At 68.7% G+C, this 49,653-nt stretch carries 46 protein-coding genes and 5 pseudogenes; 33 read left to right on the forward strand and 18 right to left on the reverse strand.

The window, feature by feature from the left end; genetic code table 11:
- Positions 1-233, forward strand: a 233-nt coding sequence (locus tag ACWDKQ_RS15535) for a hypothetical protein (protein WP_450139422.1), incomplete at its 5' end; no start/stop codon positions are given.
- Positions 234-379: 146 nt separating this feature from the next.
- Here the strand turns inward: ACWDKQ_RS15535 and ACWDKQ_RS15540 are convergent.
- Complete coding sequence (locus ACWDKQ_RS15540; protein ID WP_450139423.1) at positions 380-730, reverse strand: enoyl-CoA hydratase-related protein; 351 nt, start codon at positions 728-730, stop codon at positions 380-382.
- 95 nt (positions 731-825) lie between these two features.
- Positions 826-1,068: an enoyl-CoA hydratase-related protein gene (locus ACWDKQ_RS15545; protein ID WP_450139424.1), complete on the reverse strand. Its 243-nt coding sequence runs from the start codon at positions 1,066-1,068 to the stop codon at positions 826-828.
- Positions 1,069-1,351: 283 nt separating this feature from the next.
- Here ACWDKQ_RS15545 and ACWDKQ_RS15550 point away from each other — a divergent pair, with 283 nt between their 5' ends.
- Positions 1,352-1,534, forward strand: a complete 183-nt coding sequence (locus ACWDKQ_RS15550) for a hypothetical protein (RefSeq protein WP_450139425.1) — start codon at positions 1,352-1,354, stop codon at positions 1,532-1,534.
- Between the two features lie 66 nt (positions 1,535-1,600).
- On the opposite strand, the gene ACWDKQ_RS15555 is transcribed toward ACWDKQ_RS15550, so the two are convergent.
- The 5 genes and pseudogenes from ACWDKQ_RS15555 to ACWDKQ_RS15575 all read right to left on the reverse strand — a co-directional run.
- On the reverse strand, positions 1,601-2,218 hold the full coding sequence (locus tag ACWDKQ_RS15555) for a TetR family transcriptional regulator (RefSeq protein ID WP_450139426.1): 618 nt from the start codon (positions 2,216-2,218) through the stop codon (positions 1,601-1,603).
- A 224-nt stretch (positions 2,219-2,442) separates the two neighbouring features.
- Positions 2,443-2,865 (reverse strand): annotated as a pseudogene (locus ACWDKQ_RS15560) (acyl-CoA dehydrogenase family protein); the annotation flags it as partial.
- A gap of 827 nt (positions 2,866-3,692) precedes the next feature.
- Positions 3,693-3,893: an acyl-CoA dehydrogenase family protein gene (locus ACWDKQ_RS15565; protein ID WP_450139427.1), complete on the reverse strand. Its 201-nt coding sequence runs from the start codon at positions 3,891-3,893 to the stop codon at positions 3,693-3,695.
- Between the two features lie 543 nt (positions 3,894-4,436).
- Positions 4,437-4,706, reverse strand: a complete 270-nt coding sequence (locus ACWDKQ_RS15570; protein ID WP_450139428.1) for an acetate--CoA ligase family protein — start codon at positions 4,704-4,706, stop codon at positions 4,437-4,439.
- 179 nt (positions 4,707-4,885) lie between these two features.
- A pseudogene (locus ACWDKQ_RS15575) lies at positions 4,886-5,098 on the reverse strand (CoA-binding protein); the annotation flags it as partial.
- Between the two features lie 42 nt (positions 5,099-5,140).
- Here ACWDKQ_RS15575 and ACWDKQ_RS15580 point away from each other — a divergent pair.
- From ACWDKQ_RS15580 to ACWDKQ_RS15600, 5 genes and pseudogenes are all read left to right on the forward strand, one after another.
- Positions 5,141-5,272, forward strand: a complete 132-nt coding sequence (locus ACWDKQ_RS15580) for a hypothetical protein (protein WP_450139429.1) — start codon at positions 5,141-5,143, stop codon at positions 5,270-5,272.
- 3 nt (positions 5,273-5,275) lie between these two features.
- Positions 5,276-5,536 (forward strand): annotated as a pseudogene (locus ACWDKQ_RS15585) (IS982 family transposase); the annotation flags it as partial.
- Between the two features lie 46 nt (positions 5,537-5,582).
- Complete coding sequence (locus ACWDKQ_RS15590; RefSeq protein ID WP_450139430.1) at positions 5,583-5,978, forward strand: hypothetical protein; 396 nt, start codon at positions 5,583-5,585, stop codon at positions 5,976-5,978.
- The gene (locus tag ACWDKQ_RS15595; RefSeq protein ID WP_450139431.1) at positions 5,960-6,850 is read left to right on the forward strand and encodes an alpha/beta fold hydrolase; all 891 of its coding nucleotides are present in this window, start codon (positions 5,960-5,962) and stop codon (positions 6,848-6,850) included. The genes ACWDKQ_RS15590 and ACWDKQ_RS15595 overlap by 19 nt, the downstream gene beginning before the upstream one ends.
- A 62-nt stretch (positions 6,851-6,912) precedes the next feature.
- Entirely contained in the window at positions 6,913-8,148 is a 1,236-nt protein-coding gene (locus ACWDKQ_RS15600; protein WP_450139432.1) for a PAS domain S-box protein, read from the forward strand.
- Positions 8,149-8,156: 8 nt separating this feature from the next.
- On the opposite strand, the gene ACWDKQ_RS15605 is transcribed toward ACWDKQ_RS15600, so the two are convergent.
- Positions 8,157-9,524, reverse strand: a complete 1,368-nt coding sequence (locus tag ACWDKQ_RS15605) for a dihydrolipoyl dehydrogenase family protein (protein ID WP_450139433.1) — start codon at positions 9,522-9,524, stop codon at positions 8,157-8,159.
- A 226-nt stretch (positions 9,525-9,750) separates the two neighbouring features.
- Positions 9,751-10,698: an alpha/beta hydrolase gene (locus ACWDKQ_RS15610; protein ID WP_450139434.1), complete on the reverse strand. Its 948-nt coding sequence runs from the start codon at positions 10,696-10,698 to the stop codon at positions 9,751-9,753.
- Between the two features lie 403 nt (positions 10,699-11,101).
- Here ACWDKQ_RS15610 and ACWDKQ_RS15615 point away from each other — a divergent pair, with 403 nt between their 5' ends.
- Together ACWDKQ_RS15615 and ACWDKQ_RS15620 are read left to right on the forward strand one after the other, a co-directional pair.
- Complete coding sequence (locus tag ACWDKQ_RS15615) at positions 11,102-12,979, forward strand: 2-oxoacid:acceptor oxidoreductase subunit alpha (protein WP_450139435.1); 1,878 nt, start codon at positions 11,102-11,104, stop codon at positions 12,977-12,979.
- Positions 12,976-14,037 carry a 2-oxoacid:ferredoxin oxidoreductase subunit beta gene (locus ACWDKQ_RS15620; RefSeq protein ID WP_450139436.1) on the forward strand — a complete coding sequence of 354 codons (1,062 nt, stop codon included), beginning with the start codon at positions 12,976-12,978 and terminating at the stop codon, positions 14,035-14,037. The genes ACWDKQ_RS15615 and ACWDKQ_RS15620 overlap by 4 nt, the downstream gene beginning before the upstream one ends.
- Positions 14,038-14,228: 191 nt before the next feature.
- Here the strand turns inward: ACWDKQ_RS15620 and ACWDKQ_RS15625 are convergent, their stop codons facing one another.
- On the reverse strand, positions 14,229-14,498 hold the full coding sequence (locus tag ACWDKQ_RS15625) for a Scr1 family TA system antitoxin-like transcriptional regulator (RefSeq protein WP_450139437.1): 270 nt from the start codon (positions 14,496-14,498) through the stop codon (positions 14,229-14,231).
- 134 nt (positions 14,499-14,632) lie between these two features.
- Between ACWDKQ_RS15625 and ACWDKQ_RS15630 the strand changes: the two genes are divergently transcribed.
- Positions 14,633-15,841 (forward strand): cytochrome P450, encoded by a 1,209-nt coding sequence (locus tag ACWDKQ_RS15630; RefSeq protein ID WP_450139438.1) that lies wholly within the window; start codon positions 14,633-14,635, stop codon positions 15,839-15,841.
- A 135-nt stretch (positions 15,842-15,976) separates the two neighbouring features.
- Here ACWDKQ_RS15630 and ACWDKQ_RS15635 read toward each other — a convergent pair whose 3' ends face one another.
- The gene (locus tag ACWDKQ_RS15635; RefSeq protein WP_450139439.1) at positions 15,977-16,222 is read right to left on the reverse strand and encodes a hypothetical protein; all 246 of its coding nucleotides are present in this window, start codon (positions 16,220-16,222) and stop codon (positions 15,977-15,979) included.
- 15 nt (positions 16,223-16,237) lie between these two features.
- On the opposite strand from ACWDKQ_RS15635, the pseudogene ACWDKQ_RS15640 reads away from it, so the two are divergent.
- From ACWDKQ_RS15640 to ACWDKQ_RS15715, 16 genes and pseudogenes are all read left to right on the forward strand, one after another.
- A pseudogene (locus tag ACWDKQ_RS15640) lies at positions 16,238-16,312 on the forward strand (zinc ribbon domain-containing protein); the annotation flags it as partial.
- Positions 16,287-16,484: pseudogene (locus ACWDKQ_RS15645) on the forward strand (hypothetical protein); the annotation flags it as partial. The pseudogenes ACWDKQ_RS15640 and ACWDKQ_RS15645, both read left to right, overlap by 26 nt.
- Positions 16,430-17,083, forward strand: coding sequence for an amidohydrolase family protein (locus tag ACWDKQ_RS15650; RefSeq protein WP_450139466.1), 654 nt, complete (start codon positions 16,430-16,432; stop codon positions 17,081-17,083). The pseudogene ACWDKQ_RS15645 and the gene ACWDKQ_RS15650, both read left to right, overlap by 55 nt.
- Before the next feature lie 166 nt (positions 17,084-17,249).
- On the forward strand, positions 17,250-17,990 hold the full coding sequence (locus ACWDKQ_RS15655; protein WP_450139440.1) for a polysaccharide deacetylase family protein: 741 nt from the start codon (positions 17,250-17,252) through the stop codon (positions 17,988-17,990).
- 217 nt (positions 17,991-18,207) lie between these two features.
- Complete coding sequence (locus tag ACWDKQ_RS15660; protein ID WP_450139441.1) at positions 18,208-19,554, forward strand: nucleotide sugar dehydrogenase; 1,347 nt, start codon at positions 18,208-18,210, stop codon at positions 19,552-19,554.
- A 12-nt stretch (positions 19,555-19,566) separates the two neighbouring features.
- On the forward strand, positions 19,567-20,889 hold the full coding sequence (locus ACWDKQ_RS15665; protein WP_450139442.1) for a carboxylate--amine ligase: 1,323 nt from the start codon (positions 19,567-19,569) through the stop codon (positions 20,887-20,889).
- Positions 20,886-22,109 carry an NAD(P)-binding domain-containing protein gene (locus ACWDKQ_RS15670; RefSeq protein WP_450139443.1) on the forward strand — a complete coding sequence of 408 codons (1,224 nt, stop codon included), beginning with the start codon at positions 20,886-20,888 and terminating at the stop codon, positions 22,107-22,109. Before ACWDKQ_RS15665 ends, ACWDKQ_RS15670 begins: the two co-directional genes overlap by 4 nt.
- Positions 22,106-23,443 (forward strand): sugar transferase, encoded by a 1,338-nt coding sequence (locus tag ACWDKQ_RS15675; RefSeq protein ID WP_450139444.1) that lies wholly within the window; start codon positions 22,106-22,108, stop codon positions 23,441-23,443. The genes ACWDKQ_RS15670 and ACWDKQ_RS15675 overlap by 4 nt, the downstream gene beginning before the upstream one ends.
- Before the next feature lie 25 nt (positions 23,444-23,468).
- On the forward strand, positions 23,469-24,581 hold the full coding sequence (locus tag ACWDKQ_RS15680; RefSeq protein WP_450139445.1) for a glycosyltransferase: 1,113 nt from the start codon (positions 23,469-23,471) through the stop codon (positions 24,579-24,581).
- Entirely contained in the window at positions 24,581-25,555 is a 975-nt protein-coding gene (locus tag ACWDKQ_RS15685; protein ID WP_450139446.1) for an NAD-dependent epimerase/dehydratase family protein, read from the forward strand. The genes ACWDKQ_RS15680 and ACWDKQ_RS15685 overlap by 1 nt, the downstream gene beginning before the upstream one ends.
- 15 nt (positions 25,556-25,570) lie before the next feature.
- Complete coding sequence (locus tag ACWDKQ_RS15690) at positions 25,571-26,779, forward strand: glycosyl hydrolase family 18 protein (protein ID WP_450139447.1); 1,209 nt, start codon at positions 25,571-25,573, stop codon at positions 26,777-26,779.
- 34 nt (positions 26,780-26,813) lie between these two features.
- A complete protein-coding gene (locus ACWDKQ_RS15695; protein ID WP_450139448.1) occupies positions 26,814-28,169 on the forward strand; it encodes a glycosyltransferase family 2 protein in 1,356 nt (451 codons plus the stop codon).
- 172 nt (positions 28,170-28,341) lie between these two features.
- Positions 28,342-29,070 (forward strand): response regulator transcription factor, encoded by a 729-nt coding sequence (locus ACWDKQ_RS15700; RefSeq protein WP_450139449.1) that lies wholly within the window; start codon positions 28,342-28,344, stop codon positions 29,068-29,070.
- A 26-nt stretch (positions 29,071-29,096) separates the two neighbouring features.
- Entirely contained in the window at positions 29,097-30,194 is a 1,098-nt protein-coding gene (locus ACWDKQ_RS15705) for a glycosyltransferase (protein ID WP_450139450.1), read from the forward strand.
- Between the two features lie 209 nt (positions 30,195-30,403).
- Positions 30,404-31,054: a sensor histidine kinase gene (locus tag ACWDKQ_RS15710; RefSeq protein WP_450139451.1), complete on the forward strand. Its 651-nt coding sequence runs from the start codon at positions 30,404-30,406 to the stop codon at positions 31,052-31,054.
- A gap of 17 nt (positions 31,055-31,071) precedes the next feature.
- Positions 31,072-31,722, forward strand: a complete 651-nt coding sequence (locus ACWDKQ_RS15715; RefSeq protein WP_450139452.1) for a LuxR C-terminal-related transcriptional regulator — start codon at positions 31,072-31,074, stop codon at positions 31,720-31,722.
- 114 nt (positions 31,723-31,836) lie between these two features.
- Here ACWDKQ_RS15715 and ACWDKQ_RS15720 read toward each other — a convergent pair whose 3' ends face one another.
- Genes ACWDKQ_RS15720 through ACWDKQ_RS15735 form a run of 4 tightly spaced genes read right to left on the reverse strand, consistent with a single transcriptional unit; the run spans position 31,837 to position 33,251 of the window.
- Positions 31,837-32,529: a thiamine pyrophosphate-dependent enzyme gene (locus tag ACWDKQ_RS15720; RefSeq protein ID WP_450139453.1), complete on the reverse strand. Its 693-nt coding sequence runs from the start codon at positions 32,527-32,529 to the stop codon at positions 31,837-31,839.
- On the reverse strand, positions 32,526-32,759 hold the full coding sequence (locus ACWDKQ_RS15725; RefSeq protein WP_450139454.1) for a hypothetical protein: 234 nt from the start codon (positions 32,757-32,759) through the stop codon (positions 32,526-32,528). Before ACWDKQ_RS15725 ends, ACWDKQ_RS15720 begins: the two co-directional genes overlap by 4 nt.
- 58 nt (positions 32,760-32,817) lie before the next feature.
- Positions 32,818-32,985: a hypothetical protein gene (locus ACWDKQ_RS15730; protein ID WP_450139455.1), complete on the reverse strand. Its 168-nt coding sequence runs from the start codon at positions 32,983-32,985 to the stop codon at positions 32,818-32,820.
- Complete coding sequence (locus ACWDKQ_RS15735) at positions 32,982-33,251, reverse strand: thiamine pyrophosphate-binding protein (RefSeq protein WP_450139456.1); 270 nt, start codon at positions 33,249-33,251, stop codon at positions 32,982-32,984. Before ACWDKQ_RS15735 ends, ACWDKQ_RS15730 begins: the two co-directional genes overlap by 4 nt.
- A gap of 320 nt (positions 33,252-33,571) precedes the next feature.
- On the opposite strand from ACWDKQ_RS15735, the gene ACWDKQ_RS15740 reads away from it, so the two are divergent.
- Positions 33,572-34,459, forward strand: a complete 888-nt coding sequence (locus ACWDKQ_RS15740; RefSeq protein ID WP_450139457.1) for an alpha/beta hydrolase-fold protein — start codon at positions 33,572-33,574, stop codon at positions 34,457-34,459.
- 71 nt (positions 34,460-34,530) lie between these two features.
- On the opposite strand, the gene ACWDKQ_RS15745 is transcribed toward ACWDKQ_RS15740, so the two are convergent.
- Positions 34,531-35,370 (reverse strand): alpha/beta fold hydrolase, encoded by an 840-nt coding sequence (locus ACWDKQ_RS15745; RefSeq protein ID WP_450139458.1) that lies wholly within the window; start codon positions 35,368-35,370, stop codon positions 34,531-34,533.
- Between the two features lie 531 nt (positions 35,371-35,901).
- On the opposite strand from ACWDKQ_RS15745, the gene ACWDKQ_RS15750 reads away from it, so the two are divergent.
- Complete coding sequence (locus ACWDKQ_RS15750; protein ID WP_450139459.1) at positions 35,902-36,057, forward strand: hypothetical protein; 156 nt, start codon at positions 35,902-35,904, stop codon at positions 36,055-36,057.
- A 14-nt stretch (positions 36,058-36,071) separates the two neighbouring features.
- On the opposite strand, the gene ACWDKQ_RS15755 is transcribed toward ACWDKQ_RS15750, so the two are convergent.
- A complete protein-coding gene (locus ACWDKQ_RS15755; protein WP_450139460.1) occupies positions 36,072-37,100 on the reverse strand; it encodes an aldose 1-epimerase family protein in 1,029 nt (342 codons plus the stop codon).
- 129 nt (positions 37,101-37,229) lie between these two features.
- Complete coding sequence (locus tag ACWDKQ_RS15760; RefSeq protein ID WP_450139461.1) at positions 37,230-39,053, reverse strand: glycoside hydrolase family 2 protein; 1,824 nt, start codon at positions 39,051-39,053, stop codon at positions 37,230-37,232.
- A 200-nt stretch (positions 39,054-39,253) separates the two neighbouring features.
- Here ACWDKQ_RS15760 and ACWDKQ_RS15765 point away from each other — a divergent pair, with 200 nt between their 5' ends.
- From ACWDKQ_RS15765 to metH, 5 genes are all read left to right on the forward strand, one after another.
- The gene (locus ACWDKQ_RS15765; RefSeq protein ID WP_450139467.1) at positions 39,254-40,990 is read left to right on the forward strand and encodes an AMP-binding protein; all 1,737 of its coding nucleotides are present in this window, start codon (positions 39,254-39,256) and stop codon (positions 40,988-40,990) included.
- A gap of 753 nt (positions 40,991-41,743) precedes the next feature.
- Positions 41,744-43,447 (forward strand): glycine/sarcosine N-methyltransferase, encoded by a 1,704-nt coding sequence (locus ACWDKQ_RS15770; protein ID WP_450139462.1) that lies wholly within the window; start codon positions 41,744-41,746, stop codon positions 43,445-43,447.
- 181 nt (positions 43,448-43,628) lie between these two features.
- On the forward strand, positions 43,629-44,831 hold the full coding sequence (gene metK, locus ACWDKQ_RS15775) for a methionine adenosyltransferase (RefSeq protein WP_450139463.1): 1,203 nt from the start codon (positions 43,629-43,631) through the stop codon (positions 44,829-44,831).
- Between the two features lie 138 nt (positions 44,832-44,969).
- On the forward strand, positions 44,970-45,944 hold the full coding sequence (locus ACWDKQ_RS15780; RefSeq protein ID WP_450139464.1) for a carbohydrate kinase family protein: 975 nt from the start codon (positions 44,970-44,972) through the stop codon (positions 45,942-45,944).
- Positions 45,945-45,963: 19 nt separating this feature from the next.
- The gene (gene metH / locus ACWDKQ_RS15785; protein ID WP_450139465.1) at positions 45,964-49,530 is read left to right on the forward strand and encodes a methionine synthase; all 3,567 of its coding nucleotides are present in this window, start codon (positions 45,964-45,966) and stop codon (positions 49,528-49,530) included.
- Positions 49,531-49,653: the final 123 nt, after the last annotated feature.

The raw sequence follows: 49,653 nt of genomic DNA on the forward strand, positions 1-49,653 counted from the left end.
CGATGCTGGGCCTGACCATCCTCACCCTGTGGTACGCCGCGCACGGCACCGCCGAGGCGGACCTGGCCACCGCCCGCACCCGCGCGCCCTGGAACCGCAAAAAGACCCACATCAGCATCGACGACATGCTCATCGCCTTCCGCCGAGCCCGAATTACGGCCATCACCGCAGGCCAGAACACAACAGATCAATATCCCGACAGGCCCACGACCAGCACCGCAACCGCCGCATAACCGCGAAACCTCAGGTAGATGGCCCGCAGTTTCAGTTGAAGCTGCGGGCCACGGCGACTGGCGCGTCGGGTTCAAGTGGTTGGCGAAGTTCGGGGCGGGCTTTTCGAGGTTGGACTTGACCGCCTCAACCTGGTTGGGACTGCCGATCAGGCTCTGATCGCCGTTTGATCGGCTTCGAAGCCTTCGGCGAGGGTTGCCCCGCCCGTGTGCGCATCGACTGCGCCGACAGCAGCGCCGCCGACGGTCACCGCGAGGTCGAGGAGTTGCTTGGCGTAGCGGATCGCTTCCGGGCTCTTGGCGGCGATTTCGGCCGCCAGGGCGAGAGCTGCGGTCAGCGGGTCGGACTCGCGCCGGGTGGCCAGGCCCAGGGCGGCGGCTTCTCCTCCGCTGATGATGCGGCCGGTGTAGGTCAGCTCCTTGGCGACATTGCGGCCTACGAGTTCCGGGAGCAGGTGGGTGCCGGTCATGTCCGGCGCCAAGTCCCACTTGATCTCCATCACCGACAGCTTCGCGTCCGGCGCGACGAGCCGGATTCACGCGCCCAGCGTCACCTGCAGGCCGCCGCCGAAGGCCACGCCGCGCACCGCCGCGATCACCGGCACCGGCAGCGTCGCCCACACGTGCGCCGTCTGCGGGCCGCGGTTTTGGCCGGGCCGATCGACTCTGGGGTGACGGCCTTGCGGTTCGGGGGCCGGTCGCTGCCGTTGGCCATCTGCTGGAAGTTGTCGAAGTCCAGCCCGGCGCAGAAGGCCCGGCCCTCGCCGGTGAGCACCACGGCCCGCACGTTGTTGTCGTCCCGCAGCCGCAGCCCGGTCGTAACCAGGGCGTCGAACATGGCCTGGTCGAGCGCGTTGAGCTTGCCCGGAGGTTCAGCCGCACGTCCGCCACGCCGTCGGTGATGGTGCAGCTGACCCGTTGCTCGGCCGTTGTGGTCACGTACTCTCCTGAGATCTGCGCACTCCGCGCATTGGAACCGATGCGTGCACTCGCCTTGCGCACCAGGGATTTCCGCACGCTACGGGGCGCCCGCGCGGGACGTAAAGAACGCCCTCATTCGTCCTCTTGTACTACCTGCGGAAGCGTGCCTAGGGGCACTTAACGATCGTTAAGGAGGAAGTGTGGACTTCGCTCTCCCGGCCAACCCATCCAGCACCGACTCCCACGGCGGCGGCCGTTTCCGGTTGCCGGGAATCCAGTTCGCCGTCGCGGATCTCCGTGGCCAGCGCCGCGCGATCGGCGAGGCCAAACGCCGCGAGCCAATCGCGATGCCATTGTTCCTGCCGCTCTTCCAAGCGGCATGAAGCTAGGACTTCGACGAAGCTGGAAGTCAACGAGGAACGGCCAGGTTTCGCCGTCCCGCGCCGGAGCTAGGCACCCACGATGCGCAGCGCGATGGTGACGTAGCGGTCGGCCAGTTCGGCCGGTCCCACATCGCGTTCCGGGTCGTACCACTGCGGGATCGCGTTGCACGCGGCCTGGATCGCGAGGCGGGCCTCGCCGGGGTGCTCGCAGGAGAAGGCCCCGCGCCGCACGCCTTCGTCGATGATGTCCCGGAACAGCCGGGTCGCCGACTCGCGCAGCGCGGCGAGCCGCCGCGCGTGCTCGTCCTTCAGGTTCCGGATCTCCCGCACCGCGATGGTGCTTTCCACTCGCCGCCGCACCCGGTAGTCCACCGTGGCGCGCACGATCGCGCGCAGCCGCTCGACCGGATCGTTGCCGCAGTCGCGAAGAGCCGCGTCGCAGGCTTGCACGTAGTCGTTGACGCTGTCCTCGAGCAGCCCGGCGAAGAGCTCCTGCTTGCTGGAATGCCAGTAGTACAGCGCTGACAGACTCAATCCGGCTCGCTTGGCGATGTCCCGAATGGATGCGCCGTGGTATCCGCGCTCGGCGAAGATCTCGCGCGCCGCAACGGAGAGCGCGTCGCCGCCCTGGCCGCGCGGAATGGCGGAGCCGTTGTTAGCCGAAGATTCGGATGCCGCCGTCACACCGACAGAATACGGGGTGCTGCCCGGGATCGGGCATGGTGCGGGGAACGGGATGCTCGGGCAGCCGGATTGTCCTTCGGCACGCCGTTGCGCACACCCGGCCGATGGCGGTTTCACGCCGAGATGAGCTGGCCCGGTGCGTGCGAGCGGTTCCGCCACCGCGGCTGCCCATCCCGGCCTCGCATCGCGACAACGGCATTGTGCCCGACGCGGGTGGCGGCAGCTCAGGCGGTGAGGCACTCCCAGAAGCCGGTTTCGCCTGTGGCGAGCGCCGCCTGCCCGAGCCCTGTCGACCAGTGGCGCTCGCTGCCGCATTCATCGCGCCACGCCCACAACTTCCGCGTGACGTGGTGCAGCGAGTGCTCGCGGCTCACGCTCATCGCCCCGTGCAGCTGGTGTGTCGCACGAGCGATGCTGGCGGCCGCCTGCGCTGCCGCGACTTTCGCGGCCGCCGAGACGGTGAAAGCGCGTTCCGCCGGGTCTCCTTCCTGGATTCTCACCGAATGCTCCACCGCGGCTTCGGTGGCGACCAGATGCGTGCGTGTCTCGGCCAGACCGTTGGCCACCGCCTTGAATGCGACGAGCGGACGGCCGAACTGCTCCCGCTGCGTGACGTGTACTCGGGTGCGCACGTATGCGCCACGCGCGGCGCCCGAGCAGCGCGGCCGGGTTTAGCACAGCGGCGCGGGCAAGCACGGCATCGTGCGGGGGGCGCGTCGGGCAGGGGCGTCGTGGCCCCTGACGCTCGGATCCGCGCGGTTCACCGGCGAGGTTCTGGCCGTGCTCGACGTCGCCGTTCAGCTCGGCCAGATAAGCGGATTCCCGCTCTCGGCGCACCACGATGTGACTGGCGTACCGCGCCCACGGCACGTTCTCTAACGCAGTCGCCGTGACGACCAGCCCAGCCGGGAGCTGCTCGCCGAGAATCCACTGCGACAACGCCATTCGAGCAGCGGCACGCTCACGTCGCTCGCCGACGTCGCGGTGATCAGCTCCGCCAGGTCTTCCAGCGTCCCGTCGGCTCCTCGATGATCAAAGAGTTGCGCAACGTCGGGCCTCCTGCTTGGCGAGGATGGACAGCAGCACCTCGGAGTAACCGCCGCGGATGCCGAAACCGGGCGATGCGAGGGTAGCCTCGCCCAGCGCGCTCTCGGGCGAGACGAGACCGGAATCCGTTGCCCGGCAGATACATTCGAGCACGTCGCGTTCGAAGGTCGTGCCGAGCCACTTCCAACGTCGCGGCGGCGGCCCGCACCGGAGTCTCGTCCGCGTTGAGCGCCTCGGCGACCTGCACGCACAAGCCCGAAGCGTCGCCAAACGGGCCACCTGCTCGCCGATCTCGGCGAGCAGGCCTTCGTCGCTACTGCCCAGCGGCTCCTACAACACGGGATACGTGGACAGCACCCGCTCGGGCCCGCCGCATTCGTAGGCGAGCTGCTTGGTCACCTGCCGCCAGGCGTTGCCATCGACACGATCATCCGCCCCTCGGAGCGCCTGCCCGCAGCAGTTCCTCGACCATCACCAGCCGCGCCAGGTTTGACTGCTCGCCGCCGCCCACCGAACGAGGCCAGGTCATGCCCAGCCAATCTCGTTCGGCGAGCTCCTTTGTGAAGTCGAGGTCGAAGGACCGCAGCCAGGCGTCCGGCCTCGGCCGGTACCGGCCGAGGCCCGCCAACTCCGGTACAGTTTGCGCACTGTCTGGCGCAGTTCGGACAACGTCGGGGTCATGCGACCGACTCCTTTCCGCTGCCCTGAAGCTCCTTCTCCGCGCGGTTGAGCGCGGCCGTCTTGTTGAACAGGTGCAACGCGGTGCGCATGACGGGAGTGGGCTCGGTTCTCCCCGCCACGGAGTTGGTCGAGTACTGAAGCGGGTGCGTGAAGTAGGCGTGGAAAGTGCGGTGTGACGTCCCTGCGCGGCGTGCGTCTCCGCTGAGGATGGCGCGGACATGGCAGGAACGACCCGTCGCGCAGGGCTGCGTCGACCCGCTCAACAACTACCTCCGGTGATGTCCGGTCACGACCAGGTCCGCGGCGACGGCGCCCGACCCGTGGACAACGGGGAATTGATCTCAAACTCACCCAGGCGGTCGCCGAGTTCGGCTGCCGCCTGGGAGATCGATGCGATCGCGGCGGCCGCTGCCGCTACGTCGCAGCGCGGGCGGCCGCGGGATCCGTCCAGCAGCGGTCGGCCTCGCAGCTGCCGCAGCAGCCCGGTGGCCTACTCGGCGTCCACCGGCCCGGGGCCGGAGACCACGTCCGGGTACAGCTCGGTCGTGGTGCCGCCCATGCCGACGGTCAACACCAGCGGGTAGCCGTGCTTGCCGCCCTGCACCCCGACCAGCAGCTCGACGCCGCTGGGCAGCAGTTCCTGCACCAGCACGCCGTCGATGTGCGCCTGCGGCACGTTCACCGCGACGGTTTCGAGCATGTCCTCTTCGGCCTCGAGGACCTGCTCGGCGGGAACGCCCGACCACGACGCCGCCGACATCGCTTTTGTGCGCCACCTCGGGGGATTGGACCTTCAGCACGACGTGATCGCCGAGTTCCCGCGCGATCGCGGTGGCCTTGCCAGGCCAGCCGCCAGCCGACCCGCCAGCCGGGCGACCAGCATCGCGTCGAGCAGCTCCGCGCCGCCGGCCTCGCCTGGTCAGGGCGCGGCTGGCACCACACCAGAACCTGGTCCACCGGTCCGGGTACTTCCCGCAGCGATGGGTAGCAGGACAGCCCGTGGATCTCCTGGTAGTTCGGGTTGATCGGGTACACCGCGCCGCCGAAGCCCTGCAGGGGGCGGGTGAGCCAGCCGGCCATCGCGGAGCGGTCGGAGGCTCCGACGACGACGCCCACCGACCGCGGGTGCAGCAATCCGTCCACAGTGGTCACCGCCAGCGTAATTCGGACTTTTGCTTCTCGCGGAAGGAGTGCATGGCCTCGGCGGAGTCCGCAGTGGACTGCACGACGGCCATGTGCGAGGAGATCAAGTCCAACCTGGTCGGCGCGGGCCTCATCGCCGGCGACGCGCTCTTTTCGACCAGCCGGATCTTCGAATCGAAGTAGCAGGGCATCACGCTGCTGCGCCCGTCGCGTAAGAAGGAGGTCCTGCGAGCAGGCGGGCCGATGCTCAAGAAAATCCGCCAACTCATCGAGTCGGTCAACGACACCCTGAAAGGCCAGCTGGACCTGGAACAACACGGCGCCCGCACGGCCGAGGGAGTCAGCGTGCGCGTCGCCTAGCGCGTGCTAGCCCTGGCCGCCGCGATCTGGCACAGCTTCCGCACCGGCCAGCCAATCACTCGCTCGCTCACCGCCTACGATCATTGATCGTATTCGGACTTACTCGTCTAGTCCACGTTGGAAGGTAGGGCGGATGTCCGCCGTCACGTATCGCCGTCCGGGTTTGGTGGCCCGGGACCACGTATTCCGGGTGCCGTTGCGCCACGACGACCGGGGCGCCGGGGAGATCGAGGTCTTCGGGAGGGAGGTGGTGGCCCCCGGCAACGAGGCCCGGGCACTGCCGTGGCTGGTCTACTTCCAGGGCGGACCGGGCGGCAAGGCGGAACGGCCGCTGAGCACCAGCGCCTGGCTGTGCCGCGCCCTGCAGGACTATCGGGTGCTGCTGCTGGACCAGCGGGGCACCGGGCGCAGCGCCCCGGCCCACCGCCAGACGCTGGCGGGCCTGTCGGCGGCAGGGCAGGCCGAGCACCTGGCCGTGAGCGCGCCGATTCGATCGTTCGGGACGCCGATGTGCTGCGCAAGCAGCTGATCGGCGACGAGCCGTGGTCGGTGCTGGGGCAGAGCTTCGGCGGCTTCTGCGCGCTGACCTACCTGTCGCTGGCACCGGAGGGCTTGCGCCAAGTGGTGATCACCGGCGGTATTCCGACCCTGACCGGGCACGCCGCCGAGGTCTACCGCACCGCGTACTCGCGCACGCTGCGCAGAAACGACGCCTACTTCGCCCGCTACCCGGAGGACGCCGCCATCGCGCGGCGCGTAGTCGAACACCTCGCCGAGCATGAGGTGATCATGCCGACGGGGGAGCGGTTGACGCCGGAGCGCTTCCAGACGTTGGGCATCCAGTTCGGCCAGGCGTCGCGGTTCGACGCGCTGCACTACCCGCTGGCGGAGGCGTTCGTCGGCGACTTCCTCTTGGACGCGTTCCAGCGTGGTGTGGACGCTGTGGTCTCCTTCGCCGAGCGCCCCTTACGCCGCGCTGCACGAGGCCATCTACTGCCGGGGCGCAGCGTCGCAGTGGTCCGCCCACCGGTGCGCGCGGAGCTCGACGAGTTCGACTGGCCCAGCTTTGGGCGGGTCAACTTCACTGGCGAGATGATCTACCCCTGGCTGTCCGAGCAGGATCCGTCGCTGGTGCCGCTGCGGGAGGCCGCCGAGCTGCTGGCCGCCAAGGCGCACTGGCCGCACCTCTACGACCTCGACCGTCTAACGCGCAACGATGTTCCGGTCGCCGCAGCGGAGTACCACGACGACATGTTCGTCGACCGCGACCAGACGCTGGAGTCGGCGCAGCAGGTGCGCGGCGTGCGCACGTGGGTCACCAACGAGTACGAGCATGATGGCGTCAAGGCCTCGCCGGAGGTGCTGAACCGGCTGCTGGCGATGAACCGCGGCGACGCCTGAAACGCGAGGTGGACGACCACGCCGATGCGTGCCAGGGTTCGGCCCGCTATGGTTCGGTTCTCATGTCCCCCTCGGAGCCGAACTACGCCGCTGACGTGCCCTGGCAGCGCGTCTTCGACCAGGCGGCGTCTGCGATGGCCATCCTTGACTTGCAGGGCCACTTCCTGTACGTCAACGAAGCCATGTGCCGGATGCTCGGCTACCGGCGGGAGGAGCTGGAGGGCCTGGACTACCGGGCCATCACGCACCCCGATGACATCGATCCGGAGGGGCCGATCGAGTCCCCGGACGTCCTAGAGAAGCGTTACATCCGCTCCGACGGCAGCGTCATCTGGGCGTTGGTGGCGCGGTCGTTCATCCGGGACAGCCACGGCCAGGCTATCCACTTCCTGTCCCAGATCCAGGACATCACCAGGCGTCGGGAGGCGGAGCTGCTTTGGCAGCGCAGCTTCGCCAACGCGCCGATCGGCATGGCGGTACTGGACCTCAAGGGCGCGTGGACGGCGGTCAACGACACGCTCTGCGGCATGCTCGGCTACACGCGCAAGGAGATGCTGTCGATGTCGTTCGCCGACGTCACCTACGAGGACGACGAGGAGCAGGGCATGGTCGCTCTCGTCGAACTCATCGAGGGCAACCGGGACAGCACCAGCATCGAGAAGCGCTACCGGCACAAGAACGGCCATCCGATCTGGATGCTGATCCGGGCGACCACCGTGCCGGGCGCGGACGGCGCGCCGGCGTTCGTCGTCAGCCAGTACGAGGACATCGGCGAGCAGCGCCTGGTGGACGCCCACCTCGCGCACCTGGCGCTGCACGACCCGCTGACCGGGCTGGCGAACCGTGCGCTGCTGGCCGACCGGCTCGACCATGGGCTGCAGCAGCTGGCGCGAGGTGACAGCGTGCTGGTGGTGGTGGTGGCCGATCTGGACCAGCTCAAGCCGGTCAATGACCGCTTCGGGCACGCGCTCGGCGATCAGCTTCTGATCGCCACCGCGCGCGAGCTGCAGCTGGCGGTGCGGGCCGGTGACACCGTCGCCCGCATCGGTGGCGACGAGTTCGTCGTGGTCAGCCTGTTGCCGGACGAGGACGCCGCGCGGTCGCTGCGGGACCGCGTGGAGCAGCACCTGAACACCGATGTGAAGGTGTACGGAACCCGAATGCGACTGCGCGCCAGCGTCGGCTACACCACCACTTCCGACCCTGCTGCCGCGCCGGACGTGCTGCTGCACAGCGCCGACCGCGACATGTACGCCAGCAAGCGCCGCCGTCGGGAGGCGCACGGCGGAGGCCGCTGACCGGCCCGTCAGGCGTCCAGTTCAGCGAGGGTCGCCTCGATCGCCCGGTGAAACGTCGGGTAGGCGAAGATCATCTCGCGCAGGCGCTGTACTGGGACCTCGGCGTGCACGGCCACTGCCAGCGCGCCGATGATCTCACCGCCGGCGGGCGCGGCCACGGTGGCGCCGACCAGCACGCCCCGTTCGGCGTCGGCGACGAGCTTGATGATCCCCCCGTTGTCGATCTTGTGGATCCAGCCGCGCGTCGACGCGGAGATCTGGGTGGTGGCGGTGCGCACCGGGATTCCCTGCTTCCGGGCCCGGGATTCGGTCAGCCCGACGGTGGCGACCTCGGGGTCGGTGAAGATGACAGAAGGCATCGCGCGGTAGTCGGCGACCTCGCTGCCCTGACCGAGGATATCGGCCGCCGCGATCCGGGACTGGTAGACGGAGGTGTGCGTGAATGCGCCTCGACCGGTGATGTCGCCGATCGCCCAAACGCCGTCGGCGGCCCGCATGCGGCCGTCGACCGGGATGCTCCTGGCCTGGTCGTCCAACCCGACGGCCGCAACCCCCAGCGCGCGCAGGTCGGTGCGCCGACCGGTGGCGACCAGCAGGCGCTCGGCGGTCAGCACCTCTCCCGAATCCAGGTGCACCTGGAACTGGTCGTCGTACTTGACGCGCTCGACCGCGCAGCCGGTGCGGACCTGGACGCCGTCGGCGCGCAGCGCCTCCGTGACCACCTCGGAAGCCTCTGGTTCGGCCACCGACAGCAGCCGCGGATGCATCTCCAGAACCGTCACCGCGGTGCCGAACCGGGCGAAGACCTGCGTGAACTCCAGCCCGACCGGGCCGCCACCGAGCACCAGCAGCGACTCGGGCGCGCTGGTCGCGGGCACCGCGTCGCGGTTGGTCCAGTACGGGCTCTCGGCGAGCCCGTCGATCGGCGGGACCACCGGATCGGTCCCGGGGTTGAGCACGATGCCGCGGCGGGCCCGCAACACCTGGCCGTCGACGGTGACCTCGCTGGGCGCGCTGATCCGGCCGACGCCGCGCACCAGCCGGCCGCCAGTGTCCTCGAAGCGCCGCGCCGCGATCTCGTCGTTCCATTCGGTGGTCGCCTCGTCGCGGATTCGCTTCGCGACCGGCGTCCAGTCCGGCCACACGGTCGCCTGCCCGGCGAGTTCGGGCACCCGGCGCGCCTCACCGAGGGCGTCGGCCGCCCGCACCATCATCTTGGTCGGGATGCAGGCGAAATACGGGCACTCGCCGCCGACCAGCCGCGATTCGACCCCTACCACGTCCAGGCCCGCGCTCGCCAGCCGTCCCGCCACGTCCTCGCCGCCCGGCCCCATGCCGATGACCACAACGTCGACCTCTTCGACCACCGTGTCCACCTCCTCGTTCGCCGTTGACTACCAGCCCAGCACCGCAGGTCGGGGCGCGCACCTCGAACGCAGATCAGACGCGCCGCGGCCGGGTGGGGATGATCCGATGTGGACGAACCCACGCTGCGCCGGGCGTCGAGGTGTTCGGACACTTCTCGCAGTCTTTGCTCGGCAGGCGGCCGTTGCGGCCGGTAGGGCATCAACAGATGCGAGTGCGGGCGCGGCGACCGCGCGGTCACTCCCTCTCCGATTTCAAGGCTTCCCGCAGCACGCGGTGCACCTCGGCCATCGCTTCACCGGCAGGCGGCAGCAGGTCCGCGCCGCCGGTGAAGCCGTGGAACAGGCCCGGGCAGTGCTGGATGCTAGTGGGCACGCCCGCATCTTGCAGCCGCTTGGCGTAGCGCTGGCCCTCGGTGCGCAGCGGGTCGCGGCCGGCAGTCAGGACATGCGCGGGCGGCAACCCGGCGAGGTCGGCGGCGCGCAGCGGGGAGGCGTGCGGGTGGTCGCGATCCGCGGCGTTGGGCGCGTACTGGTCCCAGAACCACATCATGTGGCTGGTCATGATCAAGCAGTCCGGACCGCTGTCCACATAGGATTCGGTGGTGAAGTCGTGGTCGGTGACCGGGTAGACCAGCACTTGGAATGCGATGTCCGGGCCGCCGTTCTCGTTGGCCCGCAACGACGTCACCGCGGCCAGGTTGCCGCCAGCGCTGTCCCCCGCGACTGCGAGGCGGGCCGGATCGCCGCCGAGCTCCGCGGCGTGGTCGGAGGCCCATTGAGTTGCGGCATAAGCATCATCGGCGGCTGCCGGATAGCGGTTTTCGGGAGCGAGCCGGTAGTGCACGGCGATGACGATCGCGCCGGTGCCGTTGGCCATCGAGCGGGCGACGCCGTCGTGGCTCTCCAGATCGCCGAGAACCCAGCCGCCGCCGTGGAAGTACACGACCACCGGCATCGGCTCGCCGCTGGCTCGCGGCCAGTAGATGCGAACCGGGATCTGCACGCCGGGCGGTCCGGGTATGAGCCGGTCTTCGACCTTCGCCACCGGTTGGCGGGGTCGCGCCGCCGTGCCCTCGGACATCATCGCGCGGGCTTGCGCGGCGTCGGTGACCGCGCCGCCGAGGTCGGGGAAGTACTCCTGCATGAGCGCGACGAACGGCTCGGCGTCCGGATGCAACGACATGTTTCCTCCAGCGCAGTGGATCGTCGCAGGGATGTAGAGAGAGGGTGCCGCACGGAAGGTATCGGGTCGTTCCGGGGTACGTGCTCCCACATCATGAGAACTTAAAAAAGTGTTATGGATCACACGGTTTTCCGTTCGATCGGTATGGTCGAGCTCGTAGCCCGAGTTTTCGCGTCGCGCCTGGATACGGGCACCGCATTTCGGGTAGTTCGATACAGGTGTCGCCACCTGCGGCCGAATGTGGAACTTAATCGTTTCGGTGAAGATCGCGGTGGTTCGGGGGGTTTCGTGCGGGCGCGTGCGGAAGTGATGGCACGGGGGCCGTGGTTATGATCGGAATAAGAACCGAGGCTGTATCGTTCGCCACAGGATGAACGTTGCCTGGTGAAGGGGAACGGGCCAATTGAGTACGACGAACGGGCACCGGTCGAACGGCACCCGGAAGCTGAACCGGGTGGTGATCCGGTTCGCTGGTGACTCCGGCGACGGCATGCAGCTGACCGGAGACCGGTTTACCTCGGAGGCCGCGGCCTTCGGGAACGACCTGGCAACGCTGCCGAACTTCCCGGCCGAGATCCGGGCCCCCGCCGGAACCCTGCCCGGTGTGTCCAGCTTCCAGCTCCACTTCGCCGATTACGACATCCTCACCCCCGGCGACCGGCCGGACGTGCTGGTGGCGATGAACCCGGCGGCGCTGAAGGCCAACATCGGCGATCTGCCGCACGGCGGCATCCTGATCGTCAACACCGACGAGTTCAGCAAGCGCAACCTTTCGAAGGTCGGCTACGACGCCAACCCCCTGGAAAGCGGCGAGCTGGAGCGCTACGCGGTGCACCAGGTCGCGATGGCCACCCTCACCCAGGGCGCGCTCGACGGCAGCGGGCTGGGCAAGAAGGACGCCGAGCGCTGCAAGAACATGTTCGCCCTCGGCCTGCTGTCGTGGATGTACCACAGGCCCACCGAGGGCACCGAGCGGTTCCTGCGGGAGAAGTTCGCGAAGAAGCCGCAGATCGCCGAGGCCAACATCCTCGCGTTCCGGGCGGGCTGGAACTACGGCGAGACCACCGAGGCCTTCGCGGTCACCTATGAGGTCGCGCCCGCGAAGCTGCCAACCGGGACCTACCGGCAGATCACCGGCAACACCGCGCTCGCCTACGGCATCGTCGCCGCAGGGCAGCGCAGCGGGCTGCCGGTGTTCCTCGGCACCTACCCGATCACGCCCGCTTCGGACGTGTTGCACGAGCTGGCCAAGCACAAGAACTTCGGCGTCACGACCTTCCAGGCGGAAGACGAGATCGCCGGTGTCGGCGCGGCGCTGGGCGCCTCCTTCGGCGGTGCGCTGGGCGTGACCACCACGTCTGGGCCGGGGTTGGCGTTGAAGTCCGAGACCATCGGCCTGGCGGTGACGCTGGAACTGCCGCTGCTGGTGTGCGACATCCAGCGCGGCGGGCCGTCCACCGGGCTGCCCACCAAGACCGAGCAGGCGGACCTGCTGCAGGCGCTCTACGGCCGCAACGGCGAGTCGCCGGTGCCGGTGATCGCCCCGTGCTCGCCAGCGGACTGCTTCGAGGCCGCTCTGGATGCAGCGCGAATCGCGCTGACCTACCGGACCCCGGTGCTGCTGCTGTCCGACGGCGCGATCGCCAACGGCTCCGAGCCGTGGCTCATCCCGAATGTCAATCAGCTGCCTGACCTGCGGGTCGAGTTCGCCACCGAGCCCAACGCGCCGGACGGCTCAGGGGAGTTCTGGCCATACGCGCGAGACCCCGAGACCCTGGCCCGCGAGTGGGCCGTGCCGGGCACGCCCGGGTTGGAGCACCGCGTCGGCGGCCTGGAGAAGGCCGACGGCAAGGGCAACATCTCCTACGACCCGGACAACCACGACAAGATGGTCCGGCTGCGACAGGCCAAGATCGACGGTGTGCAGGTCCCGGACATGACCGTCGATGACCCCGACGGCGATGCCCGCGTGCTGGTGCTCGGCTGGGGCTCGTCGTTCGGGCCGATCGGCGCTGCCTGCCGCCGGGTGCGCGCGCTGGGCATGTCGATCGCCCAGGCCCACCTGCGCTACCTCAACCCGATGCCGGGAAACCTCGGCGACGTCTTGCGGAGCTACGACAAGGTGATCGCCCCGGAGATGAACCTCGGCCAGCTGGCGATGCTGCTGCGCGCCCGCTACCTGGTCGACGTGCAGTCCTACACAAAAGTCGCCGGACTCCCGTTCCGGGCAGAGGAACTGCAGAACGTGCTCACCGAAGTTGTGCAGGGGGTGCCCGCGTGACCACCACCGATCTGGGAATCCCGGTTCTCGGCGGGTTGGCCGGCGTGCCGACCGCTGACGAGCCGCAGAAGGCGAAGGACTTCAAGTCCGACCAGGAAGTCCGCTGGTGCCCGGGGTGCGGCGACTACGTCGTGCTCAACGCGGTGCAGGGCTTCCTGCCGTCGCTGGGGCTCAAGCGTGAGAACATCGTGTTCATCTCGGGCATCGGATGCTCGTCCCGGTTCCCGTACTACATGAACACCTACGGGATGCACTCCATCCATGGCCGCGCGCCGGCGATCGCCACCGGCCTGGCTACCAGCCGACCGGACCTGTCGGTGTGGGTGGTGACCGGTGATGGCGATGCGCTGTCCATCGGCGGCAACCACCTCATCCACGCCCTGCGCCGCAACGTGAACCTTAAGATCCTGCTGTTCAACAACCGGATCTACGGCCTTACCAAGGGCCAGTACTCGCCGACCAGCGAGGTCGGCAAGGTCACCAAGTCGACCCCGGTCGGATCGCTGGACCACCCGTTCAACCCGGTGTCGCTGGCGCTGGGCGCGGAGGCGTCGTTCGTGGCGCGGGTGATCGACTCGGACCGCGCGAGCGTGACGGAAACGCTGAAGGCGGCGGCGGAGCACCGAGGCAGCGCGCTGGTGGAGATCTACCAGAACTGCCCGATCTTCAACGACGGCGCGTTCGACGTGTTGAAGGACAACGACGAGAAGCAGCGCCGGATCGTCGCGCTCATGCACGGCGAGCCGATCGTGTTCGGCCCGGAGGACGAGCGCTACGGGGTGGTCCAGGACCGCGACGGCTTCCGGGTCACCAAGCTGTCCGAAGTGGACGAATCTGACGTTGTGGTCCACGACGCCAACCGCGAAGACCCGTCCTACGCCTTCGCGCTGTCCCGCCTAGGCGGCCAGGACCTCAACCCGGCGGTAACCGGAATCTTCCGAGCGGTCAACCGCCCGACCTACGACGACCTGGCCCGAGCCCAGGTGGCGGAGGCGGTGCAGGCCAAGCCCGCCGACCTCCAGTCCCTCCTCACGGGCAACGACACCTGGACGATCTGACGGTATGAGGGGCACTCGGTGTCACCAACTGGTTCGGTCCCCTTCGGCCCCGTCGTGCGGGTCGTGCCGAACGGACGGAGTTCGCGCCGGAAGACCGTTCCAGCTGGCGGTTTCAGTGCCAGGCCGGATCGCCCGAGGTCCACGGTGATCCGCGACCGGCAGCTCGTCGCGATCGGCGACGAGGCGTACTTCTACTTCCAGTGCTGAGCACCGCTCGCCGCCGAGCACCAGGTGAGCTCCCGTAAGTCTTTTGGGCTGTAGTACTTGGCGGTTTGCAGAAGTCCGGGGACGAGGTGGATCTCGAAAGTTTGCAGGCGCGTCGCCACTTCCTCGACTTCTAGGTAGTCCTCGAAGTCTTCTCGAATCGCGTCGGGTGCATAGGTGTTCCACCAGCCGGTCTGGTGACCGCTGTTGCGGGGACGTGGGCGGGAATGGTCGTTGGGGCGACGATTTCCGCCCATGACTCGTGCGGGGCACTGGATTGGGGGTTTCGGGCGGCGGAGGGAGTGGGCCGGGGCGACTCTGGTGTCGTCGTGTTGGGAATCGTGTGGCGGTCATCCGTGCTGGGCTGGCTGCCTTGTGGGGGAGGCCACGCATGAGCGGTGTGAAGCAGGGCTCCGATCGTGTCGCGCACTTGTGGGCCGTCGAGGACCTCGACGGGCTCGACTTCGACCCGTTCCTGACCAGGCTTCTCGCCGAGGAACCGGTTGCTCGGATCCGGCTCCGCTTCGGCGAGGGCGACGCTTGGCTGGTTACCCGGCACGAGGACGTCAGGACCGTCGCCTCGCATCCCGGGTTCAGCCGCGCCGCCACCGTCGATAGACCGGTCACCAGCATGACGCCGCACATCGTGGGGCTCCCCGGCGGTATCGGGCGCACCGATCCTCCCGATCACACCCGCCTTCGGCGGCTGCTCTCGCAGAGCTTCACCCCGCGCCGGGTGGAAGCGATCCGGCCGCGGACGGAGCGGATCGCGGACGAGCTGCTCCAGCGCGTGGCCGCGCAAGGCCCACCCGCGGACCTAGTCGGCTCCTTCACCGGGCCACTGTCCACACAGGTCATCAGCGAGCTCATGGGCGTGCCTCGCCTGGACTGGCCGCAGATGCACTCCTGGCGGCAGATCTTGTTGTCCAGCAACCATTCGCGTGCCGAAGCGGACGCCGTCAAGGCCGAGCTCCGCCAGTACTTCACCGACCTGGCCGAGCGCCTCCGACGGAGGCCGGGCGATGACGTGTTCAGCAGTCTGGTCGCGGCGCGGGCGGCGGGCGAGCTGAGCCAGGCTGAGCTGATCTCCCTGGCCGTCATCCTGCAGCTCAACGGCATGGACGCGGTCCGCAACAACAGCTCGAGCATGATCTACGCGCTGCTTACCAACCCCGAACAACAGGTGCTGCTCGGCGATGGATCGGTGCAGCAGGCGGTCGAAGAGCTGTTCCGGTACGTGCCGCACCGAAACGGTGTCGGCCTGCCGCGCATCGCCATGGAGGACATCCGCATCGGCGAGGTCACCATCGCCGAGGGCGAGGCCGTGTACGTCTCCTACCTCGCGGCCAACCGCGATCAGGAGATCTTCACCGACCCGCACCGGTTGGACGTCGAACGCGGCGACAATCCGCACATCGCTTTCGGGCACGGCACCCACTTCTGCGCCGGAGCCGCGCTCGCGAGGATGGAAGCCCAGGTCATGATCTCCAGCCTGCTGCGGCATTTCCCGCAACTGCGCCTGGCGTGCCGCCCCGAAGAGATGCGCTGGCGTCGCGGAACGATCAACCGCGGCCCCGAGTCCCTGCCCGTCGCCTGGTGATCCGGGTTCGAGGACGGGGTCGTGAGCGGCAATGCCGGTTCTTACCGGCTGCGCCAATTACGACCCCTTGGCGTCACGACGTGACGTCGGCCAAGCGGTCGACCTCGTCCGGGTCAGGGGACCAGCAGTAGAGCATCACCTCGTCGGCGCCGAGTTCATCGAGGCGTTGGAGTTGGGCCTGCAGGTCGCCAGGGCGGTGACCATGGCGTTCGCGAAGTCCGGATTGCCGTAGTACTCGGTCATTTCGGCCCGGGCCTCGTTGGCCACCGAGTCCCGCCGATCGCCGCGTTGAGCTGACCGACCAAGCGGGGGCTTGCCCGGGCGCTCATGGGTCTGCCAGGACTTCTCGGCGAGGCGGAAGGCCGTTTCTGTGTGCTCCACGCGGGTCGGCACTCGATGCCGCTCAACGTCGGCGAATGGACATGTGACGGCTGCGGTGTCCGGCATGACCGGGACATCAACGCCGCGAAGAACATTCTGGCCGCCGGGCTGGCGGTGTCAGCCTGTGGAGCAGAACGACGTGATCTGGGGACTCGGCCGACTGCCGTCGGCGGCGGACCTGGACGCGGTGGTGCCCGACCGGCCGGTGTGGCTGGTCCGGGTCGACGAGCACGCCGGGGTGGCCAACTCGGCCGCGTTGCGGCGGGGCGGCGTCACACGCGACACCCAGACCCCTCCCGGCGGCGAGATCGAGCGCGGCCCGACGGCGCGCCGACCGGGGCGTTCGTCGATGCGGCGCAGGACCTCGTCGAACAGCACCTGCCGAAGCCGACGGTCGAGGGTATCAAGCAGAACTTCCTCGCCGCGCAGCGCAAGCTCAACGAGGTCGGGCTCACCTCGGTCAGCGATGCGGGCACCAGCACCGTCGAACTCGCGGTGCTGCACCAGCTTGCGAATTCCGGCGAGCTGACCATCCGCACCAACTCGTGTCCTCGGAAAAATCCCTTCGACGGCCTGCACGCCGCGGTCACCCGCACCGACCGCGACGGTCAGCCCGTCGGCGGGTGGTACCCGGAGCAGTCGATGAGCCCGGAGGAGGCGTTGCGATCGTTCACCCTCGACGCCGCATTCGCCGCGCACCCGGAACGGGTGCTCGGCGGTCTGGAGCCGGGCAAGTGGGCGGACTTCGTCATCTTCGACCAGGACCCGCTGGACCCGCCGCCCGGCCGGGCCCGCTGGCAGACCAAGACCCTGCAGACCTGGGTGGGAGGCCGCCGCGTCGGCGAGTACGGAGCGCTCTGAACTGCCGAGTCTCACCCGGGCGGCGGTCAGTTTTTTGCGAAATCGGACCCCTTCCAGGTGATAATCCTGCCGATGCGGTAGTGGGCTTACCGCACTGGCCGGATCCAGGTGCCCTGCTGTCTGCCTAGCGTTTGCGGCATCTGCTGCCGAGGAAAGCGGCCACTTCATGACGCAGACCGTTAGCAACTGGGTCCGGACCGGAACCGAACGTCCGTTCCCGTTCGTGTTGATGTACCACTCCGTGGCCGTCTATGCCCGCGATCCGTACCTGGTGACGGTCGATCCGCAGCGCTTCGACCGCCAGCTGCGCTGGTTGCGCCGCAACGGGCTGCGCGGGGTGTCGATGCGCGAGCTGATGCAGGCGCGCCGGACCGGGGGCGGACGCGGTTTGGTCGGGTTGACCTTCGACGACGGCTACACGGATTTCGTCCACAATGTACAGCCGACGTTGTTGAAGCACGGGTGCACCGCGACCGTTTTCGTGATCGCCGGGCGGCCCGGCGGGCACAACGCCTGGGACGCCGACGGCCCGCGCAAGCGGTTGTTGACCTCCGAGGAGATCCGCGAGGTCGCCGACGCGGGGATGGAGGTCGGCTCGCACGGGATGCTGCACCAGCGGATGTCCGAATTGGACGATCACGAGCTGATCGTAGAGGTGGCCGAGAGCCGGGAGCTGCTAAGCGAACTCACCGGTCAGGACGTCGGCGGGTTCTGCTACCCGTACGGCGATGTCGACCTGCGGGCGATGAACACGGTCGAGGCCGCCGGGTACGACTACGCTTGCGCGATCTGGCGTTCGCTGCTGTCCAGCCGGCATGCCCTGCCGCGTACCTATGTGGGGGACCGGGACGGCTCGCTGCGACTGCTGGCCAAGCGACTTCGCCACGAGCTGAAGATCAAGCGCTAGAGGTTCGCGCGCGAAACGTCGAACTCGCGCGAAATCGCCCCCAATCCGGTGACGGGTAATGCGATTTCGCGCGAATTCGCCATACCTCCGCGCCGCTGGGCAGGACTGATCCGCGGGCCTCGTCAGTATTCGGTAATCGAGCTCCCCCCGCTGTGGGAGAACCGGCCGGTAACAAGCTGCGAGAGTGCTTTGAGCACGGCGAACTGGGGGAGGAACCGTGACTGAACATCCGCTTGCGTTGGCGGTCAACGGCCGGGAACGCCTGTTGGCGGACCGGCTGATCGCGTTCGAGCCGAGGATGCCCGAACACACCGAATCGGTGGTCGTCGTCGGGCTGGGCTACGTGGGTTTGCCCACCGCGTGCGCGCTGAAAGCGCCGACGGCACGGGTTATCGGCTTCGACATCAGCGAGGACCGCTTGCAGGCCATCAAGGCCGGAGAGGTGGATATGCCTGAGCTGGAGCGGCGCGCATTGGCTGCTTCACTGGCCGCCGGCGACCTGCAGCTTTCCTCCGATCCGTCGGTGCTCGCCCGCGCCGACGCGGTGATCGTGTGCGTGCCGACTCCGGTCGACACCGCGCATCAGCCGGACCTGACCGCCTTGCGGGCGGCCTGCGAGACCGTGGTCACGTTCGCCCGACGCGGTCAGACGATCATCCTGACCTCGACGACGTTCGCTGGCACCACCCGGCAGCTGCTGGTCGAGCCGCTGGAACAGCGGGGCATGCGGGTGGGCACCGACGTGCACGTCGCGTTCAGCCCGGAGCGCATCGACCCCGGAAACTTCGACCACGTGCAACGGGAGACGCCACGCGTCGTCGGAGGCGTCACACCTCGGTGCGCCGACCGGGCTGCCGAGGTCGTGTCGCGGATGACCGATTCGGTGTACCTGGTGAGCTCGCCGGAGGCCGCCGAGCTGACCAAGCTCTACGAGAACATCTTCCGCGCGGTGAACCTGGCATTGGCCAACGAGATGGCCGACGCGTGCTCGGTGCTTGGCCTGGACCCGATCGAGGTGACCATCGCGGCCGGGACCAAACCGTACGGGTTCCTGGGCAGCTTCCCGGGGCCCGGGGTCGGTGGGCATTGCATCCCGTGCGACCCGTACTACCTGCTGTGGCAGCTGCGGCGGGAGGGCGTCTCGACGCCGGTCATCGAGCAGGCGATGCGCTCGATCGACAAGCGGCCCGGCCAGGTGGTGCAGCGCGTGGTGGAAATGCTCGCCGACGCGGGCGTCGACCATTCCGGGGCCCGGGTGGTGGTCGCCGGGGTCAGCTACAAGGCGGGTGTGCGGGACCTCCGCGAGTCGCCGGCGCTGCCGATCCTCGATGGGCTGCGCCGGATCGGGATCGATGTGCACTACTTCGACCCGCTGCTGCCGGAGATCACCCTCGCCGACGGCACCCGGATGGTCAGCGAGCCGGCGCCGCGCGGCCGGGACTGGGACGTCACTGTGCTGCACACCCTGCACCCTGGCGTCGACTACGGCTGGGCGCGGGACTGCCCGCACGTGCTCGACTCGACTTACCAGTTCGACGCCGTGCCGCACCGGCGCGTGCTGTGAGGGATGGCGCCGATGCTCCCGTTTGACACGTCCACGCCTGCGGTGGTGTTCAAACTCGATCCGAACGTCATGCACCATGGCGGACTCGGGGTGATCCGCAGCCTCGGCCGAGTCGGGGTGCCGGTGTACGCCGTGCAAGAGGATTCCCTGGCTCCGGCAGCGCATTCCCGCTACCTGCGGGGGCGTTGGCTGTGGAGCCCGGATCCGGCGGAGACCGACCGGATCCGCGACGGGCTCGCGGAGCTGGCCGATCGGATCGGCCGGCCGTCGGTGCTGATCCCCACCGACGACGCGGCTGCGATCTTCCTGGCCGAGCACGGTGATCCGCTGCGGCCGTACTTCCGGTTCGCCCAGCCGGCCCGCGATCTCCCGCGCCAATTGGCCGGGAAGTACTCGATGTTCCAGCTCTGCCGCCGATTGGACGTGCCGTGCGCGGAGGCGACGCTGATCGGCGCGTGGGACGAGGCGTTGGAATTCGCGGCCAAGGTGGGGTATCCGCTGGTGGCGAAGCTCTCCGCGCCGTGGCTCGGGACACCGGGCGAGGTGCGCAGCACCACGATCGTCGGCAATGAGGAGGAGCTGGCCGAGCTCTACAGCCGCTGCGGGGACGCCGCCGTCGGCGGCCTGATGCTGCAGGAGTTCATCCCGGGCGGGCCGGGCGACGACTGGTTCTTCCACGGCTATTGCGACGACTCGTCGGTGTGCCGCCCGGCCTTCACCGGCGTCAAGGAGCGCTCCTATCCCGCGCACGCGGGCCTGACCAGCCTCGGGCGCTGCGTGGAGAACGAGGCTCTGCTGAAGGAATCCACGAAGCTGCTGGAGCAGTTGGCGTTCAGCGGCATCGTGGACCTCGATTTCCGGTGGGACGCCCGCGACCGGCACTACAAGCTGCTGGACTTCAACCCGCGGCTGGGCGCCCAGTTCCGGTTGTTCCGCGACGACGCGGGCGTGGACGTCGCGCTCGCGTCCTACCTGGACCTCACGGGGCAGGAGATCCCGGCGGGTCGGCAGCCGGTCGGCCGGCGGTTCCTGGTTGAGAACTACGACCCGATCGCGGCGCTGCGGTACTTGTGCCGCGGCGAATTGGGGTTGCGGTCCTGGGCGTCGTCGATGCGCGGCGTGGAAGAGACCGCCTGGTTCGCCCGCGACGACCTGCTGCCGTTCGTCCTGATGTGCCTCTGGATGGTCTGCCGTGCGGTTGCCCGGCCGTTGCCGTTGCACCGCCGAACCCGCCATCCAGAGCTAGCCGAGCCCCAGTACGTCCCGGGGCGCAATCACGCCCTGGGGAAACCGACCAGACGCCGCGGCAAGCGGCTGTTCGAGGAGTGCAGATGAGCGATCTCGTTGACGTTGCCATCGTCGGTGCCGGGCCCTACGGCTTGTCGCTGGCGGCGCACCTGCGCCGGGTCGGCCTGTCCTACCGGCAGTTCGGGTTGCCGATGAACCTGTGGCGTGCCCACATGCCGCGCGGCATGTACCTGAAGTCGCAGGGCTTCGCCTCGAACCTGTCCGACCCGGACGGCACGCACACCCTGCGCAACTTCTGCCTGGAGACCGGGCGCCGCTATGCGGACTACGGCGTGCCGGTGTCGCTGGAGAACTTCGTCGACTACGGCGAGTGGTTCCAACAGGGCCGCGGCCTGGACGTGGAGGAGAAGCTGGTCTGCGACATCGAGCAGCGGCCGGGCCGGTTCGAGCTGACGTTGAGCAGCGGGGAGCGAGTCGAGGCGAGCCAGGTGGTGGTCGCGGTCGGCGTCGAGTACTTCGCGCGGATCCCGGGAGTGTTCTCCGAGCTGCCCGCCGAGCTTTGCACGCACAGCTCGGTGCACGACGACCTAAGCTCCTTCGACGGTCAGGACGTGATCGTCGTGGGCGCCGGGCAGTCCGCGCTGGAGACTGCGGCGCTGCTGCACGAAAACGGTGCCAACGCGCGGCTGGTGGCGCGCGCGCCGAGCATCGCGTGGAACGGGAAACCGCTGCTCCCGGATCGTCAGTTGTGGAGTCGGATGCGAGAGCCGGAGGCCGGGCTCGGTTCGGGGCTGTCCACGTGGTTCTACTCCGAGCACCCGAAGGTGTTCCGGCACTTGCCGAGGGCGACCAGGATCTACCGGGCGCGCACCGCGCTCGGGCCGGCCGGGGGCTGGTGGCTGCGTGAGCGGGTCGAGGGCCGCTTCCCGGTGCACGTCGGGCACCGGCTGGACTGGGCCAAGGCCACCGGTGACCAGGTGCGGCTCGGGGTGCGCGTCGGTGGCGAGGTCCGCGAGTTCACCGCGGACCACGTCATCTGCGCCACCGGCTACCCGCCGGAGATCACCCGGCTGCCGATGCTGTCGGTCGGACTGCGGTCGGCCGTCCGCACGATCGATGGAACGCCGCACGTCGGCAAGGACTTCGAGTCGTCGGTGCCGGGCCTGTACTTCGCCGGGCCGCTGGTGGCGCCGAGCCACGGGCCGGTCATGCGGTTCGTCTACGGCGCCGACTACGCGGTTCGGATGATGACCGCCCGGATCGACGCGACCACGGCGAGGCCGGTGGTCGTCGGGGGTGCCGGATGAGCGTGACCGATCACGCCGTAGCGCAGCCGTGGCCGCTCGCCGAGAGCGGCCACGGGCTGCGGGTGCCGCGGCAGGTCGGGGGCTGGTTGCTGCCAGCGGTAGACATCGCAGTGCTGGTGGTGCTGATCCCGGTGGTCGGCGTGCACTGGCTGCTAGGTGCGGGGTTCGCGCTGGCGGCGCTGGTGGTGCTGGCCGCGCAAGGCCAGCACCGGCTGCGGATCTGCCTGCGGGTGTCGGACCAGCTGCCGCAGCTCGCGGTCGCGGCCGGTGCACCCCTGGTGATGCTGCTGCCGTGGCACTCCGGCGATGCGCTGCTCCTGATGGCCGCTTCGGCGTTGGCCGGCCTGCTCGTGGCTCGCGGTGGCTTGTACTCGGTGCTACGCGGCGGGTATCGGCGCGGGCTGCTGAACGAGCCGACGCTGATCGTCGGATCCAACGCGCTGGCCGGGGAAATCGCCGAGCTGGCGGCCGACCATCCCGAGTTCGGGCTGCGGCCCCGGTTGCTCGCCCAGCCGAGCGGGTTGGCGGAAATCCTTGCCACGCAGCGCATCACGCGGGTGATCGTGTGCTCAGACGACTCGGACCTGGTCACCTTGATCCGCGCTTGCCGCCCGCTACCGGCGGATGTCTGCGTCGTGCCTCGGCTGCACGAGCTGGGCATGGCGTTGCCGCGCGCCAGCATGGACGAGCTTTGGGGCGTGCCGCTGATCCGGCTGCGCAGCTTCGGGCACAGTCGCGCGGGCGCGCTGGTCAAGCGCGCTTCCGACATCGTCCTAAGCGTGCTGATGCTGTTGGTATTGGGGCCGCTGCTGCTGGCGTTGGCTGCGCTGGTCGCGGTCAGCGGTGGCGGCAAGAAGACGTTCTTCCGCCAGCTGCGCGTGACCCGAACCGGGCGGACCAGCGAGGTCATCAAGCTCCGTACCGTCAACGGCGATCTCGGGCAGCCCTGGTCGGTGACCGCCGACCAGTGCACCTCGCTTGGACGCTGGCTGCGCGGCACGCACCTCGACGAGCTGCCGCAGCTGGTCAACGTGCTGCGCGGCGACATGTCGCTGGTCGGGCCCCGCCCGGAGAGGCCGTACTACGCGGTGCGGTTCGGTCGGGAGATCGCGCGCTACGCCGACCGGCAGCGGATGCGCGGCGGAATGACCGGCTGGGCGCAGGTGCAGGGCCTGCATGGCGACACATCCATCCCGGACCGGGCGCGGTTCGACAACCAGTACATCGAGTACTGGTCGCCGTGGTGGGACGCCGTGATCGTGGCCCGCACTGCCGCGATCGTCCTGCGGGCGGCCGGAACTCGACGCCAACGCCCGCGCCGCTGCGAGAAATGACTCGGAAGACCAAATGGGGGAAGCAATGAAGGTATTGCACGTGATCACCGGGCTCGGTGTCGGCGGTGCCGAACTGCAGCTGCGGTCGATCCTGCAGCACACCAAGCACGACTCCGACGTGGTTTCGCTGTACAACCCAGGCGACGTAGCCCAGATGATCACTGGCGACGGGGTGCGGGTGCGCGACCTCGGCATGACCCACAACACCCAGGTCGGCGCCGTGCTGCGGCTGCGCGACGTGATCCGCGAAGGCCGCTACGACGTGGTGCACACCCACCTGTACCGGGCGTGCGTGTACGGGCGGCTCGCGGCCCGGCTGGCCGGCACCAAGGTCGTGGTTTCCACCGAGCACTCCATTGGCGAGACCCATCTGGAGCGCCGCCGCATGACCTTCGGGGTCCGGGCGCTCTACCTGGGCACCGACCTGTGCTCGGACGCCACCATCGCGGTGTCCGAGACCGTCGCGGAGCGGTTGCGCAACTGGGGCATGCCCGCGCGCAAGATCACCGTCATCCCCAACGGCGTCGACTTCGGCCGGGTCGAGTTCGACGGGGCCGCGCGCGCCCGGGTGCGCCGCGAGCACGGGATCAGCGACGAGGCCTACGTGGTCGGCGTGCTCGGTCGCCTGGACCCGAACAAGCGCTTCAACCTGGTGATCGACTCGATGGCCCCGATGCTTGGCCAGGAGACCAAGCTGTTGATCGTCGGCGACGGGCCGGACCGGGCGCGGCTGGAGTCGCTGGCCCGCGAGCACGGCGTCGCCGAGCACGTGATCTTCGCCGGGCAGCGCCACGACGTCGCCGCGATGCTGTCCGCGCTGGATCTGTTCATAGCCTCCTCCGAGCAGGAGACCTTCGGTCTGTCCGTGCTGGAGGCGATGGCCAACGGCATCCCGGTGCTCTACACCACCTGCCCGGCGCTGATCGGCATCGAGACCGACCGGGCCCGCCAGGTGCCCGGCAACGCGGAGCGGATGCGCGCGGAGATCGCCTCCGAGATCCTGGCCGCCCGGCCGCGCGCCGACGAGCCCGCGATCCGCCGTGCCTACGGCATCGAGGCGATCACCGACCGCATCGACGACCTGTACGCGCGGCTGTGGCAGCGGCGCGGCGGCGCCGTACCGGTGGGGAGGTCGTGATGCGCGCAATGGTCACCGGCGCAGCCGGTTTCATCGGATCCCACCTGGTCGAACGGCTTCTTGCGGAAGGCCACCAGGTGATCGGGCTCGACGACCTGAGCACCGGGCGTGTCGAGAACCTCCCGGTCGGCGACCCGAACCTGCGGATGGTGCAGGGCAGCATCCTGGACGGGGCCCTGGTCGACGAGGTGATGGCCGACGCGGACGTGGTATTCCACCTGGCCGCCGCCGTCGGTGCGTTCGTCATCCAGGAACGCACCCTGCAGGGGCTGCTGACCAACATCCACGGCACCGAGAACGTGCTGGACGCCGCCCTGCGGCACGACGCGCGGGTGCTGGTCGCCTCCACCAGCGAAATCTACGGCAAGAACGACAAGGTCGGGCTTTCCGAGGGCGACGACCGGATCATCGGCTCGCCGCTGAAATCGCGCTGGACCTACTCCGAGGCCAAGGCCATCGACGAGAGCATCACCCACAACTACGTGCGGGAGCTCGGGCTCAGGGCCGTCATCGTGCGGTTGTTCAACACAGTCGGGCCGCGGCAGAGCGGCCGGTACGGCATGGTCATCCCGCGGCTGGTCGCGCAGGCGCTGCAGGGCCGACCGGTGACGATCTTCGGCACCGGTAAGCAGATCCGTTGCTTCTGCCACGTCGCCGACGCGGTGCCCGCGCTGGTGCGGCTGGCGCTGCTGGACCGGGCGCAGGGCATGGCGGTCAACCTCGGCAACACCGAGCAGGTGTCCATCGAGGAGCTAGCGGCCCGGATCATCGCGATGACCGACTCGTCCAGCGGCACCATCCAGGTCCCCTACGAGGAGGCGTACGGGCCGGGGTACGAAGACCTGCAACGTCGCGTCCCGGACTGTTCCCGCGCGCGCGAGCTGATCGATTTCCGACCGGAGCGCACGCTCGAGGACATCATCCGCGATGTGATCGACGAGCAGGTGCGAGCCGGACAGCCCGTGACGGCTTGAGGTGCGGAGGGCCACATGCGGCAGAAGACCGACACGATGCGCCGGCTCATGGAATGGGTTCGGCCCGCGGCGAGCGCGCGATCACCCCGCGGATCCCAACCATTCACATCGGACACCCCGGCGGGCCGGGCCCGGACTTTCAGCCGGCTCGGCGGGTCGATCTGGTTCCTGGCGTTGATCGCGGTGGCGGTGGTGCTCGTCGTGATGATGCTGGTGCCGCGCGGCGGAGGACCACCGCAGCCCGGCTCGCTGGCCGTCGCATCGCTACCGTTCTGGAACCTGAACAACGGCACGTCGATGGTGACCCAGAACCGGCAGGCGGTCAACGAGGTCTCGCCCTGGATCTACGGGCTGAGCCAGGACGGCCGGCTGGCCAACCAGTACCCGCGGGAGCAGACGGCGGAGGTCGGCAGGCAGATTGGGCAGCTGCGGGCGGCGGGCATCCCGATCGTGCCGTCGCTGGCCAACATCACCGACGGCAAATGGGCTTACGAACCGGTCGCCAAGATGCTGCACGACCCGGCGAGGCGGCGAGCCCACATCGACGAGATCGTCGAGCTCGTCAAGCGCGAGGACTACTCCGGCATCGACATCGACTACGAGAACCTGCGCGCCGGCGACCGGCAGGTCTTCACCGACTTCATCACCGAACTGGGCAAGACCCTGGACCATGAAGGGAAGACGCTGGCGGTGGCGGTGTTCGCGAAGGCCTCCGACGCCGGATATGACGAGCGCAACGTGGCACAGGACTACGCCGCGATCGGCAGGGCGGCCGACGAGGTCCGGCTGATGGGCTACGACTACCACTGGGGCACCTCGGCGCCCGGCCCGGTCGCGCCGATCACCTGGGTCCGGGAAACGCTGAATTACGCCAAGACCCAGATCCCGCCCGAGCGAATCGTGCTCGGCGTGCCGCTGAACGGCTACGACTGGGTGGACGGCAACGGCACCGCGGTGACCTGGCTGAAGGCGTTCCAGCTGTCCACCGAGCACCGCGCGAAGGTCAACTACGACAGGCTGACGCAGTCGCCGTGGTTCCGCTACGCCGACGAGCAGGGGCGGGAGCACGAGGTGTGGTTCGAGAACGCCGCCAGCTCCAAGGCGAAGTTCGAGGCGGCGCGCGGCTCCGGCATTCGCGGTGTCTACCTGTGGATGTTCGGCTACGAGGACACCGAAACGTGGCGGGAGCTGCGGCAGAGCCTGCCGCTGGACAACGCGCAATGACACCGCAAGCGATTCGTCTACTTTGGAGCGCGGGATGATTCCTTGGTGGGTGCTGGCCATCGCGGTGTTCGGCACCAACTTCACGCTGTGGGGCTTGATCGGGCTGATGCGCCTGCTCGACTCCTCGACGCAGCGCTGGTGGCAGCAACGGGGCGCGACTTCGGTGTCCGGCCAGCGAGTCGTGGTCAGTCGGGACCGGCAGCACCGCCACGACTCGCCGACACGGGTGGGCGTCGAGGACGTCGCGGTGCTGATGCCAGCCCACAACGAGGAACAAGTCATCGTCGACAGCATCAAGGCGATCACTGCCCTCGTGCCGCCGGAGAACGTGCACGTGGTCTCCGACGGCTCGACCGACCGCACGGTGGAACTCGCGAAAGGGTGCGGGGTGCACGTGATCAGCACGGCGCGCAACGTCGGCAAGGCCGGCGCGCTGCAGGAGGCGATCCGCCGGTTCGGGCTGGTCGATCGCTTCGAGGTCGTGATGCTGCTGGACGCCGACACGCACGTCGAGCCCGGCTACTTCCGGGCGGCGCTCCCGCTGTTCGACGATCCCGCGGTCGTCGCGGTGGCGGGCTGCGTCAGGACGTCGTGGCGGGACCGCGCGCTCGGGCCGATCGGCAAGCTGGTGGCCTTCCACCGGCAGCGGATCTACACCATGACCCAATACCTGATGAAGTTCGGCCAGACCTGGCGGCGGGTCAACGCCACCCATATCGTGCCCGGCTTCGCCAGCATGTACCGCGCCGAGGTGCTGCCGCGCATCGAGGTCAACCCGCCGGGGCTGGTCATCGAGGACTTCAACATGACCTTCGAGGTGTACCAGAAACGGCTGGGGAAGGTCGGTTTCACGCCGTCGGCAGTGGCGGCCACCCAGGACCCGGGCAACTTCAAGGACTACGTGAAGCAGTGCAAGCGCTGGGCGCTCGGCCTGTGGCAGACGGTCCGGCTGCACCCGCCGCGGGCCAACCTGTTCAGCCTGATGCTGGCGTTGCTGCTGTTGGAGATGTTGGCCAGCAGCTTCATGCTGGTGCTGTTGCCCTTCGCGGCGCTGGCGCTGCTCGTGCCCCTGCTGTTCGATGGGTTGCTCGCGGTGCCTGTCGTGGACGAGGTGCACGACTTCGTCGCCGGTTTCGCGACGCTGCCGACGTTGTTCGTCGGTGTGGTGGTCCCGGATCTGGTGCTGACGTGCATAGTCGCGGTGTTGCAGCGGCAGCCGAGGTTCCTGCTGTTCGCGTGCTTCTTCCTGGCGCTACGAGTGCTGGACGCTGGGATCGCGCTGTATGCGATACCGGCGGCGTGGCTGTCGAAGTCCTCTGGACGGTGGCGCAGCCCCGACCGCCGCACCATCGACGCGCCCGTCACCCCGCGCACTACCCCGATCAAGTGAGGGAGAGGGCATCCAAGGAGTTCCTCGACGCGTCATTCCAAGTCCGCCCGGAGCAAGTGGTGTCGCAATTCCATTTGAAATCGAATCTTCGATTTCAAATGGAAATTGCGGAAATCCGCGGAGGCGCAGACGGGGCAGGGCAAAGGTGCGCTTCACGCGGGAGGGTGCTCTCGTGCAGTTGGGAGAGGTCTCGTCGACCCGGTGGCGTCAAGCTGGGACTGTGGACGTGGTGCGGTTACTCATGGTGGACGACCACCTCATGCTGGCCGAGGCTCTCAGCGCCCGGCTGGCGGAGGTGCCCGACCTGTGGGTCGTGGGCCACTGCCAGACCAGCGACCCGCGACTGCCCGACGTGGTGCGGCAGTCCCGGCCGGACGTGATCACGGTCGACGTGGAACAGGTCGGCGCCGGGCGCATGGTGCGACGCTTGCGGAAAGTCCGACCCGCCGTGGGAATCGTGGTGCTGACCGGGAGCCGCGATGCTCGGCAGGCCCTCGACGCCGCACGGGCCGGTGCGGCGGCCTGGGTGCCGAAGGAACGCGGCGTCGAGGGCCTCACCGAGGTGCTGCGCTGGGTGCCCCGCGGGCACAGCTGGTACCCGCCGGAACTGCTCGGCGCCGTGCTGCGCGGATTGCGCGAGGACGCTGTGCGAGCGGGGCAGCGCAACGGGCCGCTGGACGTGCTCAGCGACCGCGAGCGGGACGTGCTCGCAGGCATGGTCGCAGGCAAGAGGGGTGCGCAGATCGCCAAGGAACTGCTGATCTCCACCGAGACCGTCCGCACCCACACCCGCAGCATCCTGGCCAAACTCAGGGTGCACAGCCAGCTGGAGGCGGTCAGCGTTGCTCGCGCCGCCGGGCTGCGCGCGGACGGCGACGCGGACGGGACCGCCGAGCGGTGAGCGCGGAGCCCTTGCGGGTGGCTACGGTGATCACGCGCCTGGAAGGCGGCGCCGGGGTGATGGTCCTGCGCGGGGCCAAGGCGCTGGATCCGGCCACGCACCAGGTCGCGGTGATCACCGGGTCCGGCCGGCTGCTGGCAGAAGCCGAAGGCGCCGGGCTGGAGGTGATCGTGGAGCCCGCGCTGCGCGCGCCCATCTCACCGCGCCATGACCTCCTCGCCCTGCACCGCCTGACGGCGTTGCTGAAACGGCGCCGCTTCGACGTCGTGCACACCCACTGCTCGAAAGCCGGTGCCGTTGGCCGGATCTCTGCGCGCCGGGCTGGCGTCGACCGGATCGTGCACACCTACCACGGGTTTCCGTTCCACCAGTTCCAGAGCGGGTTGCGGCGACGCGGCTACGTCGAGATCGAACGTGGCCTCGGGCGGATCACCGACCTTGCCTTGTGCGTGGGCACCGGAGTGGCGGTCGAGGCGCTGCGGCGCGGGCTGATCGCCCCGGATCGAATCCGCACCATCGGCGTGCCCGTCGAGCAAGAGGCGCCGTTGCGCACCGACCGGACCAGGCAGCGCGCCCGGCAGGAGCTCGGGCTGGCACCGACGGATGTCGTGGTCGGTGCGGTGGGGCGGCTGACCTTCCAGAAGTCGCCGGAGGACTTTGTCACCGCGCTGCGCCTGCTGGACCGACCGGACGTGGTCGGGGTGTGGATTGGCGGAGGAGAGCTGACCGAGCGGATGCGCTCGCGCATAGCCGCGAGCGGGGCTCGCGTCGTGCTGGTGGGCGAGCGCGACGACGTCGCGGAACTGCTGCCCGCATTCGACGTGTTCGCCCTGCCCAGCCGGTACGAGGGCCTGCCGCTGGCCGTCGTCGAAGCGATGGTGTGCGGTGTGCCGGTGGTGGCCACCACCGTCAACGCGGTCAGCGATGTGGTCGCTCCCGGCGAGACCGGGCTGCTAGTGCCGCCCCGGCACCCCGAACTGCTGGCCGCGGCGGTGGCGCACCTGTTGGACTCGCCCGACGTCGCCGACCGGCTCGCCACGACGGCCCGCTCCCGGTTGGACGACCGCTACCGGACATCGACTCTGGCAGACGCACTCGTCGGGGCGTACGGAACCCGTACCTGAAAACGGGTTTCGAAACGTCCTGCGCAACGCGTCAGTGACCGACGGTAGCGGGGTTACCGCAGGAACAGTACTTCCCCGCGCCTGTGGTGCGGACGCCTGCTGCACGTGGAGTAGTCGAGGTCCCCTTCGTGTAGCAGGTGCAACGCCGCGCCCGCCGCATCCGATTTGCCGGGTAGCACAGACTGCCGTTTGGGGGGAGAGGAGTCGCGGTGCACACGATTACCGATTCGGCGAGGGTACCTGGACACCAGCGGAGCCCAGGTTCGCGAGGTGGCGCGGAGTTGCACAGCCTGCTGCACGATCTCGGGCACGGTCTTGCGACGCTGTCCTATCTCGCGGACGGGTTGCGCGGCGACCCGGCGTTGCCCAGCAATGCGGCGCACCGGCTGCAACTGATGGAACTGGAGCTGGACCGGCTGCTGGAGCTGGTGGCCCGGCGGGCCGGGCAGCCGAGCGAGGAGCTCTTCGCGCCGCACGAACTGCTGACCCAGCTCGTCGCGGTGAAATCGTTGTCCGGGCAGGCCGAGATCTCGCTGCACGCCGACGAGGACGTCCGGATGCGCACCGACCAGACGCTGCTGTGGCGGATGGTGTCGAACCTGCTGGACAACGCGGTGCGCGCCGCCGGGCGCGGTGGCCGGGTCGCGGTGGCGGTTCGCCGCGGCGAGCTCGGCGAGGTGCGCGTCGAGATCACTGACGACGGGCCGGGTTTCGGCGAGGGACCGCAGGGCGCGTCATCGCTCGGGTTGGGCATCGTGCTGGCGCTGGCGCAGCGCTGCGGAGCCGACTTGCAGATCGACTCGGAGCCATGCCGGGGCACGTGCGCCGTGCTGATGTTCCCGTCCGGCTGCGTGGCCTGAGCGGGGGGAACGAGAACATGGTCGATTTGGTACTCGGCGACGATCACGTGATCTTCGTCGATGCGCTGGTCGCGACGCTGCCGCGGCACGGTTGCGACGTCGTGGGAACAGCCCACGACATGGCAGGCGTCGTCGAGGCGGTCCGCGAGCACCAGCCCGACGTCTGCCTGCTGGACCGCTACTTCGGCGATGGCGACGGACTGGACGCGATCGGCGAGATCCTCAACGCAGGTGGGAGAACGAGGCTCCTCGTGCTCACCGCCGACAGTGACGTCCGGGGCATGCGCGATGCGCTGGCCAAGGGGGCTGCGGGGTACGTGAACAAGATGTGCGGGCTGTCGGTGTTGGCCGGGGCGATTCGCGGGGTCATGGACGGTGAGGCCGTGGTCGAGCTGGCGGCCTCGCGGGCGCCCCGCCTGGCCGGCACCACGGACGCCCTGCGGCTCGCATCGCACCTGACCGCGCGGGAACGGCAATGCCTGCGGCTGCTCGCCGACGGGGCCCACACGACGGCTATGGCCAAGCAACTGGGGGTGGCGCCGACGACGGTGCGGACGCACGTGCAGTCGGTGCTGACCAAACTCGGGGTGCACTCCAGGCTGGAGGCGGCGTCGTTAGCGATGCGCCACGGCTTGCTCGACGACGAGCGGATGCTCGTCGCGGGTTGATGACTGGGGGTCCGTGAGTCCCTTTGGGCCCACGTCCGAAGGGACTCACGGTCGGCTCCCACCCCAGGCACCCGAGCCACCTGGTGCGCTGGCGTCGCGCGAAATCACCAGGCGCTACAGCACGGCTTGGATCAGATGGGGGCATGGTTCGGTGTGTGCCTTGCGGAGCCCGTCGAGCAGCTCCTCCCCGGTGGTGGCTCGACTGCTGGGCACGCCGAAGCCTCGCGCGAGTGCCGTCCAGTCCACAGCGGGCTCGGCCAGGCTGGTCATGCTCGCCGCCGCCGTGCCCGGCTCGGGGATGCCCGCCCGCTGGAACTCGGCTTCCAGGATCCGGTAGCGAGAGTTCGCGCAGATCACCGCGGTGACGTCGAGGCTCTCGCGGCCTGGGTCCACAGCGTCTGGACGGTGTAGGCGGCGCTGCCGTCGGCCTGGAAATTGATCACAGCGCGGTCCGGGCAGGCGATCGCGGCGCCCGGGGCCGCCGGCATGCCCATGCCGATCGCGCCCACCGGTGTTCGTCAGCTCGGTGTGCGGCGGCGCGGCAGCGGCGCTCGCCGCCGTCAGCGGCCCCTCCGGGGCCTGCACCCCCGGCCGCTCGCCGCTGGTCAGATCGGCCGCCGCGCTGTCGGTCGCATCCGCCAGCGCGCGTAGTGCTTCGACGGCGTCCTGGTCGGTGTCGGCCAGGGTGCGCACCTTGAGGTCGTTGCGTAGCGGGAAGCTGGGCATGCCCTGGTACCCGAAGAACGCCACCGCCGTCCGCGCGCCGACCAGGACCAGGTGCGAGAACCCGTCGAGGGCCTTGATCACATCCTCCGGACGCGTTCGATGCGCGCGGGCGAGCGCTCGGCCAGGACCTCGGCAGCGACGACCGCCGCGATGCGTGCCGCGGTGCGGATGCCTTCGGCGCTCAGCGAGTGCCCGCCCAGCAGCAGGTCCGGTCGCCGCCTGCGGCCGGTGGACAACAGCTTCGCGATCGCGGCGACCTGCTGGTCGTCGACCACGGGCCGACCCGGCGCGGCCGGGACCTCCGAGGGCATGCCGCCCTCGCCCCACATGTGGTCGGCTGCGGCGAGGAGGGTGGCGGGGCAGCCGCTGCTAGAGCGTTGCCTGGTACGCCTCGACGAACTCGACGGCGGTGCTGGCCGCCGAGGTGGTGCGGCCGACCCAGCCGGACACCGGCCGGGCCAGGGACTCGATGTCGCTGTTCAGCGGGGCGTCGGCGGGCTGGTGCCAGGTGGCGTGCTCGCCGACGATGTTGATCATGGGCGACGCGCGTTGTGCAGGTTCGCGATGCCGTTGGCGAATCCGGGTCCCAGGTGCAGCAGCGTCATCGCGGGGATGCCCGTCAGGCGCGCGTAGGCGTCGGCAGCGCCGGTCACCACGCCTTCGGACAGCGCCAGCACCGCGCGCACGCCGGGGAACTGGTCGAACGCCTCGACGAGGGGGATCTCGGTGGTGCCGGGGTTGCCGAAGCAGACCTGGATGCCGGCCGCGATCGCCGTGGCCAGCAGGCTCTCGGGACCCTTCACGTTCCACTCCTGAGCAATCTCGCTCCGATGCCGTCCGCATGGACGGGTCTCGCTGCCCTGTTCGCCGCCACCCGACGCCCGAGCAAGCGCACAGCGGGGGCTGCGAAGGCTGTTCCACGGCACTGCCTCCGAGGTGGCGAAACTGCCGCCAACTGGCGCGCCCGTAGTTTCTCGGACGCCCTTCGCCGATAACGGTCCTGGTCAGGCACGTCCGCCCGGATATCGCCGGTGTCTCCGCTAAGCGGCCACCCACGCGAAATATTTTCGGAAACAGGTCCTAAAGTGTCGAACTGGACCAACCGGACCGTGGAGGAGACGTGGTGCGCGAACGAATCTTCCGCCGCCTGCTGATGGCGGTGCTGCTGGCCGCAGGCATGGCCGGTTGCGCAGCGCCGCCACTTCACGACGCGTCGTCACCGGCCCCGGTGGTGGAGCCGGCGCTGTCCGAACAGGACATGCCGGTGATCCGCACCGAGTACGTGTACTCGGAGCACCGCCGGGCTCCGGTGCAGCTCTACCTCGCGTACCCGGATGGGCTGGAGTCCACTGCGGACCTGCCGATGGTGCTCTACCTGCACGGCCGCGACGGCGTCTGGCCGACCCCGATCCCCTACGACACGCTCGCGTCGCTGGAACGGCTGTACCGAGAGGGCTCCATCCCTGCCTTCGGCTTCGCCGTAGTCGACGGGGGCTACAACCCGTACTGGAACGACGGATCGGCCAACGGTGACCTGGCCGCCCTGCTCCACGGCGAACTCCCGCGCTGGCTGCAGGAGCGCGGCATGGGCGACGCCGGCGGCCGGCCCTTCGCGGTCGCGGGCATCTCCACCGGCGGCTTCGGCGCGCTGAACTACGCCGCCGACCGCAACCTCGCCGGTCACCCGGTCGCGGCGGTCGCGGCCCTCGCCCCGGCGCTGCAGGTGAGCTGGGAAAGCATGCGGGAGAAGGAAACCTTCGCCACTGAGGAGGACTGGTCCGCAGTGGACCCGCTGCGCCGCCTGGGAGATCTCGGCGACGTGCCGCTCGGTGTGTGGACCGGAGACGAGGACCCGTTCCTGGAAGGCATCAACCGCCTGGTCGACGAATACCCCAACACCCCGGTGGTCTCGGTCCTCCCGGGCGGCCACGACCCGTCGGTCTTCGAGGTCGTCGGCCTCGACTTCGTTACCTTCCTCTCCGACGCGCTACCCAGCGACGTCGGCGAGTAGTCGGCTTCAGCTGCGCCCGGTCGGCCGCTGATCGAGGGACCGCGCTGCAGGTCAAGCGGCGGTTTCGGTGGTCAGTCCTGGTGGGCGACTAGGTGTTGGAGGAGGAGCCGGGTGAGGGTTTCGGGCGCTTCTTCCGGGATCCAGTGCGAGAGCTCATCCAGCATCTCGAAGCGGTAGGGGCCCGTGACGTGCTCGGCTGTGGCCAGCGCCGCCGTCGAGCCGACCGCAACATCCTCGGTGCTCCACACGTACAGCGTAGGCACGCTGATCGGGCCGATCTTGTGTTTCTCGAAGCGGTGCGCGCGGTACCAGTTCAGCGCCGCCTTCAACGCCCCCGGCTCGGTGAACCGCTGCACGTAGTCGTCGACGTGGTGCTGGGGCACGCCCGGGTAGTAGATCTGCCGCAACTTCTTGGCGTTGTCCTCCAGCAGGGCCTTCTCCGCTGTGGAGGACCGATACGCCTGCATGTACGCCGAGCGCTGGTGCTGGTCCTCGTCGGTGCGCATCGCCTCGCCGAACGCGTCCAGGTGCGGCACCGACACCGCGGTCAGGGTGCGGACCCGGTCCGGGTGCTCGGCGGCGGTCGCCCATGCCACGGCGGCGCCCCAGTCGTGGCCGACCAGGTCGAAGCGCTGCCAGCCGAAGTGTTCGGCGATCGCCAGCACGTCGTCGACGAGCTCTTCCAGTCGGTAGTCGCCGACCTGCTCCGGGCGCACACCGGGGGAGTAGCCGCGCTGATCAGGCGCCACCGCGAAGCACTCCGCGCCGCCGAGCACCGGCAGCTGCTCGCTCCACTGCACGGCCGCTTCCGGGAAGCCATGCAGCAACAGCACCGGGCGGCCGTCCTCGGGACCGGCGGTCAGTGCGTCGAACTTCCCGGCAGGAGTCGGAATTTGGATGTACTCGGCCACCTAGTCACTGTACTGGCCGGTGAATCGGCCGATCACGGCCCGAAGCGGGACGAGCGACACAGACCCAGCAGCTCGATCAAGGAAGCCTTGCCTAAGTACCCTTTCGGATCGCCGATCGCCGCCGGGCGGCTTCGGCGGTGTCGATGCTCGTCCCCCGGTGGAGAGGAACCGATGATCCAAGGACGGATCGCGCACCACGGGCGCGTTCGTCGCTGCCGGACTGGTGGCGCTGACCACGGCCTGCGGTGGCGCCGCGCGGCGAATCCTCCACTGATGCGGGCGCGCGCTTCCCACGCACCATCGCCATCGCCAAGTGCGACGTGACCGTCCCGAAGAAGCCGGAGCGGGTGGGCGTGCTCGACACCGCCGAAATGGACTCGGCGACGCTGCTCGGCGGCACGCCGGTCGGCGTGATCCAGCCGCACCTCTCCGGCGGCGAGGCGTTCCCAAGCTACCTGCGGGAAAAGGTGGCCGGGATCACGCCGGTCCGCCCGCCCGGCTCGCCCAAGCTGGAGACCCCAGCAGAAGGCCGTGGGGTCCAGCGCGCTGTGGACGCGGATGAAAGCCGTCCGCAACAACCGGGTGTTCCCGGTACCGGACGAGACCTGGATGTCGGGCATCGGCGTGCAGGCCGCCAACCTGGTGCTCGACGACCTCGCCGCGGCCCACGGCGTGGACGGCCGGTAGGAGCCGGCGCGCCGTCAGCCCGCGATTCGGTAACCCCAGGTACCGCGGTGGGTTTCGCCCGGGCGCAGGGTGATCAGGCCGTCGCCGGTGACGAACGCGTTCGGCGCGCATGTCATCGGCTCCACGGTGATCCCGGCCCGCGCCGGGCGGTCGGTCGACGGGCTGTCGTCGGTGTAGACCTGCAGGTAGCCGTGCGTGCGGTCGACCCAGAGCTCGGCGGTCGCGCCGTCCGGGCGGGCGAACCGCACCACGGCGTTGCCGTCGGATCCGCGGCGCAGCCCGGTGAACGCGGTGTCCATTTCGGTCGGTCCGATCCGCCGCGGTGACCGGTAGTCGTACTCGGTGCCCTCGACCAGGGCAGTACCGGTCGGGATCAGCCGGTCGTTGACCACGTAGTAGGCGTCCGCGGGCAGCTCGAAGACGATGTCGTCGATGCGGGCCCCGCCAGCGGCGAGGTAGGTGTGGTTCGCGGTGCCGAACGGCGCGGCGCTGTCGCCGACGTTCATCGCGCTGAGCGTGCTGCGCACCCCGGAATCGTCCACTGCGTACTCGATGCGGAACGTCAGCCGGAACGGGTAGCCGTAGTCCGGCGGCAGCAGGTACTCCAGGACCACGCCGTCGGCGCGGTGCCGCACCGGCTGCCACTCCACGAAGCTCATCAGCCCGTGCAGAGCCGCATCACGCTTCGGTTCGTTGATCGCGACCTGCAACTCCTCGCCGCCGAAGGTGTAACGGCCGTGGTCGATGCGGTTCGGCCACGGAAGGATCGTCTTGCCCTGGAAGCCCTCGCCGACCTCGTCGGCTGTGTGCGTCAGAAGCATCTCCGCGCCGTCGACCTGCCACGACAGCAGCGTCGCCGACACCCCGGCGATCACCGCCCGCTGCCGTCCGGAGCGGATCTCGTACATCCGCCCATTCGCGGTCTGCCGGCCTCCCGCTCCGCCGGTACCGGATGGCTGCGCGGTCGCGTGGCCAGCGAGGGCAGCGGCGGTCGTCGCGCTCGCAGCGGTGGCGAGCGCCTCCCGCCGGGTGAAGCGTCGCATCCTGTACCTCCTGGAAGGGGCGTGATTCCGCGGCAATTCACCTCGGGCGGCGGGCGTTCCTCCGCGGAACGTGGCCGAGCGTCGTGATGACGTTCCACTGTGGTCGGTGGCGGTCCCGTCCGCCAGTCGTCACGGCGTACCCGCGTCGATCACCGCGAGGTTGTGGGCGCGGACGACGTCCAAGTTGGGCTTGAGGATCCGCCGGTCGTAGGTGAAAAACCCGTTGACCTCGTTCTCCACGTCCGTGGTCTGGGTGTAGATCGCCGCGGACAGCCCGTTGGTCTCGACGATGTGGGCGAGGTCGCGGCTGACCTCGGCGTAGCGGCCGGTCAGCTCGGCGCGGCTGTTGGTCATCTCGTACGCGCCCGGCTCGCCGGGCCACAGGTGGCCTTCCTCGACCAGCCCGAGCCCGCCGTACTCGCCGTCCACCGACGCCCGCTCGCCGCGCACCTCCGGGCTGCCCGGACCGACGTAGGTGTGGTCGTCGTAGATGTCGCCCGCGCCGGTGTCCGGCAGCGAATAGCAGCAGTTCACCCCGCTGTTGGCGTTGACAAGCCGGGTCGGGTCGGTGCGCCGGACGAGCTCGGCGACCTCGGCGGTCTCGAACTCGCCCCAGCCCTCGTTGAACGGCACCCACGCCACGATTGAGGGGACGCTGCGCAGCTGGTCGATAATGGCGGTGAGTTCGTCGCGGAAGTTCGCGCGGGCCTCCTCGCCCGGCGGTGGGTTGTTGCCCGGCGCGTCGGCGAGGTCGATCGGCAGCGACGGCATGTCCTGCCACACCAGCACACCCAGCCGGTCGGTCCAGTAGTACCAGCGGGCCGGTTCGACCTTCACGTGCTTGCGGACCATGTTGAACCCGAGCCGCTTGGTCTCGGCGACGTCGAACCGCAGCGCCTCGTCGGTTGGCGCGGTGTAGATCCCGTCCGGCCAGAATCCCTGGTCCAACGGCCCGTGCTGGAACAGGATCCGGCCGTTGAGCGCTATCCGCGGCCGACCCTGCGAGTCGTCGACCAGCTCGACGGTGCGCAGTCCGCCGTAGCTGCCGACCTCGTCCAGGGTGCGGCCGTTGGCGCCGACCAGCCGGACCGCGATGTCGTAGAGGTCGGGGGCATCGGGGGTCCACAGGTGCGGATTTGCCACCGGCAGCCGCAGGGCCGTGTCGGCCGGGCCGCTGGCGCGCGACACCTCATTGCCCTCGGCGTCGAAGACGACCGCCTCGACCCGTTGCCCGGCGCGCGCCGAAGTCCGGGCGGTCAGGTCGAAACCGCGCAGATCCGGGATGATGTCGAGCTTGGCGATGTGCGCATCGGGCACCGGCTCCAACCAGACCGTCTGCCAGATCCCCGATGCGCCGGTGTAGAGGATCCCGCCCGCCTTGTTGCGCTGCTTGCCCACCGGGTAGGGGTTGGCGTCGTTGCGGTCCTCGACGGCCACCACCAGTTCCTGCTTGACACCGGGACGGAGCGCGTCGGTGATGTCGGCGCTGAACTCGGTGTAGCCGCCCTCGTGAACCGCCACGGTCCTGCCGTTGACCGACACCTTGGCCTTCTGGTCCACCCCGCCGAAGTGCAGCAGCAGCCGCTGCCCGGACCAGTCCCGCGGCACCTCGAAGGCCCGCCGGTAGAGCATGTGGTCGTCGTGGCGCTGGATGCCGGAAAGCCCGGATTCCGGGGGATAGGGCACCAATATCTGCTCGGTCGCCGCGGTAGGCGGGATGGATCCACCGCCGTAGGACCACAATCCGTTGAGGTTCAGCCAGCGCTCGCGGGTCAGCTGCGGGCGCGGGTACTCGGGGAGGGCGTTATCCGGGCCGACCTGGTCGGTCCACGGCGTGGTCAGCGGCGGGGGCTTGGGGCGCCACGGGGCGGCGGCCGCGGCGGAATCGGCGGCCGCGGGGATCCCGGAGGCGGTGGCCAACAGCGTGGTGAGCAGCAGGGCGCGCAGCAGCACGATTGCCTCCAGACCGACTTGCCGAAGAAGGCGAAGAGCAATCACCATCAACCGACAACAATGACCATGAACGCACGGACAGTCAACGCGGCCGAAAGAGCGCCCGCAAATCGGAGCAACCGGTATGGATCGGTAGGGCTCGCGAGGTTACGTTGTTGGCCCCCTCGGGAAATCAGCGCCAGCTGCCGAGTCCACGAGGTGTGCACGTGACTGGTTATTCCACAGCACAGGAAGGCACCGCGACCGAGGTGTTCCGCACCGCCCGTGACTTCCTGCTGCGGCACCGCGAGGACTACGACACCGCGCGCCGCGAATTCGAATGGCCGCGGCCGGCGGAGTTCAACTGGGCGTTGGACTGGTTCGACACGATCGGCGAACGGCGGGACGGCATCGCGCTGTGGATCGTCGACGCCGACGGCAGCGAGCACCAGGTCTCCTTCCGCGCCATGACGCGCCGATCCAACCAGGTCGCCAACTGGTTGCGCGTGCTGGGCGTGTCCCGCGGTGACCGGGTGGTGCTGATGCTCGGCAACCAGGTCGAGCTGTGGGAGACGATCCTGGCCGCGATGAAGCTGGGCGCGGTGATCATCCCCGCCACCCCGCTGCTCGGCCCGGCGGACCTGCGCGACCGCATCGACCGCGGCCGGGCCCGGCACGTGGTCACCACGGCGGCCGACACGGCGAAGTTCGCCGACGTGCCCGGCGGCTACACGCGCGTCGCCGTCGGCGAGCCGGTGGCCGGATGGGAGTGCTATGCGGACAGTGCTGGTGCCGACGATGAGTTCGCCCCGGACGGCCCCACCCGTGCCGAAGACCCGATGTTGCTCTACTTCACGTCCGGTACCACGGCGCGACCGAAATTGGTCGAGCATACCCACGTGTCCTATCCGATCGGGCATCTGTCCACGTCGTACTGGATCGGTCTCGAGCCGGGCGACGTGCACCTCAACATCTCCTCGCCGGGATGGGCGAAACACGCGTGGAGCAACGTCTTCGCGCCGTGGAACGCCGAGGCGACGGTGTTCATCTACAACTACACCCGGTTCGACGCCGCCGGGCTGATGGCGCAGATGCAGCGTTGCGGGATCACCAGTTTCTGCGCGCCGCCGACGGTTTGGCGGATGCTCATCCAGGCCGACCTCGGCACGCTGGCCACTCCGCCATCCAAAGTGGTCGGTGCCGGGGAGCCGCTGAACCCGGAGATCATCGAGCAGGTGCGGCGCGCCTGGTCGGTGACCATCCGGGACGGCTTCGGCCAAACCGAGACCAGCGTGCAGGTGGCCAACACCCCCGGCCAACCAGTCCGCCCGGGCTCGATGGGCCGCCCGTTGCCCGGTTTCGAGGTGGCGCTGCTCGACCCCGTCACCGGGGAACCGGCGGAGGAGGGCGAGATCTGCCTGGCGCTGCAGCCGCGGCCGGTGGGCCTGATGACCGGCTACGCCGACGACACCGACCGGACCACCGAGGTGACGCGGGGCGGCCACTACCACACCGGTGACGTCGGATCCAGGGACGCCGACGGCTACATCACCTACGTCGGCCGCACCGACGACGTGTTCAAGGCATCCGACTACCGGATCTCGCCGTTCGAACTGGAGAGCGTCCTGCTGGAGCACGAGGCGGTGGCCGAGGCGGCGGTGGTGCCGTCGCCGGATCCGATCCGGCTAGCGGTGCCGAAGGCGTACGTGGTGCTGGCCGGGCGGCACGAGCCGACGCGGGAGACGGCGCTGTCCATTCTCCGGTTCGCGCGCGAGCACCTCGCCCCGTACAAGCGGGTGCGGCGGCTGGAGTTCTACGAGCTGCCGAAGACGATCTCCGGCAAAATCCGCCGCGTGGAACTGCGCGGCAGGGAGAACGCACTCCACCGAGCGGATGGCGGCTCCGCCGGTGAAAACCGGGAATTCCGTGAGGAGGACTTCCCCGAGCTGAAGAGCTGAGCCCGGGCGGGGCTCCGGTGGCACGTGCCAACGGTGCGTGCCACACTTCCCTGGAGCTGGCGCGGCGATGCTTCTTCCGCCCACGCTTCGACCGGGAAACGTGGAGCAGGCCTGACGGGGGAGGGCGGTGGGTGGTGGCCGACAAGCGAGATCTCCGGCGGCGCCGAAAATGGCTCGCTTCCGGGATGCACGCACCGTAACGTCCGTGCCCCATCCCGCGATGGAATTACCGAAAAAGAGAAGTCAACCGCCGCGATGCGTAGTTTTAATAATTTTTTATCGGCGTTCGTGGTTGTGCAATTTGCAGTCATTGTGATACACGATGCGCGCGCCAGTATACGCAGATCGTTGTCGATTTGCACTTGCGCGATCGTTATCCCTCTCTAAATGCGCTGAGTCACCGCAGGTGGCGGCACTTTTATCACCCAGGGTGACAAACTAAATCACGCTGTCTTCGCATCTCAGTGGTTAGCGTCACACGTTTGTACGCTTGCTTTGCGATCTCGTTCGCCTAGGTTGGTTAACCGACGCAGGAATACCGCGTCAGCGCCGGTTGGCAAAGGTGCCGACTGGACGATGATCGGCGTAGGTGTTGCGGCCTTGAGCGTTTCTCGGCTGCCCACGCCGGTCCAGGTGTTGCCTTTTTTCGCAGCGGCGACCCGGCACGGCCAGGGGAGGAGCTCGGGGCACGGATTTTTGCGCGTACCCGGGTTTGCGGTGGCGCATGATCAACGTGAGTGGTGGGAGTGAACAATGGCCAAGAGCGTGGACGACCTTGCCTCGAGCGAGCACCAAGGATCTCCGGATACCGCTGATCTGGTGGCCCGCGAAGAGCAGGTGTTCGGCGAGAATCCGTTGGAAGTGCGCGAATCGGACCACTACACGCACGAGTACGTCGGCGGTTTCGTCGAGAAGTGGGATGAGCTGATCGACTGGAAGAAGCGCTACCAGAGCGAAGGCTCGTTCTTCATCGACCAGCTCAAGGCCCGCGGTGTCCGCTCCGTCCTCGACGTGGCCACCGGCACCGGGTTCCACTCCGTGCGACTGCTGGAGGAGGGCTTCGAGACGGTCAGCGCCGACGGCAGCCCCCAGATGCTGGCCAAGGCGTTCAGCAATGGGTTGATCTACGGCGGCCACATCCTGCGCGTGGTGCACGCCGACTGGCGCTGGCTGAATCGTGACGTCCACGGCGAATACGACGCTATCATCTGCCTGGGCAACTCGTTCACTCACCTGTTCTCCGAACGAGATCGGCGCAAAGCCCTGGCCGAGTTCTACGCGATGCTCAAACACGACGGCGTGCTGATCATCGATCAGCGCAATTACGATTCGATTTTGGACAGCGGATTCTCCACGAAGCACACCTATTACTACGCCGGTGACGACGTTTCCGCGGAACCTGATTACATCGATGATGGTCTGGCGCGATTCAAGTACACGTTCCCCGATCGATCTGAATTCTTCCTGAACATGTATCCGCTGCGGAAGAACTACATGCGGCGGCTCATGCGCGAAGTCGGTTTCCAACGGATCGACACCTACGGCGACTTCCAGGAGACCTACCACGATACGGAGCCGGACTTCTTCATTCACGTGGCCGAGAAGAAGTACCGTCCGGACGAGGAGCTCTCCGACGTATACTCGACCGCGGTGCACACCGCGCGGGACTATTACAACTCCGAAGACGCGGACAACTTCTACTACCACGTCTGGGGCGGCAACGACATCCACATCGGCGTCTACGAGACTCCGGACGAGAACATCGACGCCGCCTCGCGGCGCACCGTGGAGCGGATGGCCGCCAAGGTTCGGATCAGCCCGGACACCCGCATCCTGGACATCGGCTCCGGCTACGGCGGCGCGGCCCGTTACCTGGCCGAGACCTACGGCTGCAAGGTGTCCTGCCTGAATCTCAGCGAGGTCGAGAACGCCCGCAACGTCGAGTTCAACCGCACCGCCGGGCTGGACGAATCGATCGAGGTCAAGGACGGTTCCTTCGAGGACATCCCGTTCCAGGACAATGCCTTCGACATCGTCTGGTCGCAGGATGCGATCCTGCACAGCGGCGACCGGGAGCGGGTCCTGGAGGAGGTGACCCGCGTGCTCAAGGGCGGGGGTTCCTTCATCTTCACCGATCCGATGGCCGCCGACGACGCCAGGCTGCGGGACCTCGGGCCGATCCTGGACCGGCTCAACCTGGACACCATGGGCTCGCCCGGCTTCTACCGCCGCGAGCTGGCCCGCCTCGGCCTGCAGGACTTCGACTTCGAGGACTTGACCGAATACCTGCCGACGCACTACGCGCGGGTCCTGCACGTCCTGGAGGGCAAGGAAGCGGAGCTCGCCGACCGGATCAGCGACGAGTACCGCACCAAGATGAAGACCGGTCTGAAGAACTGGGTGGCCGGTGGCAAAGCGGGCAACCTGGCCTGGGGCATCATCCACGCTCGAGCATGAGAGGTGTCCGAGGTGGGCTTGGTCTTCGTCCTCGAAGCGACGCAGCCGTTAAGCCCGCGCACGCAATCGGCATCGAACCCGCAAGACGAGACCGGAAAATGTTTTGGCCCCCCGTGCTGTAAATCGCCACTATCGTACGCAAGGATCTAAAGCAGCATCAGCTGTGAGGTGAGGAGCAGTCGTGAGTGAGATCAACCGCAGGTTGTTCACCAGTGAGTCGGTGACCGAGGGGCACCCGGACAAGATCTGCGATGCGATCAGCGACGCCGTGCTGGACGCGTTGTTGTCCCAGGACCCGCGGTCGCGGGTCGCGGTGGAGACGATGGTGACCACCGGCCAGGTGCATGTGGCCGGCGAGGTGACCACTGACGCCTACGCGGACATCCCGACGATCGTGCGGGAGAAGATCCTGGAGATCGGCTACGACTCCTCGGCCAAGGGCTTCGACGGTGCCTCCTGCGGCGTGAACGTCGCCATCGGCTCGCAGTCGCCGGACATCGCGCAGGGCGTGGATGTCGCGCACGAGACGCGGGTCGAGGGCGTGATCGACGAGATCGCCAAGCAGGGCGCCGGTGACCAGGGCCTGATGTTCGGCTACGCCTGCACCGACACCGACGAGCTGATGCCGCTGCCGATCGCGCTGGCGCACCGCCTGTCGCGGCGGCTGACCAAGGTCCGCAAGGACGGCGTGCTGCCGTACCTGCGCCCGGACGGCAAGACCCAGGTGACCATCGAGTACGCCGGCGACCAGCCGGTGCGCGTGGACACCGTGGTGCTCTCCACCCAGCACGCCGCTGACATCGACCTCGAAGGCATGCTGACCAGGGACATCAAGGAGAAGGTCATCGACCCGGAGATCCAGCGGGTCGGCCTGGAGTCCGCCGACACCCGGCTGCTGGTGAACCCGACCGGCCGGTTCGTCGTCGGTGGCCCGATGGGCGACGCGGGCCTGACCGGCCGGAAGATCATCGTCGACACCTACGGCGGCATGGCCCGCCACGGCGGCGGTGCGTTCTCCGGCAAGGACCCGTCGAAGGTCGACCGCTCCGCCGCCTACGCGATGCGCTGGGTCGCAAAGAACGCCGTCGCGGCGGGCCTGGCCAGCCGCATCGAGGTGCAGGTCGCCTACGCGATCGGCAAGGCCGCCCCGGTGGGCCTGTTCGTGGAGACCTTCGGCACCGAGAACGTCGACCCGGTCAAGATCCAGGCGGCGATCAACGAGGTCTTCGACCTGCGCCCCGCGGCCATCGTGCGTGACCTCGACCTCCTGCAGCCGATCTACGCCCAGACGGCAGCGTACGGTCACTTCGGGCGCAGCGACGTCGACCTGCCGTGGGAGCGCACCGATCGGGCCGAGGCGCTGAAGAGCGCCGCCGGTATCTGACGTTGACCCCAAGCCCGTGGCGGCGGACTGCGGGGCGTGGCGTGCGCCCCGCATTCCGCTGTGACGGCCCGGGTCCAGTAGAGCTTCGTGGTCGGTGCCGCAGTGGCAGCCGACCTACCCTGGTGAAGGAGTAATGCAGTGCGGATTGCGGTGACCGGTTCGATCGCCACCGACCATCTGATGTCCTACCCCGGTAGGTTCACCGATCAGCTCGTCGCTGATCGCCTCCAGCAGGTGTCGCTGTCATTCCTGGTCGACGAGCTGGAGGTGCGCCGCGGCGGGATCGCGGCCAACATCACCTTCGGCCTCGGCCAGCTCGGCATCGGCTCGGCCCTCGTAGGCGCCGTCGGCAGGGACTTCGACGAGTACCGCGCGTGGCTGGAGCGTCACGGAGTGGACACCGGCTCGGTGCACGTCTCCGGGACCAAGCACACCGCGCGGTTCCTCTGCACCACAGATACCGACCACAACCAGATCGCCTCATTTTACGCGGGCGCGATGGCCGAGGCCCGCGAGATCGAGCTCAAGCCGGTCGCCGACCGGCTCGGTGGCCTCGACATCGTGGTGATCTCCGCCAACGACCCGGACGCGATGCTGCGGCACACCCAGGAGTGCCGGGACCGCGGCTACCGGTTCCTCGCCGACCCGGGCCAACAGCTCGCCCGGATGGAAGGCGACGACATCCGCAAGCTCGTCGAGGGCGCGGAGTACCTGTTCACCAACGAGTACGAGCACGGCCTGCTGCTGCAGAGCACCGGTTGGACCCACACCGAGGTGCTGGAGCGCGTCGGCATCTGGGTGACCTCGCTCGGACCCAAGGGCGTTCAGGTGGAGTCCAAGTCGGAGCCGACCATCGAGGTCGCGCCGCCGAAGGAGAAGCAGAAGGGCGACCCCACCGGCGTCGGCGACGCGCTGCGCGCCGGGTTCCTGGCCGGGTTGACCCACGACTTCGGGCTGGAGCGCTCGCTGCAGCTCGGCTGCACGCTGGCCACAGTTTCGCTTGAGACCGACGGCCCCCAGGAGTACGAGGTGGAGCGCGACTCGTTCGCGGCCCGCATCGCTGAGGCGTACGGCGACGCCGCCGCGGCCGAGGTCCAGCCGAAGCTTCGCTGAGAACGGGAGTAGCAGGGGCATGGCAGACCGGCAGAACGATCCGAGCGGGTTCCTCACCGCCCTCGGCGAACGCGTCCTCGTCGCCGACGGCGGCATGGGCACCGCGCTGCAGGCGTTCGACCTGACGTTGGACGACTTCGCCAACCTGGAGGGCTGCAACGAGATCCTGAACGTGACCCGGCCCGACGTGGTGTCCTCGATCTACCGGGGCTACCTCGAGGCCGGCTCGGACGCGATCGAGACCAACACGTTCGGGGCGAACCTGGCCAACCTCGCCGAGTACGACATCCCGGAACGGATCCGGGAGCTAGCGGAGAAGGGCTCGGCGCTGGCCCGCGAGGCCGCCGACGAGTACTCGACGCCGGAGCGGCCGCGGTACGTGCTCGGTTCGGTCGGTCCGGGCACCAAGCTGCCGACGCTGGGCCACGCACCCTACGCCGTGCTGCGCGACGCCTACGTCGAGCAGGTGCTGGGCATGCTCGACGGCGGCATAGACGTGGTGCTGGTTGAGACCTCGCAGGACCTGCTGCAGACGAAGGCCGCGATCGTGGCCGCGAAGCGCGCGATGGCCCAGGCCGGTCGTCAGCTGCCGATCATCGCCCAGGTCACCGTGGAGACCACGGGAACGATGCTGGTCGGTTCCGAGATCGGCGCGGCGCTGACCGCGCTGGAGGCGCTGGGCATCGACCTGATCGGGATGAACTGCGCGACCGGTCCGGCGGAGATGAGCGAGCACCTGCGAGTGCTGGCGCAGAATTCCCGGATCCCGCTGTCGGTGATGCCCAACGCCGGTCTGCCCCAACTCGGCGCAGGCGGTGCCGTGTACCCGCTGCAGCCCGACGAGCTGGCCGAGGCTCTGGTCGGGTTCGTCAACCACTTCGGCGCCCGGCTGGTCGGCGGCTGCTGCGGCACCACCACCGAGCACGTGCGCGCGGTGGCCGGGGCCGTCGCGTCGCTGCGGCCGAAGATGCGCCAGCCCGAATACATCCCGGCGATCTCGTCGATGTACCAGTCGGTGCCGTTCGAACAGGACGCGTCGATCCTCAACATCGGTGAGCGCACGAACACCAACGGTTCCAAGGCGTTCCGCGAGGCGATGCTGGAAGGCCGCTACGACGACTGCGTGGAGATCGCCAAGGCCCAGACCCGCGAGGGCGCGCACATGCTGGACCTGTGCGTTGACTACGTCGGCCGCGACGGTACGGTCGACATGCGGGAACTGGCGTCGCGCCTGGCGACTTCCTCGACCCTGCCGATCATGGTGGACTCCACGGAGCCGGACGTGATCGAGGCCGGTCTGGATCACCTGGGCGGCCGGTGCGCGGTCAACTCGGTGAACTACGAGGACGGTCACGAGCCGGGCTCGCGGTATGAGCGCGTGATGAGGCTCGTGGTCGAGCACGGCGCCACCGTCGTGGTGACCTGCATCGACGAGGAAGGCCAGGCGCGCACCGCCGAGTGGAAGCTGCGGGTCGCCGAGCGGCTGATCGAGGACATGACCACCAACTGGGGTCTGGGGAAGTCCTCTATCATCATCGACTGCCTGGTTTTCCCGATCACCACGGGTCAGGAAGAGGTCCGCAAGGACGCCATCGAGACGATCAACGCGATCCGGGAGCTCAAGAAGCGCCACCCGGACGTCCAGACCACGCTCGGCTTGTCGAACGTCTCGTTCGGGCTCAACCCGGCGGCGCGGCAGGTGCTGAACTCGGTGTTCCTCAACGAATGCCGGGAAGCGGGTCTGGACACCGCGATCCTGAACGCTTCGAAGATCCTGCCGATGAGTAAGATCGATGAGCAGCAGCGGCAGACCGCGCTCGACCTGATCTACGACCGGCGCAGCGAGGGGTACGACCCGCTGCAGAAGTTGATGGAGATCTTCGAGGGCAAGACCGCGAAGTCCAGCAGCGCCTCGCGCGCTGAGGAGCTGGCGAAGCTACCGCTGTTCGAGCGCTTGGAGCGGCGGGTCGTCGACGGTGAGCGCAACGGGCTCGAAGCGGATCTGGACGCGGCGATGGCGGAGAAGCCGCCGCTGGAGATCATCAACGAGAACTTGCTGGCCGGCATGAAGGTCGTGGGCGAGCTGTTCGGCTCGGGGCAGATGCAGCTGCCGTTCGTGCTGCAGTCCGCCGAGGTCATGAAGGCGGCCGTCGCCCACCTCGAACCGCACATGGAGAAGGACGACTCCGGCGGGAAGGGCAAGCTGCTGCTGGCCACGGTCAAGGGCGACGTGCACGACATCGGCAAGAACCTGGTCGACATCATCGTGTCCAACAACGGCTACGACGTTGTCAACATCGGCATCAAGCAGCCGATCAGCGCCATCCTGGACGCCGCCGAGGAGCACAAGGTCGACGCCATCGGCATGTCCGGGCTGCTGGTGAAGTCGACCGTGATCATGAAGGAGAACCTGGAGGAGCTCAACTCCAGGGGGATGTCCGAGAAGTACCCGGTGATGCTGGGAGGGGCGGCGCTCACCAGGTCCTACGTGGAGAACGACCTGGACGAGGTCTACCAGGGCGATGTGCGCTATGCGAAGGACGCCTTCGAAGGCCTGCACCTGATGGACCGCATCATGGCCGTCAAGCGCGGTGACGCGCCTGCCGACGATGCGGCCGAGCGGGAGAAGAAGGCCGAACGCAAGGCTCGTCGCGAGCGGTCGCTGCGCATCGCCGAGAAGCGCAAGGCCGCGCAGGGGCCGGAGCCGGAGTACACCGACACCACGCGGTCCGATGTGGACGTGAACGCGCCGGTGCCGACGCCGCCGTTCTGGGGCTCGAAGGTGGTCAAGGGCGTCGCGGTCGCCGACTACCTGGCGCTGCTGGACGAGCGGGCCACGTTCTTCGGCCAGTGGGGCCTGCGCGGCGCGAAGAAGGGCGAGGGACCGTCCTACGAGGAACTCGTCGAGTCCGAGGGCCGGCCACGGCTGCGGCACTGGATCGACGAGCTGTCCACCGAGGGCATCCTGCAGCACGCGGCCGTGGTCTACGGCTACTTCCCGTGCGTGACCGAGGGGAACCACCTCGTCGTGCTGGACAAGGAAGAGCCGGACGCCCCGGAGCGGCACCGGTTCTTCTTCCCGCGGCAGAAGCGCGACCGGCGGCTGTGCCTGGCGGACTTCTTCCGGTCGAGGGAGCAGGCCGAGCGGACCGGCCAGGTGGACGTGTTGCCGATGCAGCTGGTCACCATGGGCCAGCCGATCGCCGACTTCGCCAACGAACTGTTCGCCCGCAACGCCTACCGGGACTACCTGGAGGTGCACGGCATGGGCGTGCAGCTCACCGAAGCGCTGGCCGAGTACTGGCACCGCCGCATCCGGCGGGAGCTCCAGTGGTCCTCGGGCGGTTCGGTGGCCGAGGAGGACCCGGCCGACGTCCAGGAGTTCTTCAAGCTCGGCTACCGCGGCGCGCGGTACTCCTTCGGCTACGGCGCCTGCCCGGACATCGAGGACCGCGCGAAGATCGTCGACCTGCTGGAGGCCGAGCGCATCGGCGTGGTGCTCTCCGAGGAGTTCCAGCTGCACCCCGAGCAGTCCACCGACGCGATCATCGCCCACCATCCAGAAGCGAAGTACTTCAACACCTGATTCCCGCCTGTCTTAATCCGGAAGCAGAGAAAGGTTGTTATGAGCGTCGAGTTGCAGAAGGTCAACGGCCTGGAGTTCGCTGTCCGGGATCTGGGGTTGGCTGAGGCCGGGCGGCATCAGATC

Source organism: Saccharopolyspora sp. NPDC000995 (genome assembly GCF_053599315.1).

Bases quoted from the DNA above. Each gene is read 5' to 3' on its own strand.
- ACWDKQ_RS15725 (WP_450139454.1), bottom strand. From the start codon at position 32,759: ATGCCCTCGGAGGTCCCGGCCGCGCCGGGTCGGCCCGTGGTCGACGAC.
- ACWDKQ_RS15630 (WP_450139438.1), top strand. From the start codon at position 14,633: ATGAGCGGTGTGAAGCAGGGCTCCGATCGTGTCGCGCACTTGTGGGCC.
- ACWDKQ_RS15665 (WP_450139442.1), top strand. From the start codon at position 19,567: ATGCTCCCGTTTGACACGTCCACGCCTGCGGTGGTGTTCAAACTCGAT.
- ACWDKQ_RS15610 (WP_450139434.1), bottom strand. From the start codon at position 10,698: ATGTCGTTGCATCCGGACGCCGAGCCGTTCGTCGCGCTCATGCAGGAG.
- ACWDKQ_RS15625 (WP_450139437.1), bottom strand. From the start codon at position 14,498: ATGGGCGGAAATCGTCGCCCCAACGACCATTCCCGCCCACGTCCCCGC.
- ACWDKQ_RS15655 (WP_450139440.1), top strand. From the start codon at position 17,250: ATGACGCAGACCGTTAGCAACTGGGTCCGGACCGGAACCGAACGTCCG.
- ACWDKQ_RS15600 (WP_450139432.1), top strand. From the start codon at position 6,913: ATGTCCCCCTCGGAGCCGAACTACGCCGCTGACGTGCCCTGGCAGCGC.
- ACWDKQ_RS15670 (WP_450139443.1), top strand. From the start codon at position 20,886: ATGAGCGATCTCGTTGACGTTGCCATCGTCGGTGCCGGGCCCTACGGC.
- ACWDKQ_RS15715 (WP_450139452.1), top strand. From the start codon at position 31,072: ATGGTCGATTTGGTACTCGGCGACGATCACGTGATCTTCGTCGATGCG.
- ACWDKQ_RS15570 (WP_450139428.1), bottom strand. From the start codon at position 4,706: ATGTCGGCGGCGTCGTGGTCGGGCGTTCCCGCCGAGCAGGTCCTCGAG.
- ACWDKQ_RS15545 (WP_450139424.1), bottom strand. From the start codon at position 1,068: ATGTTCGACGCCCTGGTTACGACCGGGCTGCGGCTGCGGGACGACAAC.
- ACWDKQ_RS15680 (WP_450139445.1), top strand. From the start codon at position 23,469: ATGAAGGTATTGCACGTGATCACCGGGCTCGGTGTCGGCGGTGCCGAA.
- metH (WP_450139465.1), top strand. From the start codon at position 45,964: ATGGCAGACCGGCAGAACGATCCGAGCGGGTTCCTCACCGCCCTCGGC.
- ACWDKQ_RS15540 (WP_450139423.1), bottom strand. From the start codon at position 730: ATGGAGATCAAGTGGGACTTGGCGCCGGACATGACCGGCACCCACCTG.
- ACWDKQ_RS15770 (WP_450139462.1), top strand. From the start codon at position 41,744: ATGGCCAAGAGCGTGGACGACCTTGCCTCGAGCGAGCACCAAGGATCT.
- ACWDKQ_RS15730 (WP_450139455.1), bottom strand. From the start codon at position 32,985: ATGATCAACATCGTCGGCGAGCACGCCACCTGGCACCAGCCCGCCGAC.
- ACWDKQ_RS15580 (WP_450139429.1), top strand. From the start codon at position 5,141: ATGGCCTCGGCGGAGTCCGCAGTGGACTGCACGACGGCCATGTGCGAG.
- ACWDKQ_RS15690 (WP_450139447.1), top strand. From the start codon at position 25,571: ATGCGGCAGAAGACCGACACGATGCGCCGGCTCATGGAATGGGTTCGG.
- ACWDKQ_RS15590 (WP_450139430.1), top strand. From the start codon at position 5,583: ATGTCCGCCGTCACGTATCGCCGTCCGGGTTTGGTGGCCCGGGACCAC.
- ACWDKQ_RS15695 (WP_450139448.1), top strand. From the start codon at position 26,814: ATGATTCCTTGGTGGGTGCTGGCCATCGCGGTGTTCGGCACCAACTTC.
- ACWDKQ_RS15685 (WP_450139446.1), top strand. From the start codon at position 24,581: ATGCGCGCAATGGTCACCGGCGCAGCCGGTTTCATCGGATCCCACCTG.
- ACWDKQ_RS15755 (WP_450139460.1), bottom strand. From the start codon at position 37,100: ATGCGACGCTTCACCCGGCGGGAGGCGCTCGCCACCGCTGCGAGCGCG.
- ACWDKQ_RS15675 (WP_450139444.1), top strand. From the start codon at position 22,106: ATGAGCGTGACCGATCACGCCGTAGCGCAGCCGTGGCCGCTCGCCGAG.